We start from the raw sequence: 54,973 nt of genomic DNA, 5'->3' as shown, positions 1-54,973 counted from the left end.
TCTGCTCGAACACCAGCTCCGTGCCGATGAGGTACAGGTAGCTCTTCGGATCCACGAAGACGCGGACGCCGTCGCGCTCGAACACCTTGTCGCGCTCGCGGGACTTCTCCGACCACTCCATGGAGTACTGGAGGCCGGAGCACCCGCCGCCCTTCACGGCGATGCGCAGGCCGGCCTCCGGCGTCTGGCGTTCCGCCAGGAGCTGCTTGAGGCGCGCCACCGCGCTGTCCGCCAGGCCAATGCCCTTGGGGGCCGGCTTGGGGGGCGTCTGAGGGGCCTGGGTCGTCTGGGCCTGCTCGTTCATGGGGTCGTCCTCAATCCGTAGAAGGGAGAAGTGCCGCGCGGGGCCTTACGACTGGCGCGACGCGCGCTTCTTCTTGAAGTCCTCGATGGCCGCCTTGATGGCGTCCTCGGCCAGCACGGAGCAGTGGATCTTCACCGGGGGCAGCGCCAGCTCCCGGGCCACGTCCTTGTTGGAGATGGTCATGGCCTGGTCCACCGTCTTGCCCTTCACCCACTCGGTGACGAGCGAGCTGGACGCGATGGCGGAGCCGCAGCCGAAGGTCTTGAAGCGCGCGTCCTCAATCACGCCCGAGTCGCTGATCTTCAGCTGGAGGCGCATCACGTCGCCGCAGGCGGGGGCGCCCACGAGGCCCGTGCCGACGTTCGGGTCGTTCTTGTCGAGCGTCCCCACGTTGCGGGGGTTCTCGTAGTGCTCGATGACCTTCTCGCTGTAAGCCATGCGTCTAACGCTCCTTCATCCACCAACGCTTGAACTGATGCGCCATCCGGGCAACCGATGCGCGGCCGGGCGGGCGGGGGCTGCCATGCCCGGCGGGAAGTCTTGAGGGGAGGGGAGCGCCTAGTGGGCGGTCCACTCGATGCTCTTGAGGTCGATGCCTTCCTTGGCCATCTCGTACAGGGGGCTCATGTCTCGCAACTTGCGGACTTTGTCCACCACGAGGCGGATGACGAAGTCGACCTCCTCCTCCGTGTTGAAGCGGCCCAGGCCGAAGCGGATGGAGCTGTGCGCCATGTCCTCTTCGACGCCCAGGGCGCGCAGCACGTAGGAGGGCTCCAGCGACGCGGACGTGCACGCGGAGCCGGAGGACACCGCGACGTCCTTGATGGACATCATCAGGGCCTCGCCCTCCACGTAGGAGAAGGAGATGTTGAGGCTGCCCGGCATGCGGTGCTCCAGGCTGCCGTTCACCGTCACCATGTCCAGCTGCTCCATGATGCCGGTGCGCAGCCGCTCGCGCAGTCGGAACAGGCGCGCGGACTCCTCCGGCAGGTCCTGCTTCGCCACCTCCGCCGCCGCGCCGAAGCCGACGATGGACGCCACGTTCAGGGTGCCGCTGCGCATGCCGCGCTCGTGGCCGCCGCCATCCACCATGGGCGCGATGCGCACGCGCGGCTTGCGGCGCACGTAGAGCGCGCCCACGCCCTTGGGGCCGTACATCTTGTGCGCGCTGATGGAGGCCAGGTCGACGTTCATCTTCTCCACGTCGAAGGGCACCTTGCCCACGCCCTGCACCGCGTCGCAGTGGAACAGGACGCCGCGCTCACGGCACAGCTTGCCAATCTCCGCCACCGGCTGGACCACGCCGATTTCGTTGTTGGCGAACATGATGGAGACGAGCACCGTCTTGGGCGTCATCGCCGCGGCCAGCTTCTCCAGGCTCACGCGGCCGTCGCGCTCCACGTCCAGGTAGGTGACGCGCGCGCCACCCGTGGGCATCTCCGCCCACTTCTTGTACGTGTCGTCCGCGTCCAGGTTGAGCTTCGCCGCCAGCTCGGGGACCTCTTCCGGCGTGACGTCGCGCCCGGCCAGCTGGCCCAGGCGCAGGAGCTTGAGCTCGTCCAGGCGCTCCTGGCGCACGCGCTCCAGGCGCTTGCAGGTGTCCAGGACGGCCTTGTGCTCCGTCTTCAGGGTGATGATGTGGTCGCCCTTGGACTTGTAGAACTCGATGACGCCCTTGATGGCCAGGTTGTCGGACTCGGTGGCGCCGGAGGTGAAGACGATCTCCTTCTCCGACGCGCCAATGAGGTCCGCCACCTGCCGGCGCGCCTTCTCCACCGCGGCCTCGGCCTTCCAGCCGAATGCATGATTGCGGCTGGCCGCGTTGCCGAAGTCCTCGCGGAGGTAGGGCAACATCGCCTCCAGCACCCGCGGGTCCAGCGGGGTGGTCGCGTGGTTGTCCATGTAGATGGGCAGGCTCAGCATGAAGTCCTCAGGAAGAAGTGATGCAGGAGGGTGGAACGCCCCTCCGCTCCCCGGCGACGCGGTGGGTCCGCGCGCAGCGGCAGGGTCTACATGGGCCCACACGAATGTGGACCGGACTGGTCAATTATAAAATCGCCCCCCCTCGGGTCAAGGGAACATGGGGGACGATGCCGGTGTCTTCGACGCGCCAGGTCGTGGTGCGCCGGCCTGAATCAACGCTCCTCCAGAGTGGAGCACTCCGGCCGCGCCGGGTTGGAGCGGGGTGATCCGAAACGGTGCTTCGCGCGCCCATAAGTGCCCGTTTCGTGGCCCGCGGGGGCATGGCCGGGCGCCTGCACTGGAGCCCACGCGGAGGGTGCCAAGCATGAGCGCCAACGCGAAGTCGCAGGCCCGGAGCAACGCCCAGGACACGCAGGACGCAGCGGGACGGCCAGCGCTGATCCGCCTGGAGGGAGGGCTGGACCGCTCCCGCTACGCCGACGGCTGGCGGGCGGGCAAGCCCGCGGAGGACCCGGAGAAGGTGAAGAAGTGGGGCCTGATCACCGCGCGGCCCAGCGAGTTCCTCATCCACATGCGCCGGGGGCGCGTGCGCGAGGTGAGCGGCCAGGGGGCGAGCTGCTTCAAGCTGCCGGGAGACTCGGTGGCCATCGTGCCCACCAGCATCCAGCGGCTCCAGTTCACCGCGGATCAGGTCACCAGTGAGAAGGTGGGCGTGGCCGTGACGGGCCTGGCGGTGTACCGCATCGCGGATCCGCTGGTGGCCTTCCGGATGCTCAACTTCAGCTACCCGGAGCGCGCGCAGGAGAAGCTGGCGGAACTCTTGGGGGAGATGTTCGTGGGCGCGGCGCGCCGGCTGGTGGCGAACCTCACCGTGGAGGAGTGCCTCACCCGCCGCAAGGAGGGCATCGCGGCGGAGCTGATGCGGGAGATCGCCCCCGTCCTTTCCGGGGCGGGCCGGCTGGAGGACCGCACGGACACGGGCTGGGGCGTGCTGCTGGACACGATTGAGATTCAGGACGTGCGCGTCCTGTCCTCCACCGTGTTCGAGAACATGCAGGCCCGCTTCCGCCGCGAGCAGGAGCGTCAGGCGCGTGAGGCGGAGCTGGCCAAGGAGCGCTTCGTCCGGCGCGAGGAGACGGAGGCCGAGCGCGTGCTCAACCTCCAGAGGCTCGCCGCGCGCGAGGAGGTCCGCCAGCGCACGCAGGCCACGGAGGAGCAGGCGCAGATGGAGCAGCTCGCGCAGGAGGCGCGGCTGGCCCAGGCGAAGATGGAGCAGGCGCGTCAGCAGCAGCAGGAGCGCACCGCCGTGGAGCGCGAGGTGGCGCTCGCGAAGCTGACCGCGCAGGAGGAGGTGCGCACCCGCACGGAGTCGCTGAAGGAGCAGGCCCGCCTGGAGGCACTGGCCACGGACGCGCGCCTGGAGGAGGCGCGGCTCACGAGTGAACGTCAGCTCGCGTACAACCGCGCGCAGGGCGAGCTGGAGCAGCTGCGCTGGGAGCAGGAGGCGGAGGCCGCCAAGGCGCAGGTGGAGCTGGAGCGGCTGCGCCGCCAGCAGGAGGCGGAGGCCGCGCGCCACGACATCCAGCTCGCCGAGGCCCGGCAGGAGGCCGAGCATCTGTCCGCCCGGCTCCAGGTGCTGCTGGCGGAGCAGTCAATCGCGGAGGCGGAGGCCGGCATCGCGGAGCTGGAGCTGCGGCGCACCCGCGCGCTCCAGGGGCTGGAGATGGACCGCGCGAAGACGCTGCGCGACATCGAGAACTCGGTGAGCCCGGAGGTCATCCAGCTGACGTTGGCGAAGCAGCTGCCGCAGGTGGCCGCGGCCTTCCAGCAGCAGATGGGCGAGGTGCACGTGACGGCGGTGGATGGAGCGAACCCCTTTGGCTACATCGCCGCCGCCGTGGAGGGCGTGATGGGGCTGGCGCGCTCCGCGGGCCTGAAGGTGCCTGCCTCCCCGGCGCAGCAGTAGCCGCGTCCACTGCCTCCGCGTATAGAAGGGGCCTCGGACACGCGGAGGCGGAAGGCACGCATGGACACGAAGAAGCTGACGCTGGCGGCGGTGGTGGCGGGAGTGGCGGTGGCGGTGGTGCCGTGGCTGCTTCCCACGGGCCCGAGCGCCGGGCTGGACGCGGCCCGGTTCCTGGAGTCCGGCAACCTCGCCTGGGGCGCGCTGGTGGTGTTCGCCGGCGGCCTGCTCACCGCGATGACGCCGTGCGTGTACCCGCTCATCCCCATCACCGTGTCGGTGTTCGGCGCGCGCAAGGCGGAGGCGCGGGGCCGCTCGCTGGCGCTGACGACGTCGTACATCGTGGGCATGGGCGTGGTGTTCAGCGCGCTGGGCATCCTGGCGGCGAAGACGGGCCAGGCCTTCGGCTCCATGCTGGGCAGCCCCGTGGTGGTCATCGGCCTGGCGGTGTTCCTGCTGGCGCTGGCCTCGTCCATGTTCGGCGCGTTCGAGCTGGCGCTGCCGTCGTCCATCCAGACGAAGCTCAGCAAGGTGGGCGGCACGGGCATCGCCGGTGCGTTCGTGATGGGCAGCGTGTCCGGCTTCCTGGCGGCGCCGTGCACGGGGCCGGTGCTCACGGGCCTGCTGGCCTTCGTGGCGAAGTCCGCCAACACGACCCTGGGCGCGACGCTGCTGTTCATCTACGCGCTGGGCATCGGCGTGCCGTTCTTCCTCATCGGCGTGTTCACCGTGCGCCTGCCGCGCGGCGGCGTGTGGATGGAGTGGGTGAAGAGCGTGCTGGGCATCATGCTGGTGGCGCTCGCGTTCTCGTACCTGAAGGACGCCTTCCCCTGGGCGCGCGACACCGTGAAGGCGCTGGGCGCCCAGGTGGGCCAGGTGCCCGGCGCGGTGCTGGCCGCGGTGCTGGTGATGGTGGGCGTGCTCGTGGGAGCGGTGCACCGCTCGTTCAAGGAGGGCGCGCGCGACTTCGCGTTCAAGGCGTTCGGCGTCGCGCTGGTGGTGGGCGCGCTGGTGGTGCGCGGCGGCGCGCTGGACGCGCGGCCCGTGGGTGAGCTGTGGGTGCGCATGGGCCTCCAGGAGCACCCCGTGGCCCCGTCCTGGCAGTGGCACCACGTGATGCCGGCGAAGACGGCCACGTTCGACGCGAGCCAGTTCGAGCAGGTGCTCGCGGCGGCGAAGAAGGAGGGCCGCCCGGTGCTCATCGACTTCTTCGCGGACTGGTGCGCGGCCTGCAAGGAGCTGGACCGGCTGACGTACCCGTCCTCGGAGGTCATCTCCCAGGCGACTGACAGCCGCTTCCTCACCATCAAGATCGACGCGACCAACAGCGAGGACCGCCTGGACGCGCTGATGGAGCAGCTGGGCGTGGAGGGCCTGCCCACGGTGGCCTTCGTGAACCCGGACGGCACCGTGCTGACCAAGCCGCGCGTGACGGGCTTCCTGGAGCCCGTGCCCTTCGCGGCGGAGATGCGCAAGGCCCTCCAGTAGGGTGTGGTAGGAGGCAGGAATGCTTGAGCGGCTCTACGTCGACAACTACCGATGCTTCGTCAACTTCGAGTGGAAACCCGGCCAGCTAGCATTGCTGCTGGGCGAGAACGGCTCGGGCAAGACGTCCATCCTCGACGTGTTGTGGAGTGTGCGGACGCTGGTTGTGCGAGACCGCGAGGTCCGTAGATGCTTCCCACACGATTCCCGGACCCGGTGGGAATCCAGGCTGAACCAGCGCGTAGAACTGGATGTGCGGCTGGGCCAGGATCTCTACAAGTACCGCTTGCAGGTGGACCACGATGAGGAGGAGCCATCGAACACCCGGGTCGGGGTCGAGTCTCTTCATTGCAACGACACGCCACTTCTGGAGTTTGGCAACGGGCTCCTCACGATACGTGGAGGTAAGGGGACTAAGGACGTCACCTTCAGTGCTCGCACGAGCAGTTCGGGGCTGAGCGCGCTCGGGCCAGGTGCCAAGAAGCTCGCGGCGTTCAAGCGTTGGCTTGACGAGGACGTCTGGTACTTCCGGCCAGATCCACGCCATATGTCAGGCCGCACGGACGCGCAACGCGACATGCTTGAGGAGAGCCTTCACAATCTCGCGTCGTGGTACCCGCCGCTCATCACGCATGAATTGGATGATGCCGTGCGCATCCAAGCTGCGCTTCGTGAGGTCATCCCCGGGTTTGAAGCACTGGCGGTGGACAAGTTACGGCCTCAGCTCCAAGTCCGATTCTCCGCAGGCAAGGGGGCACCCTACTCGGTGGACTTCGTTGATCTGTCAGACGGCCAGCGCGCTCTCATCGCGCTCTACATACTGCGCCATACCGTGATCAAACCGGGGCGCCTGATCATCTTCGATGAGCCTGACAACTACGTCGCCCTTCGGGAGATTCAGCCCTGGTTGCGTGACGTGTCCGATGCGGCCTCAGAAGAAGGCGGACCCCAGGTCTTCTTCGTGAGCCATCATCCCGAGTTCCTCAATCAGCTGGCTCCCTCTGATGGGACACGGTTCTTCCGCCAGGGGGGAGGGCCTTCGCGAATCGAGCCCTTCCACGGGCTTCCTGGTCTGAATCCAGCGGAAGTTGTCGCGCGCGGTTGGGAGGACGCCACGGAGCCGATGGAGCCGCCGCATGAGTAGCCGTGGGGTCAAGTACGTCATCCTCTGCGAGGATAAACAGGCAAGAACCTTCATTGAACGAGCGCTGAAGTCTCGAGGCGTAGGGGCTCGAGATATCCGCACGGTGCCATTACCCTCCACCATAGGAGGCGGCGCAGGCGAGCACTATGTGCGCCAGCGTGCGCCTGAACAGATCAAGGTGCATCGGACTGCTCATGTGAACGCGGCGTTGATCATCCACGTCGATGCGGATCCCGCCAACTCGGTCCAATATCGCTGGCAGCAACTCGACGCGGCGCTCAAGGAGCAGCGGCAAGCGCCCGTAACGGATAACGAGCGCATCGCGCGCCTCGTCCCCAAGCGGAACATCGAGACGTGGATCCGGTTTTACCTGAACGGCCCGCCGGTGGATGAAGTTCAGGCGTACCCGAAGTACACAGGGACCGAGAGTGCCTGCTGGCCTGCCGCGGAAGCCTTCGCGCAGGATGCTGCGGGCAACGTCCAACCCCCGCAAGCACCCGGTTCCCTCCTGTTGGGGCTCGACGAGTTCCGCCGCGTGTTGTAGCAGCCGAGCCACCGCTCCCTAGAGGTAGTTCTCCCAGCCCAGCCGGCCGCGGCTCGCGAGCACGCGCTCAATCATCAGCTCGTGCAGCGTGAGCAGCGGCTTCGCGAGCGCTTCGCCCTCCAGCCGCGCGAGCGCGCCGGCCATGGCCTCCAGCGTGGACATCCCGTCCGGGTGCGGCGGCTTGCGCAGCCGTCGCGTGTCCGGCGCGGGCGGTGGCAGCCTCAACCCCGGCAGCCGGCGCAGGGCGGGGACGCGCTGCACCATGCGCCGCGCCTGCGCCCAGCTTCCGTCGATGATGACCAGCCGCTTCGGGGGAGGCCCATCGGCCTCCGGCGCGTCCGGGAACAGGAGCCACGTGTCCGGCGTGTCCAGCACCGACGCGTCGAAGGGGGCTCCGGGCGCGCCATAGGAGACGATGCTGCAGCGGGGCAGGGCCAGCGCAGCGATGCGCGCCGTGTTGGTGCTCTTCTGCGACTCCTTGTTGTGCCGGATGATCAGCAGCTCGGTGCGCGTGGGGATGACGGGCACCTCCGCGCACAGGCACAGGGCCGTGGGCAGGTAGCACCGCTCACAACGGCCCGACAGGTCCTCCGGGGTGCTGGACCTCATTTCGCCGCGGTGCGGTAGCGCTCCATCAGGGCTCGCGCTTCCCGCAGCTTCTCCTCGACGAAGCGGTCGTCCGCGTCCGGCTCGTATTCAGCGTCCGGCGGATCCAGCTGGAAGAGGGCGGACAGGCTCGCGGGGGCGACCTCCAGCCACTCGGACGTGCGGGTGAGCGCGGCCTGCCGGCGCCCAGCGAAGGTCTCCGGCCCGTCCTCCGGGCCGCACCGGCAGATGCGCGCGGAGTCCCCGGACACGTCCACGTAGAGGCCCAGGACCTCCGCGTCCACCTCCGCGGCCAGCGCGCAGGTGGCCTCGCTGACGTAGGCGGCCATGGCCTGCGCCGCGCTGCGCTCCGTCAGCGAACGCACCAGGTACACCTGCCACCCGGCCTCCGTCAGCGCCCCGGCCTCGCTCAGCGGGGCCAGCTCCGCGGGCGGTGCCTGGATGCGCGACAGGAGCCGGCGCACCGGCACCTCCAGGCGCTCGAGCCGGGCGTTCGACGCGGGGCAGAAGAAGACCACGCGGTACTCTCGGCTGTCGGCGGCGGTTTCCATGGGCATACGGCGGTGACCCAAGAGGACCAAAGGACTCCCCAGGCACGCAAGGGGGGAGTTGCACCGGAACGCGCTTCCCAGGCCCCCCGGGAGCCGTCCCCCGGCCCCGGAACGCGACCCGGAGGGGCCATGCGGCCGCGAAAAGCCTCCGGCCAGCGCCCGCCGCTGGGGCATGCTGGGCGCCCTTTTTCCCGGCCTTTTTCGGAAAGGCCGGGCGGGCCCACCCCACCCGGAGGCAGGACACACCCACGGAGAGGAATTGAATCGGGGAGTGCCTGGATGTCTGTCTATTCCATGCAAGGAATTGGCGTCGGCTTGAAGTGTTCCAGCCGCACTGGCCGCCGTGACGCGGAGTGAAGCGCGACAGGTTTTGTCGCATCCGTAAGAGAAAAAGAATCCGACCCTCTGCGTTTTCTGGAGGGAAGGGAGGCGGTCTCATGGTGCCAGGGAGGGAGGAGCCGCCAGTCCGGGAGGGCTCTGGAGGGGAGTTCGCCGCGTTCGCGATCCGCCATCAGCCGGTGCTGGTGGCCATCGCGCGCAACGTCTGTGGCAAGAGTGCCAGTGATTGCGACGACCTGGTGCAGGACGTGCTCTTGCGCGCGCTCCTGCAATGGGAGCGGCTCAAGCGTTGGCCGGAGCCCGCGCGGCGCGCGTGGCTGGTGCGCGTGCTGCACAACCGTTTCCTGGACCAGTGCCGCCGCCAGGGCGCGGAGACGGACCGCCGGGTGGACCTGCACAACGTCCACATGCTCTTCGAGGACCCGGAGGCCGCGCCGGAGCCCGAGCAGTGGGAGTACGTCACGGAGGACGAGCTGCGTCAGGCGGTGGCCCGCCTGAATGAAAAGCTGCGCCAGGCGTTCGAGCTGCACGCGCGGGGCCTGCGCCACGCGGAGATCGCCCGGCGGATGAACACCCCCAGCGCGGGAACGGTGGGCACGTGGCTCTTCCACGCCCGCCGCCGCCTCAAGGCCATGCTCCACGACACCGCGGAACGCCGCCGCCAGGAGAGGGAACGATGAGCACCGCGTGTGAGTGTGAGGACCTCCAGCCCTTCCTGGACGGAAGCCTGTCCGCCGAGGACCAGCGCCGCATCCGCGCCCACCTGGCCCACTGTGACGTCTGCGCCCGGCGCTTCCACGACCTGCTGCAGCTGGAGATGCTGGCGCGGCTGGCGCTGGAGGACGCGGCGGAGAGCGAGCGCTGGGTGTCCGCCCGCCAGGCCCGCGACACCGTGCCCGGGGCCGACTGGGACGACGTGCCGGAGCACTGGAAGGAGGACGTGCTCGAGGCCCAGGTGCCCCCACCGCCGGAGCGCGAGGGTCGCGCCTGGCACCAAGGCGCCCGCCGCTTCCGCCGCCGCTGCCCGGGGTGCGCCAACTGCTGCCCCTGGTTCGCGAAGACGGAGTCCGTGGAGGCCGTCAGCGTGCCGCGCCTCCCGTGCCCGCGCTCCAGCCGCTCCGGCGGAACGCTGCTGCGTCCGCGCACGCGCCGCTGAACCGCGTGGGTTCCGGCCGCCTGCTCCTCCCTGGGGGGCAGGCGGGGAAGCGGGTGCCGGACGCTGGGAGCGGAATCCACCAAGGATTGCCTCCGCTCGCGTTTCGCAAGGGACGGGAGGCGGCCTCGCGACTCGGGCCCTGATACTCGATGGATTCCTGGTGCAAGAAGCTCTACCGGTTCCTGGATGGGGAACTGGAGTCGGGGGACGAGGAGCACTTCCGGCTCCACCTGGCCCTCTGCCGTGCGTGCGCCAGCGGGCTGCATGATGCCATGCAGCTGGAGATGCTCAGCGTCCAGGCCCTGTGTGGCGCCGTGGCCCACAACGACGCGCCACCTCCGCCATCCTCCGTCGCCGTGCGCCGGCCGCTGTCGCGCTTGCCGCGCTTCTCCCTGCCCTCGGGCCGGTGGCGCCCTGCGCTGGGGGCGGTGCTGGCCATGGGGCTGGGGGCGCTCGCCGCGCTCACGACCGGGGACGGCTTCCGGCCGGGCAACGCGTGGCGGGCGGAGGCCTCCGCGCGCGAGCTGGAGGCGCGCATCGCGTACCCGGCCGCGGACCGCTACCTGCCCTACGTCCCCGTGCGGACGGGGCCGGGAGAGGGGACGGCGCTGACGTCCGAAGCGCCCGTGCCCCTGCGGACCCTGGCGGCGCTGGAGGAGCGCGGGGACCTGCATGGCATCGCGGCGGCGTACCTCGTGCGCGGTGAGCTGCGTCAGGCCGCGGACTTCCTGTCGCGCAGCGCCCCGTCGCTGGACCGGGACAGCGACCGGGCCGTGGTGGCCATGGCGGCGGGCGACCTCCCGAGGGCGCTGGAGCTGTGCGAAGGCGTGCTGCGTCAGGCACCGGACCATCCCCAGGCCCTGTGGAACCGGGCCCTGGTGCTCCGGGCCCTGGGGCGCTCGCTCCAGGCGGCGGAGGCCTTCGAGGCCGTGGCCCGCCGGGGGGAGCCGGGGTGGAGCGAAGAGGCCGGAATCCGGGCACTTGCGCTGAGGCAGGGGAGTCACTTCTTGAAATGATTAGCCGCGACCCAAGGATTTTATGGGTCGGCGTCTAATTATCGAGGCGCGGCGTGGCGGCGGCGTGAGGGACGGCAAAGGCACCGCACCCGGGGGGAAGCGATGTTCCGCATCGATGCGTGGAGCCAGGGGGACGGCGCGCTTTGGGCGCCCGGCTCCAACGGGGGCTCGGGCGTGCGGCCGCAGGACGAGGCCCGGGAGCCCAGGGGATACCGGGTCGACGAGGAAGAGGGGGATGGGGAAGAGGCCTCCCGGAAGGAAGGGGAGGAGTCGCTCTTCGACTTTGAGGACAGCGACCTGGATTGGGTCGCCAGCTACTGAGGTAACGGCGCGCGCGGTTGGGTGTCCGCGCTCCACGCGGCCTTCGGGGGAGGGCCGCCGCTTCCAGAGGATTCGTCAGCCGAGAGGCGGGCGGGTTCCAGGTGTCCCGGACCGGGGGGGACGAGGACCCGGAAGCGAGTAGGAGCAAGGCCACCCGAGCGGGTGAGCGGTTGGGAATGCGCCCCAGGCCCTCCGTTCCCGGACCCCATGGGTCCGGGATCGGGGGGCTTCGGTTTTTTTCGGGCGCGCTACGCTGCCGGGCCTTCTTCCCGACCTGGAGTACCCGACATGAACCGTTGGCGTGGAGTCCTTCTGCCGGCCCTGAGCCTGGGCTGCCTGGTGGCGTGTGCCACCGCGCCCGTGCGCGACACCGCTGCTCCGGTGTCCTCTCCCGTTCCGCCGCCGTCCCAGGAGCAGGCCCTGCGCGAGGGCTGGCTGAAGGAGCGGCACGGGCTGCTGCTGGACATGATGCGCCGCCACGGCGTGGGCATGTGGGTCGTGGTCAACGAGGAGTTCCACGATGATCCGCTGACGGCCTGGGTCGCGCCGCCCATGCCCTATGTGGGCAACCGGGACGTGTTCGTCTTCGTGGACGCGGGTGACGCGGGGCTCCAGAAGGTGGCGCTGACGGGCTACGCCACGGAGGCCGTGACGCGCTTCTTCACCTCGCCTCCGGTGGAGCGCAAGCAGGCGGAGGCGCTGGCGGACCTGGACGCGCGCTACCACCCGCGCACCATCGCGCTGGCCATGGACGGGCGGCGCGGCGTGACGCGCAGCCTCACGCATGACAGCTACAAGTGGCTGGTGGAGGCGCTGGGCCCGACGGCGGAGGCGCGCTTCGTGAGCGCGGCGCCGCTCATCGAGGAGTACCTGGACACGCGGCTGCCCGGCGAGTTCAACGCCTACCGCGACCTGGTGGTGCTGACGGAGTCGCTGGTGAAGCGGGCGCTCTCCAACGAGGTGGTGGTGCCCGGCAAGACGACGGTGGGCGAGGTGCGCCGCTGGCTCTACGACGCGCTGTACGAAGCGCGCGTGGGCACGTGGTTCCAGCCGGACCTGCGCGTGCAGCGGCAGGGCATGAAGGACGGCTTCTCCCGGGGCTTCCTGGCGGTGGCGGACGAGGCGGTGGTCATCCAGCGCGGAGACCTGCTGCACGTGGACTTCGGCGTCTCGGCGCTGGGCATGAGCACGGACTGGCAGAAGATGGCGTACGTGCTGAAGGACGGAGAGACGGACGCGCCGGAGGGGCTCAAGCGCGCGCTGGCGAACACGCAGACGCTGCAGGACGCGCTGATGCTGCGCGCGTCGCGGCCGGGGCGCTCGTCGGCGGACGTCTACGACGCGACCATGGCGGAGATGAAGGAGAAGGGCATCGAGGCCAAGGTCTACAGCCATCCGCTGGGCGCGCAGGGCCACGCGCTGGGCGCCTCCATCGACTTCCGCGCGGCGTCGCGCTCGGAGGCGCCGCGGCTGCTGCGCAAGGGCTCGTACCTCGCCGTCGAGCTCAGCACCACCACCCCCGTGCCAGAGTGGGGCGGGCAGCCGGTGGCGGTGATGCAGGAAGATCCGGCGTACCTGACGGACGAAGGCTGGCGGTTCTTCGTGGAGCGCCAGAGCGCCTTCTATCTCATCCACTGAAGACACGAAGGGAGCGGACGTGATGCGCGTGGGCAGGCCATGGACGACGTTCGGAAGGGAGGGGCGCGCGTGGCTCCTCCTGGGACTGGGACTCACGGGGTGCAGCGCGGCCACTGGGGACGAAGCCCCCGCGAGGCAGGAGAGCCCGCTGGCCGCGGAAGCGTCGCTCCGGCCGCCGCGCGCGGTGGACAGCCTGCTCAGCCTGTTGGATCAGACGGCCTCCGTGGTGGAGGGCGAGGTCACCGACGTGCGCAGTGAGTATTCGCCGCGCACGGGCCCGTGGACGGTGGTGACGCTGGGCAACGTGCGGGCGCACCTGGGCGCGGCGCCTCGGGAGCTGCGGCTCAAGCAGGCCGGTGGGTTGCTGCCGGATGGCCGTCAGCTGGTGGTGAGCCACGTGCCGCGCTTCGTCCGGGGCGCGCGCTACGTGGTGTTCCTGCGCAACACCGGGTGGAGCCTGTCGCCGGTGCTGGACGAGCACGCCTTCCGCGTGGAGCCGGTGGGAGGCCGCGAGGTGCTGGTGGGAGCCGAGGGCGGGCTCGTGTCCGGCGTGGGCTCGGCGGGCGTGCGTCAGACGGCGCCGGTGTTCGAGACCGTGGACCTGATGGGCGCGCGTCCGGCGCTGCGCGCGGAGGCCCAGGCTCGGAGTGCTGCTCCGGAGGGCATGGAGCGCGAGGCGTTCCTCTCCCTGCTCCAGAGCCACCTGCGCGCGCGCGGGCTCACGGTGGCGGGCGCGTTCCGTGAGGAACCCGTCACCGCCGCGTCGTCGTTGTCCGTGCCGGTGACGCCCGCGGTGGGCGCGACTCCGGTGCCGGGTGCCGTTCCCCTCCAGCCCGAGCGGGACGTCCCGCCCGGCCAGCCGTGATGAGGTCCGCCATGAAGACAACGACATTCGTGGGCGCCGTCGCTGCGCTGGTGCTGGGCGGCACGGAGGCGGGCGCCGCCGCGTGGGACACGTGCAACGGGACGCCGGTGAAGTGGTACAGCGGGCCGGCCGTGTACCGGAACCGGTGCAGCATCCCGGACTCCGGCAACGTGAACGCGGCGTACTGGAACGGCCTGAGGCAGTGGGACGACCTGTCCCACATCGTCAGTGGCTACAACGTGAACGCGGCGACGGACTGCGCGTTGGACCACAGCGACGGGCAGAACGAGATTGGCCTGTGTGACCGGGCGTCCATCGACGGGAACAACGGCGTGACCTACTCCGTCGTGGGCCTGTGCTTCATCGGGAGCAACGGCATCGACGAGGCGGACGTCTGCATCGCCAGCGACCTGGACTTCACGCCGCGCATTGGAAGCGCGTTCGGCACGTCGGGCCGCAGCACGTTCGTGCACGAGGCGGGACACTTCTTCGGCTTCAAGCACGAGGGCGGGCACAGCATCCTGCGCACCTCGCCGCCGCACCTGGTGACGGGAGGCTATGAGTCCTCCACGCTGTGGCCCACGAACGCGCAGGGCATGAACACGCTGTACGGCTATTCGGTGACGAAGCCGAACCTGCTGCCGTCCGCCATGGGCGTGGTGGGGGACGTGGCGCAGACGCTGGACCCGTCTGGCACGAAGTCGGTGTGCCGGGGCACGGCGCAGAGCGTGAAGTTCTACGTGGGCAACCTGGGCAACGCGGCGGTGTCGTCGTACTCGATGCGCGTGCGCCTGAGCCCCACGGCGCCGCCGAATGGCTACTACGAGTCCACCAACGTGGTGGGCACGTTCAACCACTCGCTGGGCGCGTTCTCGGAGGGCATCTACTCGCTGGGCTTCACGGTGCCGGCGTCGCTGCCCTTCAACACGTACTACGTCTACCTGGACATGGATCCGGCGGGCGCGGTGGACGAGTTGAAGGAGAACGACAACACCACCGTCAGCGCCATGGTCCTGCGGGTGGGGTGCTGAGCATGCGGCACGGAGCCTTGGTGGTGGCGTTGCTGCTGAGCGCCTGCGCGAAGCCGAAGGAGGAGCGGGTGACGTCGCGTCAAGCGCTCACCGCGGAGCGTCCCCAGCCACGCGGCGCGGCCACGGTGCGGGCGGACGACCGGACCTATTCCGCCCCGTCCGTGCGGTTCAGCGTCGCCTTCGTGGAGCATCCCCCCGACACGATGAGGGCCGTGATGTTGAGCGCCCAGGCGGAGGACGGGAGCACCTGGCGCTTCCGCATGTCGGTGGGGGATGCGTTCTTCACGTCGAAACGCGCCACCGCGAGGCTCACTCCGATGAACGTGCTGGGCCCCGGCCTCGCGGTGGTGGATTACCAGCGGGCCGGGGAGCCCGAGATGGCGATGGACGAGGGCACCCTGGAGCTGACCGTCACCGGGAATCAGGCGAAGGGCGAGGTGCGCGAGAAGGACGGTCGCGTGCGCGCGACGTTCGAGGGACCGCTCACCTTCGAATGCATGGTGCCGCCCGCGTGGCTGAGCCACGCGAACGCACCCGTCCCGGCTTCTCCCGAAGCGGGGGAGGTCCGGGTGCTCGACGAGGCCCTGGCCACGCCGCGATGCCGTTCCATCGCGGACGCCTTCCGCTGAAGCCAGACCTCCCCGTGGGCCTGGCCGGGCCCACGGGGGCGTCACTCCGCGTCGCGGCCGCTCACGTCGGACCAGGCCAGCCCGAAGCGCGCCAGGTACTTCCGGAGCCGGTCCGCGTCGTTGACGCTCTTCTTCTGCGCACGCGACCGGGCGAACAGCGTCCGGCCCGCGTCCGACAACGAGCGCGCGGCGCGGCACACCGTCACCACGTCCGCCAGCTGCACCCGGTCGAACCGGTCCAGCTCCGCCGCACGCGTGGCTCCCATCACCTCCACCAGGACCGCTTCGTTCCCGGACGCCGCCGCCGCGCCCGCGGGCCGCCACTGCGACCGCAGCCGCTCCAGCTCTTCGTCCACCACGTCGCGCGTCATCCGCCCACCGGCCGCCAGCGTGGACATGCGCAGCACCGCCGCGTTGAGGTCCCGGAAGTTGCCGCTCCACCGGGCCTCCGGGGACGTGGCGAAGCGCAGGAAGTGCTCCTGCGCCTCCTTGCTCATCGTCACCCGTGTCCCCAGCGCCTGGGAGGCTTGATCCAGCTCGTATTGCAGGTTCGGCGCGATGTCCTCCGGACGCTCGCGCAGCGCGGGCAGCCGGAAGGTCCACAGGTTGATGCGCGCGAGCAGGTCCTCCCGGAACCGACCCTGCTCCACGTCCAGCTGCAGGTCCCGGTTCGTCCCCGCGATGAGCTGGAAGTCGCTCTCCGCCTCCTTGTCCGCGCCCACCGGCAGGAACCGCTTGTCCTCCAGCGCGCGCAGCAACATGGCCTGCTCGTCCGCGCCCAGCTCGCCAATCTCGTCCAGGAACAGCACGCCGCCGTTCGCCTGCCGCATCAACCCGGGCCTGTCTCCCACCGCGCCCGTGAACGCGCCCTTCACGTGGCCGAAGAGCGTGGACATCGCGCCGTCACCTCTCAGCGTGGCGCAGTTCAGGTCCACGAACGGCCCCGTCACCTGGTTGCGCGCCTTCTTCAACGCGTAGATGCGCTTCGCGAGCTGTGACTTGCCCGCGCCCGTGGGGCCCGTCAGCAGCAGCGGCGCTCGGGACTGCACCGCCACCTGTTCAATCCGCTCGATGATCCGATTGAACGCCGCGTTGCGCGTGTCGATGCCGGACTTGAGGAACGACAGGCCCTCGCGCTGCTGCTGCCGGAAGCGCGCCGCCAGCGTGTCGTAGTTGGACAGGTCCAGGTCGATGATGGCGTGCGTCCCCACCGCCCCGTGTTCCTTCCCCTTGCCCGGAGACGTCTGCACCAGCCGGCCCGGAATCAGCCGGCTCTCCACCAGGAGGAACATGCAGATCTGCGCGATGTGCGTGCCCGTGGTGATGTGCACCAGGTAGTCCTCTTCCTCCGGATGGAAGGACTGCGCGCGCACGTGGTCCAGGAGCGCGCCGTACGTCTCCTCCAGGTTCCACGGGTCCCGGATGGGCAGTGACGTGAGGCGCACCTCCGTCTCCGGGGACACCCGCGCGATGTCCTCCTGGATGACCGCCGCCAGCGACGTCGCGGTGGGCGGATGCAGCAGCTCCAGCCGGTGCACCAGCAGGTCCTCCTGCTGACACAGCGACACCGTGGGCCGCCACCGCGTCCAGCGCTGGGCGCCCACCCCCGTGTCCAGCGTCGTCCCGAGCATCCCGATGACGACCGTCCGCCGTGTCTTCGCCTTTTGAGCCATCAGGATAGGATTTTATCCCATGGGATAGGGAATGCCAGCCTGCCTGGGGGGCTCCCCTCGGGGACGGCGTTGGCACGCGGGCTGCTCTAGCTCCCCCACGTGACCGGGACACAGCGCCCGGGTCGAACGACCGAAAGGTGCAGAGCCATGGACCGCATGAACGCGAACTACGAGGTGCTGTCGGACGAAGCGGGCCGCCCCATCAAGGCGTGGACGGTGGGGGTGCCCTTCGAGGACGAGGCGAAGAAGCAGCTTCGCAACCTCCGGGGCCTGCCCTTCATCCACAAGTGGGTCGCCGTGATGCCGGACGTGCACCGCGGTTACGGCGCGACGGTCGGGAGCGTGGTGCCCACGGTGGGCGCGGTGGTGCCGGCGGCGGTGGGCGTGGACATCGGTTGCGGGATGATCGCCGTGCGCACGACGCTGCGCGCGGATCAGCTGCCGGACTCGCTGCGCGGGGTGCGCTCGGCCATCGAGGCGGCGGTGCCGCACGGCCGGACGGACAACGGCGGTCGTAACGACCGTGGGGCCTGGAAGGACTCGCCCGCGACGCATACCGCTGCCTGGGCCCGCCTGGCGGAGGGGTACCAGCAGATTGTCGCGAAGCACCCGCGCATCGGCCGTGGCCCGGAGCTGGCGCACCTGGGAACGCTGGGAACCGGGAACCACTTCATCGAGCTGTGCGTCGATGAGTCGGATGGCGTGTGGCTGATGCTGCACTCGGGGTCGCGCGGCGTGGGGAACCGCATCGGAAGCCACTTCATTGAACTGGCGAAGCAGGACATGGAGCGCTTCTTCATCCACCTGCCGGACGCGGACCTGGCGTACCTGCCGGAGGGAACGGAGCACTTCCACGACTACGTCTTCGCGGTGAGCTGGGCGCAGGACTTCGCGGCGATGAACCGCGAGCTCATGCTGCACTCGGCGGTGCAGGCCCTGAAGGCGAGCGGTGAGCTGCCTCCGTTCGAGCTGTCCGAGTCCGCGGTGAACTGCCACCACAACTACATCTCGCGCGAGCACCACTTCGGAAAGAACTGCTTCGTGACCCGCAAGGGCGCGGTGCGGGCGCGTGAAGGCGACATGGGAATCATCCCCGGCAGCATGGGGGCCCGTTCCTACATCGTCCGCGGGAAGGGAAACGCGGATGCCTTCCATTCGTGCAGCCACGGCGCGGGCCGGGTGATGTCGCGCGAAGCGGCGAAGAAGCGCTTCACGCTGGAGGACCACGCGAAGGCGACCGCGGGCGTCGAGTGCCGCAAGGACGTGGACGTGATTGACGAGACGCCGGCCGCGTACAAGCCCATCGACGCAGTGATGGCCGCGCAGGCGGACCTGGTGGAGGTCGTCCACACGCTCAAGCAGGTGGTGTGCGTGAAGGGATAGCCGAAGCGAAGCCCCACCCGCCGTCCATCGAGGTGCCCATGCCGGGATGAAGCCACCGAGGCGCCCGTTCCCCCGAAGAGGTCCGCGCGAGCGGCCGTTAAGGTGGGGGAGCGGGCGCCGCTATTTTTTGTAATCAGGGATGGGATGCTGCACACGTCCGCGAGCGCGCAAAGGAGCACCACGCACATGGTTCGCATCGATGGTTCACAGGGGGAGGGGGGCGGCCAGGTGCTGCGCACCGCGCTGGCGCTGTCGCTGGTGACGGGCACGCCTTTCGAGATGGTCAACGTGCGCGCCGGCCGCGCCAAGCCGGGCCTGCTGCGCCAGCACCTCACCGCGCTCAAGGCCGCGGAGGCCGTGGGCGCCGCGGAGGTGACGGGCGCGGAGCTGGGCTCCAAGCAGCTGTCCTTCCACCCGCGCGCGCTGACGGCGGGCAACTACCACTTCGCGGTGGGCACGGCGGGCAGCGCGACGCTGGTGTTCCAGACGGTGCTGCCCGCGCTGCTGCACGCGGAAGGGGCCTCCACGCTGATGCTGGAGGGCGGGACGCACAACCCGGCGGCGCCGCCGTTCGACTTCCTGGAGAAGGCGTACCTGCCGCTCTTGCGCCGCATGGGTCCGCGCGTGGACGTGACGCTGGAGCGCCCGGGCTTCTATCCGGCCGGAGGAGGCCGCTTCCGCGTGGACATCCACCCCGCGAAGCTCCAGCCGCTCCAGCTGCTGGAGCGCGGCCGGGTGCTGCGCACGGAGGCCGTGGCCCTGGTGGCGTCCATCCCCTTCGACGTGGCGAAGCGCGAGCTGGACACCGTGGCCGCCGTGCTGAAGCTGCGGCCGGATCAGCAGCGGCCCGAAGAGCTCAAGCGCGCCTTCGGCCCGGGCAACGTGCTGCGCGTCGAAGTGGAGAGCGAACACGTCACGGAGGTCTTCACCGGCTTCGGCGAGCGCGGCAAGCGCGCGGAGGTCGTGGGCGAGGAGGTCGCCGCGAAGACGAAGCGCTACCTGGACGCGGGCGTGCCCGTGGGCGAGCACCTGTGTGATCAGCTCCTGCTGCTCTGTGCCCTGGCGAAGGGGGGCCAGTTCCGCACGCTGGCGCTGGACAGCCACGCGCTCACGCAGCGGGAGACGATGGCGCACTTCCTCGACGTGAAGGTGGACGTGCGGGAGCTGGAGCGCGACGTGCACGAGGTGACGGTGCGCGCTTGACGTAAGGGGGGCCCTTGTCCGGCCGGACGCCTGGCGGTCGGACGAGGCACCCGTTCAGCGGAACTCAACCCATGGCGTTACCTCGCAGCCTTCCTACGTTGTGACCTGTAGGGGAGGCTGCCCGTGGCGGAAGTCCCTGAAGTCGAAATCATCGTGCGCGACTTGAAGCAGGCCGTCGTGGGCCGGCGCTTCGTGGGCGCCGAAGTGCTGGTGCCCGCGGCGGTGCGCTTCACCTCGCCGCCGGACTTCATCCAGAGCCTCACGGGCCGCAAGGTGCTCGCGGCCGAGCGGCGCGCGAAGTTCATGCTGCTCACGCTCGATGACGGGCAGACGCTCGCGCTGCACTTCATGCTCTGGGGCGAGCTGCAGCTCAAGCCCGTGGGCAGCGAACGGCCTCCCGAGACGCTCGTCGTCCTCACGCTGGAGGGCAACGAGGAGCTCCAGCTCACCGACACGCTGGGCTACGCGCGCGTGGCGCTGGGGCCCACTGCGCTGTTGGCCTCGCAGCTCAAGCTGGAGGAACTGGGGCCGGAGGCGCTGGATGCGGCCTTCACGCCGGAGGTGCTGGCGAAGCTGCTTCGCCGCCGGCGCAGCGCGCTCAAGACGGTGCTCCTCAACCAGCGCGTGCTCGCGGGGCTGGGCAACCGCGACGCGGACGAGAGCATGTGGGTCGCGGGCATCGACCCCCGGCGCCTGGCGTCCTCCCTGTCCCCCTCCGAAATCATCCGGCTGCATCAGGGCATCCGCGACGTGCTGGAAGAGGGCCTGCGCTTACGCGGCACGCAGCGCGACCTGTTCGGCGTGCAGGGGCAGGCGAAGCACCGGCGCAACGTCTTCGGCAAGACGGGCGCGCCCTGTCCCCGCTGCGCCACGCCCGTGTCGCATCTGCGCATCGTCGGCCGCAACACGCACTGGTGTGCGCACTGCCAGCCCGCGGACGGCGCCGCGATAGAGGCTCCAGCGCAGACGTCCCTGCTCTGAGCTGTTATGAACGGGAGCGTGTCCGACGTTCCCGCCCCCTCGCCCCTGTCCCTCGATGACGCGCTCGCGCGCGCGAGCGAGGAGCTCCAGTTCCCCAGCTACTACCAGTCCAGCGTGCGCCCGCTCCTGCGTGACCCGGAAGGGCGCTGGCCCCACTGCTGCGGCGGAGGCTGCGAGCCCTGCGCCCAGACGCTCATCCGCGTCGCGATGCGCGCGCTGGAGTTGATGGGCACGCCGCGCCAGAGCCCGCCGCCGGATTTCTAGGGTGACTTCTAGAACAGCCGCGTCCCCAGGCCCACGCGCCCGGTGAGCCCCAGCCGCGTGTGGCCCGCGCCCGCGCGCTCCTGGAACGTCTCCACGCCCACCTGTCCCGCCGCGAGCAGCGACACGTTGCCGCCCAGGTAGACCTCCACGCCCAGGCCTCCCAACGCCTGGAAGCGGCGCTGCTTGTCGCCCGTGAGCCCCAGGTCGATGGGCACGTCCACCAGGCCCAGCAAGGCCACGGTGTCCGCCACGCGGAAGCCCGCCACCATCCCCGGCAGGATGCGCACCAGCACGCCGGAGAAGTTGTCGTCGTCCATGTACGTGGAGCCGGAGTTGAGCACGAGGCCCAGGCCCAGCGTCGGCGCCAGGCTGAACGCCCCGCGCCGCACCACCTCCTTGCGGCCCACCAGCTCCAGCGACGCGCCCAGCTTGAACCAGTCGAAGCGCGCCCGCGCCTCCACCTCCAGCGCGCCCAGGCCCTGCCGGAACCCCAGCCCCACCTCCGGCGCGCCCGTATAGCCATAGAGCGCCGTCGCCCCCGCGGGCAGCATCACCGGCGCCACCACGGAGCCCAGCGGGTCCTCCTGGGAAAAGGACACTTCGGCTTCCTGGGCAGAGGCCCACGCGGGCACGACGAGAAGGGCGAGCAGCAATCCAAGGCGCGTCATGGGCGCGCACCCTAGCTTGGGATGCAGCCTGGCCAAAACCCAACGAATCCAGGGACTTGGGGGCAGGTTGTACATTTGTTTGGGATCCCTGGAAGAATGGGGAATCCATGGTTGCCTACCTGCACGCCGCACCACCCCCTGAAGCCTCCACGCCCGTCGGTGGTCGTGACGCACTCGACCTGCCGGGTGGGGACGTGGGCTGGGTGCTGCTCGTGGGGGAGACGGCGCGGCCCTCGGTGGCGGAGGCGCTGGCCCGCGAAGGCTTCGAGCCCGTGCTCGTGGACGGGGCCCGCGCGGCGCTGGCGCGGCTGGGCGTGGAGCCAGGGGGGACGCTGCCGGACGTGGCGCCCACAATTTCGAAGGACGCGCTGCCCCGGCTGGTCATCATCGACGCGGACCTGCCGGACGGCGACGGCTTCAGCCTCTGCGGCGTGCTGCGCGCGGACCCGAGGTCCGCGCACCTGCCGGTGCTGCTGGTGGCGAAGCACGCGGAGGAGTTCCACCGCGACCTCGCCGCGGGCGTGGGCGCGGACGAGTACCTGGTGGAGCCGGTGGATGCGCACGACGTCGCGGTGCTCGCGCGCCTCAAGGCCGGCCGGCGCGGCGAGGAGGACGTCTACGACGCGCACACCACGACGCTGCCCCTCGTCTCCCTGATGCGCGCGCTGTTGTCCGGCGTGCGCTCCGGGCGGGTGGTGCTGTCGGAGGAGGAGGGCGTCCTCGTCTTCCGCCACGGCCTGGTGGTGGACGCGACCTTCCACGGCGAGCGCGGCACCCTCGCGTTCCGGCGCCTCGTGTGCTTCGGCTCGGGCGCGTACACGGTGACGTTCGGCCCGGAGCTGCACCGGGGCACCTTCTCCATGGACCGCGCGTTCCTGTGCGACCAGGTGGTGCCCGGCCTGGAGCGCTTCGAACAGCTGCGCGTCAAGGGCCTGCCCCTGGCGGCGCGGCTCACGGTGGACTTCACCCGGCTGTCGCAGGAGCTGCCCTCACTGCCGGAGGACGTGGAGCAGGTGGTGCGCCTCTTCGACGGGCGGCGCACCGTGCGCGCGATGCTCCTGGAGTGCCGCTTCCCGGAGGCCCTGTCCTACGAGGCGGCCACCCGGCTGTTCATGCTGGGCGTGCTGGTGCCCGCCATCCTGGTGGAGGAGCGTGAGCGCGCCCGGGAGTCCGCGGGGCCGCCCCGCCTCTTCGAGCCCGTCCTGGCGCCAGAGCCGGAGCCGGACGCGTCGTAGGGGTTTGACTCGGGCGGCCTGCTCGGGGCACAAGGCCGGGAGCGCCACGGGCTGAACGCCCGTCCACCCCTCGCCGAAGCCGCCGCCATGTCCGGTCACAACCGATGGTCGAAACTCAAGCGCCGCAACGCCGTCCTGGGCGTGGCCAAGGGCAAGCTCTACTCCAAGGCCATCAAGGAGATGACCGTCGCCGCGCGGCTGGGCGGCGGTGACCCGGCCAGCAACGCCCGCCTGCGCGTGGCCGTGGCCCAGGCGCGCGAGTCCAACATCCCGCGCGACACCATCGAGCGGGCCATCAAGAAGGGCACGGGCGAGCTGGCCGGCGAGTCCTACGAAGAGGTGACGTACGAGGGCTACGGCCCCGGCGGCGTCGCGCTCATCATCGAGTGCCTCACCGACAACCGGAACCGCTCCGCCAGCGACGTGCGCAACCTCCTGAGCAACTACGGCGGGAACATGGGCTCGGAGGGCGCCGTGGGCTGGATGTTCCACAAGAAGGGCGTCATCACCGTGAAGCCCGGCCCCACCGAGGACCAGGTGATGGAGCAGGCCCTGGAGGCGGGCGCGGAGGACGTCGTGGACCAGGGGCCAGACGGCTTCGAGGTGCGCACCGCCCCGGCGGACCTGCACGCGGTGGGCTCCAAGCTGGAGGCCGTGGGCCTGCCGCTGGGCGAACAGAAGTGGACCTTCGTGCCGCAGAACACCGTGAAGGTGGAAGGCGACAACGCGAAGCGCCTGTTGAAGCTGATGGACGCGCTCGACGACAACGATGACGTGCAGCACGTGCACGCCAACTTCGAAATCGACGAGTCCCTGATGGAGTCGCTGTCCACGTGAGCCCCTGAAGGGGCGCGTGGGAAAGGAACGGGCCGGTGCGGGTACTCGGCGTGGACCCTGGCAGCCGCTTCATGGGCTTCGGGGTGGTGGAGGAGAAGAAGAGCAAGCTCGTGCACCTGGGCCATGGCGTCATCAAGGTGGTGGAGTCCGCGCCCCTCGCTGAACGCCTGAAGGACCTGCACGCCGCCTTGAGCGCCGCGCTCCAGCGCTACCAGCCGGAGGCCGTGGCCGTGGAAGGCCTGTTCACCTTCCGCAACGCCCGGAGCGCCCTGGTGCTGGGCCATGCGCGCGGCGTGGCGCTGCTCGCCGCGGCGCAGGCCGGCCTGCCCGTGCACGAGTACGCCCCCGCGAGCGTGAAGAAGTCCGTGGGCGCCAGCGGCGCGGGCGGCAAGGACGCCGTGGCGCGCATGGTGCGCACGCTCTTGGGCGTGGATGAAGCGACGCTGGAGCGCGCGGATGCCAGCGACGCGCTCGCCGTCGCGCTGTGCCATCTCAACCATTTCCGCGTGGGCATGCCCCGCGCCGTCTCGCCTGGGAACGGCAAGCGCAAGGGGGCCGCGTCGGTGCTCGCGGACCGCCTGTCGTCCGCCTACCAGCGCCCGGAGGCCCGCCGATGATCGCCCGGCTGCGTGGCAACGTGTTGGAGAAGGGTCCTGAAGACGCCGTCGTCGACGTGAACGGCGTGGGCTACCGCGTGAACCTGTCCACCGTGTCGCTGGGCAAGCTGCCCGCGGATGGCCAGCCGGTGGACCTGCGCATCCGCACCGTGGTGCGCGAGGACGCCTTCGAGCTCTTCGGCTTCCTCTCCCCCGCGGAGGAGGAACTCTTCCAGCTGCTCAACACCGTGTCCCGCGTCGGCCCGCGCATGGCCCTGGGCGTGATGTCCGGCATGGAGGTGGGCGAGCTCATCGCGGCGCTGTCGCGCGGTGAGACGAGCCGGCTCGCGAAGATCCACGGCGTGGGCAAGAAGACCGCGGAGCGGCTCGTCCTGGAGCTCAAGGAGAAGGTGCGCAACCTCCACTCCGAAGGCATCGCGAAGGGCACCACGCCCAAGGCGCCCGTCACCTCCAGCAACAAGGCGGACCTCGTCTCCGCGCTGCTCAACCTGGGCTACAAGCAGCCCCAGGCGGAGAAGGCCGCGGACGTCGTCATCGAGCGGCTGGGCCCGGACACCAACTTCCAGGCGCTCTTCCGCGAAGCCCTCAAGTCCCTGCGCTCCACGCCGTGACCTCCGGACACCGCGCGGCCCCCCAGGGCAAGACGCGGTGTTTCACAGGGCGTGAAATCCCGGAAAGATACGCGCAACACTCTTTTCAGTAGGAAGCCGCCGACGTCGCACGGCGGACGCCCGCGCCGTTCCTCAGGCATCAAAGGGCGCTCCGCGCCGCTCACGGGCTGACACCCCCGAGCCATCCTGGCCGGCCATGAGCTGGCCCATTCCGCTGAAGACACCAATTTCCAGCACCGGTGGGGCGGTCCGGAAGGACCTGGCTCGCTCCCAGGAGGCGTGCGTCATGGCGGCGTGGCGTGGTGTTCCGGTCGTCGTGCTGCTGCTCACCGGCGTCATCGGGTGCGGCACCGCGGACGGAGAGGACGTGTCTGTGGTGGGTGAGGCGTCGGCGGCGCTGGAGGCGGAGCCGACGGTGTCTGGGACGTCGCAGCCCTGTGGCCCTTCGGCGCGGCCCGTGGGCGACGTGCGGCGCGGCGCGGAGGGCTCGACCCCGGAGGGGCTGGTGGAGGCGGGCGGGCGCGTCTTCTTCTCCGCGGACGACGGCGTGTCCGGCCGCGAGCTGTGGGTGACGGACGGGAGCGCCCCGGAGGCGCGCCGGGTGGCGGACCTCCGGCCGGGCGCGTACGGCAGCACGCCGCGCTTCCTCACGCGGATGGGCGGCCGGCTGTTCTTCGTCGCGGACGACGGGGCGCATGGACCGGAGCTGTGGCTGTCGGACGGCACCGCGCGGGGCACGGTGCTGGTGGCGGACCTCCGGCGCGGGGCACAGGGCAGCGCGCCCGAGGCGCTGACGGTGGTGGGCGCGCGGCTGTACTTCACCGCGGATGACGGCGTGCACGGCCGCGAGCTGTGGAGCACGGACGGCACGGCGCGGGGCACGCAGCTCACGCAGGAGTTTTCGCCCGGCCCGGGCTCGCTGTACCTGGACGACCTGACGGAGTGGAACGGCAAGCTGGCGCTGGTGTCGTACGGCGACGCGGTGACGCTGTGGCTGTTGGACGGCCGCACCGGCACCTCGCGGGTGCTCTTCCGGGCGCCGGAGCAGTCCATCCTCTTCTCGCTGACGCCCGCGGGGAGGGACCGCCTCTTCTTCCTCGTGGACACGGGCTTTGGCGAGGCGGACCTCTGGGTGACGTGGGGCCAGCCCCTGCTCACCTTCCCGCTCCTGCACTTCCCGGGGGACTACCCGGCGCAGCTCACGCCGCTGGGCAGCGCCGTGTACTTCATGGCCGGCGCGGAGGGCTTCTTCGGCGAGCCCGGGGACAGGCTCCACGGCGGCGAGCTGTGGAAGAGCGACGGCACGTTCCTGGGCACCCGCATGGTGAAGGACCTGTGGCCGGGGCCCCGGGGTTCGCTGCCTGGCGGGATGACGGTGATGGACGGCCGGCTGTACTTCGCGGCGGAGGACGGCGCGCACGGCCGCGAGCTGTGGCGAAGCGACGGCACGGCGCAGGGCACGGTGCTGGTGCAGGACCTGGAGCCGGGCACCGGAAGCAGCAACCCCATGGCCTTCGCGGCGGCGGACGGGTGGCTCTTCTTCTCCGCGACCACGGCCGGGCGGGGCCGCGAGGGCTGGTTCTCCAACGGAGACCCGGGCCACGCGGACCCGATGCGCGACATCGCCCCCGCGGGGCTGAGCGCGAACCCCCGGGGGTTCGTGCGCGCGGGAGGCTCCATCTTCTTCATCGCCACGGACATGGACCAGGGCGAGGAGCCCTGGGCGCTGCCCTTCCTCCCCGCGGCCCGCTGCGCCTGGCTGGAGCGCTAGGCGCTACGCCGCGCGCCGCACCGCGGGCGTGGGGTGCAGCCCGCCCGTGTTCGGCGCGGGCAGCACCACGGTGGGCCCCAGGCCCGGGGCCAACAGGTGCGCGGTGAGCAGCGACGACGGGTGGAAGTTCACGAACGACGCGTCGTGCGCGGACGGGCCCGCGAAGAGCTTCTCCACCACCATGGACGCGTACTGCTCCAGCGAGTCCTCGCGCGTGTTGCCGTTGAGCACCACCTCCCAGCCCATCTGCTCCGCGAAGCGGCGCACGCCGGGGATGCGCGACAACAGCGGCGTGTAGCTCTCCGTGCTCACGCCGTTCTCGCTGACGACGAAGACTTCATTCGCGGTGGCCACCGCCAGGGACATGTTCCCCTGCGTGTGGCCGGGCGTGCTGAGCAGCGCCGCGCCCTGGCCCAGCCACGTGTCCCCGTCCAGCAGCACCACGCGCTCCTCGGGGATGTCCGCGCCCCCGGGCACGAACCACACGTGCTGCATGGGGTGCAGGTGCTTCACCATGGTCCACTCCGCGCGCTGCACCAGCAGCTTCGCCCGGGGGAAGACGGGCGGGGTGCCGTCGCCGCCCAGCCAGCCGCGCAGGTCCTGGATGTGCAGGTGGTCGAAGGCCAGGTAGTCCACGTCCGACGGCGTCAGCCCCAGCTGCTCCAGGTGGGTCTGCACCGTGCCGTGGCGGGTGGACATCACCTTGTCGGACAGGAACGCGCCGTAGCGCTCGCGCAGCGCGCGGTAGAAGGGCGCCGCGTGGCCCCGCTCGTAGTCGGTGGGGTTGAAGAGCAGCGTGCGCCGCTGGCCGGTGCCGGCCTCCGCGAACTGCACCACCTGCATGCGGTTGGTCATCATCACGTACGGTGCGGGTGACAGCGCCGCGCCGCTGAACGCGAACAGGGTGGGGTAGGGGAACGTGATGAGGTCGCACGTGGCCACCGCCGCCACCGGGCCCTCCCGGACGAAGGCCTCGCGGGCCTCCAGCGTGGCGCGGCGCAGCTTCTGCAGCCGGGCGCCGGGCGAACGCTCGGCGCGGGCCTCGGGCAGGAGGGGCAGGGGACGGAACGGGGCGGAAGCGGAAATCATGACGCGACTCCCTTCGGGCAGGGGAGCAGCCCCCCTGGCTGGCCGGTCGGCGTGCCACTCGGACTCTAGCGCCGCCAGAAGGGCAGCGACATGTGGCCCCTTCGCTGTATAGGGTCGCAATGGCGATGGCGAGGAAGTCCGACGACACCCTCTCGGGAGATGTTCAGCCGGAAGACATCCGGCTGGAGGCCTCCCTGCGCCCGCGCACCTTCGACGAGTACGTGGGGCAGGGGACGGTCGTCGAAAAGCTCAAGGTGTACGTGGCCGCGGCCAGGAGCCGGGGTGACGCGCTGGACCACTGTCTGTTCTCCGGCCCCCCGGGCCTGGGCAAGACGTCGCTCGCGCACATCATCGCGAACGAGCTGGGCGTGGGCATCCACGTCACCAGCGGCCCCGCGCTGGAGAAGAAGGGCGACCTGGCGGGCCTGCTCACCAACCTGAACGAGCGGGACATCCTCTTCATCGACGAGATCCACCGCCTCAACGCCGCCGTGGAGGAATACCTCTACCCGGCCATGGAGGACTTCCGGCTGGACATCACCATCGACACCGGGCCCGCCGCCCGCGCGATGAAGATCGATTTGCCGCCCTTCACGCTGGTGGGCGCCACCACGCGCACGGGCCTGCTCACGTCCCCCTTGCGCGACCGCTTCCAGATTCAGGATCGCCTGGAGTACTACGAGCCGAAGTTCCTGGAGCAGATCCTGGACCGCTCCGCGCGCATCCTCGGCGTGCCCATGGACCGCGCCGCCAGCCGCGAGGTCTCCACCCGCTCGCGCGGCACGCCCCGCATCGCCAACCGGCTCTTGCGCCGCCTGCGCGACTTCGCCCAGGTGGAGGGCAACGGCCGCATCACCTACGACCTGGCGCATGATTCGCTCAGCCGCCTGGGCGTGGACGCCAGCGGCCTGGACGCGATGGACCGCAAGATTCTGCTGACCATCCTGGAGAAGTTCGGCGGCGGCCCGGTGGGCGTGGAGACCATCGCCGCGAGCGTGGGCGAACAGCGCGACACCATCGAGGACGTCTACGAGCCCTTCCTCATGCAGGAGGGCTTCCTCATGCGCACGCCCCGCGGCCGCACCGCCACGCTGCGCACCTACCAGTACTTCAAGAAGACGCCGCCCCCCAGCTCCCCACAAGGGGCGCTCTTCTAACCCGCACCTCTTCTCCGCCATGAGCCAAGCCTCCGCGCCCGCCGTGCCCACGGTCCTCCCCAGTCCCCGCGACTACTACGGCGACCTGATGCGCGCCTCGCAGGCCACGCGCGCGGGCTTCCTCGCGGAGCGCGAGCGCTGGCTGCGCGGCGTCCCGGTGGAGGGCCGCGAGGAGCTGCTCTTCGAGTTCGAGATGTGGCTGCGCGCCGTGGAGCGCTACCTGAACCTCCACAACTCCGTGGTGGACGCCCGCGCCCGGCCGCTCGTCACGCGCGACTTCCACGAGGAGCTGGTGGACGTGCGCGACGCCATGGAGCGCGCGGTGCGCGTCGCCCGGCACCTGCAGGACCCGGACAGCGACCCGAAGATGGTCTTCCGCAAGTACGTGGAGACCCAGCTCGCGGACGACCGCGTGCGCCGGCTGCTGATTGAAGAAGAGTTGGATCAGGAGACCCCGCCGGAGAGCCTCTTCGTCGTGCGCGAGGCCTTCGACGCGCTGAAGAACCTGCTCGACAACCTGCTCCAGCTGCCGCTCATCGGCCTGTCGCTGTTCCAGGACGTGGGCAAGCTGACGCTGCGGGAGATCGTCCTCAACCGCTACTTCCGCCCCTTCCGCCCGCTGGAGTTCCGCGTCGAGTACGACCGGCTTCGCTCCGTGCGCCTGCTGGACGTGCTGGGCACGCTGCCTTCGGACACGCGGCCCCTCTTCACCACCGCGTTCCTGGGCCTCTTCCGCGTGCTGCACTACCTGACGCACGTGGATCCGGAGTCACAGCCGCCCGTGCCGCGCCGCGTGCGCGTGCTGCTGTCCCTGGTGCGCGGAGAGGTCTCCGCCGTCGCCAGCTACCTGCACACGGAGCTGTCCCCCAAGGCCGGCACGAAGCCCCTGCAGGCCGCCACGCTGCGCGCCGCGCGCGACCTGGCCCGGGAGACGGACCGCATCTCCCGCGAGGTGCTGGTGGACCTGGACCGCGACCCGGCCGCCCCCCTGCGCGCCGCGGAGGCCTTCACCACGCTCCTGCGCCAGCAGATCGTCGCGCTGGTGGACGCGCTGGCCCCCAACGGCTCGCTGGGGGACGAGGCCTTCGCCCACCTCACCAGCCCCCAGGACGCCGCGCTGCGCCTGCGCAAGGACCTGTGGGTCTACGCCCAGCTGTGCCGCGCCGCTGAAAGCCACCTGCGCTCGGAGGACGTCGTCGCCGCCGAGCGCGTGCTGGAGGCCCTCAGGTCGTTCCTCGACTACTTCCACGACGGCGGCTACCAGCTCTTGCGCTACGCGGACTACGACGCCTTCGACCGCTTCACCTCGCTCCTGGTGGAGCTGCCCTGGCCCCCGGAAGGCCCGGGCATCCGCAGCCGCCTGGCGGAGGACCTCCGGCGGTTTTCACAGACGCTGGAGACCACCTTCCACGCCGTCAGCCGCCGCTCGCTGCTCCAGGGCCGCGGCTTCGATCGGCCGGACGCGGAAGCCCTGCGCGACCGCTTCCTGCCGCCTGCTCGCTGACCCGGCCTCCCGGTCATGATTTCCGTCAAGCCCCGGACTCCCGGTGAGTCCCGGATGCGCGTTTGCTTCCGGGCACTCGCCTGGGATAGAGACGCGCCTCTGTTGCGTGGGTGACACGCACTCCCGGTTGGCGCGAAAACACCCGGGGGCGCCGGCATTCGAAGGATGAATTCCGGACATCGCTGTCACGGTGGGAGGAGCAGTGGTGGGTTTCCCAAGAGGGGTGTCCGTGCCCCGGTCCAGTCCGTACCCCGTCCCGGTGCCCGGCGCGCCAGCAGTTCCAGGGGGTTGGGAAGGGCAGGGCCACCCCCTCACGCAGTCCTTGTGTCACGGCCGCGTGGCATGTTGATTGCTCCTATGTGCAGCGCGTCAGACCGCCGTGGAACGGCCTGACGGGGCCGTACACCGCGTATGTCAGTACGAAGCAGTTCTTAGAGGCGACACCGACATGCTCCAGTTCACCGACTTCCAGCGCACCCTCTCCCAGCCGGCCGTCTGCCGCGGCGTGGGGCTCCACTCCGGGTTGCCCGTGACGCTGACCCTGAAGCCCGCGCCCGCGGGGCATGGCATCGTCTTCGTCCGCACGGACCTGGCGCGCCCGGCGAGCATCCCCGCGCTGGCGGAGTACGTGGTGGACACGTCGCTGGCCACCACCCTGGGCCGCGACGGCGTGAAGGTGGGCACGGTGGAGCACCTGATGTCCGCGCTGGCGGCGCTGGGCATCGACAACGTGCGCGCGGAGCTGGACGGGCCGGAAGTGCCCATCATGGACGGCAGCGCGGCGCCCTTCACGCACGCCATCATGGAAGCCGGCTCGCATGAGCTGGACGCGCCGCGCGAGTACCTGGTCATCAAGAAGAGCGTGGTGGTGCAGGACGGCGACAAGCAGGCGTCGCTCACCCCCGCCCGGCGCTTCCGCATCAGCTGCACCATCGACTTCGAGCACCCCGTCATCCAGGGCCAGTCCTTCGACGTGGACGTGAACGACCGGGGCTTCTCGCGTGAAATCTCCCGCGCCCGCACCTTCGGCTTCCTGCGCGACGTGGAGAAGCTCAAGACGCTGGGCCTGGCGCGCGGCGGCTCGCTGGAGAACGCCGTCGTCGTGGACGAGGCCGCCATCCTCAACCCGGACGGCCTGCGCTTCCCGGACGAGTTCGTGCGCCACAAGATTCTGGACGCCATTGGCGACGTGTCGCTCTTTGGCCGGCCTGTCATTGGCCACATGACGGCTTTCAAGACGGGCCACGCGCTCAATCACAAACTGGTGCGCAAGGTGCTGGCGGACCCCTCCAGCTTCGACATCGTCACGGCGCGCCGCCGGGACGTGGAGGGGCGTGAGCCGGGCCGTGCAAGCCTTACGGGCGCGTTGGAGCTGGAGCCCCTGGTCGCCTGAACGCGGGACTGGCAATTCCTTGCCAGTCCCGGGGACCTCTATTAAGTCGGCTGGCTATGTCCATGCGCTCTACTCGCATCGCCCTGGCCGCCCTCCTCGCGGCATCCCTCACCGCCGGCTGCAACAAGGAGAAGGCGCCGGCCAATGCCCAGGCGCCCGCCGCGCAGGCCCAGGCAGCCAATGCCGCCGAGCCTTCGCCGGACACCGTGGTGGCCACCTTCGGCAACAACGAGAAGGTCACCTTCGGTGAGCTCAACGAGCGCATCAAGGAGCCGCTGGCCAACCTGGACAAGCAGAAGTTCCAGCTGCGCAAGCGCGGCCTGGAAGGCCTGGTGACGGAGCGCCTGGTGAAGGCCGAGGCCACCAAGCGCGGCATCACCGAGGACCAGCTGCTCAAGGCGGAGATCGACGACAAGATCCCCGCGCCTCCGGAAGAGAAGATCAAGGAGGTCTTCGAGGGCGCCAAGGGCCAGCTGCCCCCGGGCGCGACCTACGAGCAGATGAAGCCGCAGATCGTGGACTTCCTCTCCGGCCAGCAGAAGCAGGAAGTGGCCCAGAAGTTCTTCGACTCCCTCCGCCAGGGCGCCAACGTGAAGTACGAGCTGCCCGAGCCCCCGCGCCCGCCCGCGGAGCGCAAGCAGGTGGCCGCCACCGGCCCGGCGAAGGGCCCGGAGAACGCGCCGGTCACCATCGTGGAGTTCAGCGACTTCCAGTGCCCGTTCTGCAGCCGCGCCATCGCCACGGTGGACCAGGTGACGAAGACCTACGGCGACAAGGTGCGCCTGGTGTTCCGCCAGTTCCCGCTGGACTTCCACAAGCAGGCGCAGAAGGCCGCCGAGGCCTCGCTGTGCGCGAACGACCAGGGCAAGTTCTGGGAGATGCACGACAAGCTCTTCGCCAGCCAGCAGGCGCTGGGCGTGGATGACCTGAAGAAGTACGCGGGCGAGCTGAAGCTGGACACCGCCAAGTTCAACGCCTGTCTCGACTCCGGTGAGAAGGCCGCCACGGTGAAGACGGACATGGCGGACGGCTCCAAGGTGGGCGTCAGCGGCACGCCGGCGTTCTTCATCAACGGCATCATGCTGTCCGGCGCGCAGCCCTTCGACGAGTTCAAGTCCATCATCGACGCGGAGCTGAAGGGCGCGAAGTAGTCCCGCGTCGCCTGCAGGGAGGGATGCGGTGGCGTCCAAACCCAGGGCCACGCCTCGCGTGAGCGGTGAGGCGGCTTCGCTCGAACTGGAGCGGCCGCTCGCCGCTGTCGTCTCTCCCACCCGGCCCCTTTCGGCGCACTTCCTGGCGCCGGAGGGGCTGGTGCTCCTCCCGGAATCCCACGGCGCGGCCGGCTTCTTCGCCGGCAGCCTGGGGACGCTCTCGGTCGAGGAGGTCTTCGCCCAGATTCTCTCGGGCATCCGCACCGGCCAGCTCGTCGTGCAGCACGGCGGCGTGCGCCGCACGGTGGCCTTCCGCGACGGGCAGGTGGTGTTCGCCACCTCCAGCGAGCGCTGGGAGCGCCTGGGCGCGGTGATGGTGCGCCTGGGGCTGCTCACCGAAACGAAGCTCACCCAGGCCCTGGCGCAGGTGACGCCCGCGCGCCGCATCGGCCAGGTGCTCACGTCGCAGGGCCTGGTGTCGGAGGCCAGCCTCTACAGCGCCATGACGTTCGTGGTGCGCGAGGTGGTGCTCAACCTCTTCGAGATGGTGGAGGGCAGCTTCCTCTTCCTGGAGGCGAAGGCGCCGGCCGTGGACGCGGTGAAGCTGCCGGAGCGCACGCGCGACCTGGTGCTCACCGGCATCAAGCGCGCGGAGGAGACGGGCCGCCTGAGCCGCCGCTTCCCGGACGACATGCGCGTGACGCCCGGCCCCCAGGGCGCGCTGCCCGGCGAGGAGGCCCTGTTCGCCAGGCTGGGCGAGGGCACCACGCTGGGCGCGCTCAGGGCCGCGTACGCGGGCAGCCAGTACGCCTTCTACAGCGGCGTGGAGGAGGCGGTGCGCGGCGGCCACCTGGCCGTGCGGGCCGCGGAGCCAGCGCCAACCCCGGGCCCCGCGGTGGAGGGCATGGCCTGGGAGCTGTTGTCCGCGGAGGAGCGCTACAACCTCCTCCTGTCGCTGGTGCACCGCGCGCTGCGCGAGGCGGGCCGCGACGTGGACCTGTTGCGCGGCTTCGTGGAGTCGCCGCCGCCGGGGCTGGAGGAGGCCTACCACGGCGTCACGCTGGGGCCGGACGGGCGCGTGGACGTGGCCCGGCTGCGCGCCAACGTGTCCACCAGCGGCGGCGAGGCGGTGGGCCGGGCCATGGCGCTGGAGGCGCTGGACGCCTTCGTGTCCTACGCGCTGTTCTCCGCGCGCAACGTGCTGCCGGCGGACGTGGCCGAGCGGCTGGCCAACACCTACCGCACCCTCCAGGGCGGCCTGTCGTAGGCGCGCCCCCGAGGGAAGTTTCCACCGTCTGACAGCGTACACGGCCCCCGTGTGCCCCTGGCGGGCCTGGAGGGGGGTGTCCACGTTCCTCCCCACGGCTGGTGGCTGGCGGGGGACGAGCGACATGGGCGCGATGCGGATGTTGGGTTGGGGAGTGCTGCTGCTGAGCACGGCGTGTGGCGCGTCCCGGCCGGCGGTGACGCGGTCGGAGCCCGGCACGGGCGGCTCCGGAATGGACTCGGACTCTTCCGCCGTCGCGTCCACCACGCGGCGCTACGTGGACGAGGACCTGGGCTTCGAAATCGTCCGGCCCACCGCGGAGTGGCAGCTGGACGAGACGAACGAGCGCACCCCGGAGGGGCTGGCGATCCCCGTCATCCTGCGCCACCGCGTGACGGGCGCGCAGGTGGTGCTGCAGGTGGCGCCCGGCGTCGCCACGCCGGTGCAATTCGCGGAGCGGCTGACGCAGGGGCTGCGCCAGCAGCCGGGCTTCACCACCACGGATCCGCAGCCCATCGCGCTGTCGGACAACGCCGTGGGGTTCGACTTCCAGGTGGGGGAGGGCGTGCGCGGCAAGGTGGCCGTGCGCGAGGGCAACTCCGGCCGCGTGCTGATGATGCTGGCCACCTGGCCCACGGAGGCCACCGCCGGCATCACGGAGAGCGTGGACGCCCTGATGGCGGGCGTCCGTCCGCTGCCGGAGCCGAGCGTGGCCGTGCGGTCCACGCCCCGGACTCCGTGATTCAAACCCGCTGCCCCACGCGGTCCTGAGCGTGGGGCCCGCGGGGGACTCAAGCGCGGGCCGGCTTGCCCTTGGCGGCCTTCGGGGCCTTGGACGCCTTGGCGGCCTTCGCGGGGGCCTGGGCCTTCACGGGCTCCGGCTGCGAGGCGACCTCCGTGGCCCTGCGGCGCACCAGCTCCACCAGCGTGCGCGCGCCGACGCCGGTGGCGCCCTTGTTGAGGTAGCCGCGCTCCTTGGGGCTGTTGGACGGGCCGGCGATATCCAGGTGCACCCAGGGCGTGTCGCCCACGAACTCCTTGAGGAAGAGGGCCGCGTTGATGGCGCCGCCCCAGCGCTCGCCGGAGTTCTTCATGTCCGCCACTTCGGACCGCAGCGCGTCCTTCTGCAGGTCGGTGACGGGCAGGCGCCACATCTCCTCGCCCGCGGCGCGCGCGGCGGTGAGCACGCTGTTCACCGTGTCGTCGTCGTCGCCGAACGCGCCCACGATGTAGTTGCCCAGCGCCACCATGCACGCGCCCGTGAGCGTCGCCAGGTCGATGATGGCGGACGGCTCGTGCTCGCCGGCCCAGGTGATCATGTCGCCCAGCACGAGGCGGCCTTCCGCGTCCGTGTTGGTGATCTCCACCGTCTTGCCGTTGCGCGCCGTGAGGATGTCACCGGGCTTGTACGCCGTGCCGGACGGCATGTTCTCGCACGCGCCAATGAAGGCGTGCACGGGGAAGGGCGGCTTCACCACGGAGCCAATGACCTTCATCGCCGCCAGCACCGCGGCGGAGCCGGCCATGTCCGTCTTCATGTCCACCATGCCCTCGGTGGGCTTGAGCGACAGGCCGCCCGAGTCGAACGTGATGGCCTTGCCCACCAGCGCCAGCGGGGCGCGCCTGGCGTCCTTCGCGTTCTTCGGCGTGTAGATGAGGTGGATGAGCCGGGGCTCCTGCACGCTGCCGGCGGTGACGCCCAGGAACATGCCCATGTTCAGGCGCTCAATCTCCTTGCGCCCGCCAATCTCCGCCGTGAGCCCGCCCTCCTTGGCGGCCTGCTGCGCGGCCTGCGCCAGCTTCGTGGGCGTGACGACGTTGGGGGGCTCGTTGACCAGGTCGCGCGCCCAGTTGACGGCCTCCGCCAGCTTCAGGCCCAGCGTCAGCGCGTCGTCCAGCGCGCGCGACTTCTCCGTGCCCTCCGGCAGCGACAGCGTGGCGCTCTTCAGCTTGGGGGCGCCCTTGTCCTCGCGCGCGGAGGACTTGTACTTGTCGAAGCGGTAGACGCCCAGCTCCAGGCCCTCCACCACCGCGCGCACGGCCAGCGCCGCGTCGTCCGTGGCGGGCAGGCGGAAGCCGATGGCGGTCGCCTTCAGCCGCTGCGCCGTCTTCGCCGCGCGGCCCGCGGCCAGCCGCAGCACCTCCGGCTGGAAGCGCGCGCGGTTGCCCAGGCCCAGCAGGAGGACGCGGTCCGCGCCCAGCTTGCCCAGCGTGTGCAGGAGGAAGGACTGGTCCACCTTGGCCTTGAAGCCCTCCTGGGTGGCGGCGGCGCGCAGCTTGCCGTCCAGCGCGGAGTCCGCGGCCGCAAGCGGCGCGGGCGCGGAATCCCCCAGCTCGCCCTCGAAGAGGGGGATGACGAGCAGCTCACCGCTCACCGGCGCGGCTTCACCGGAGACGAGACTGAATTGCATGGCGACGTGGACTCCTGTGCTGAGGGAGGGGGTGATCCGAGGGGCGCGACTGTAGACGCGCCGCGTGTTGCTCGCAAAGCGCTGGTTGCCACTCGGCCATTGCAATGCCCCGGCGCGCTGGATAGCTGTGCACTCCCAATGCCCACCCTGCTGCTCCATCTGACGGCCATCGAACGGTTGGCGGCCCACCCGGACGGGCTCCCCGCCGACTGGGTGCGCGCGTTGTCCGAGGACCTGCCCTACGCGCGCTTCGGCGCGGCGCTGCCGGACCTGCCGCTGTGCGCCGGCGTGCGCGGGGGGCTGGGGGTGATGATGCAGCCGGACACGGGCTGGCCCCTCTTCGCGCGGCTGTACCACGAGCGCGCCCCGGTGGGCCTGGGCCTGAAGATGGCGGAGCTGGTCGCCTCCGGGGCCCTGGTGGGCACGGAGGCCGGCATGGCCATCCTCGCGGGGTACTTCACGCACCTGAGCCTGGACCGGCGCCTCCACCCGCTGGTGGACCAGATGGTGCTGCGCCACCGCCGCAAGGGCGAGCGGGCCTGGGACGCGCGGCGCCAGGTGGAGTGGGCCCAGACGCTCTTCTTCCTGCGCGAACAGGACGGCACGGACGGCGTGGGCACCGCCCGCATCCGCGAGAAGTTCCAGGTCGTGAAGAGCCCCGGCATCCCGCTGCGAGGCATTGGCCGGGGCATCTATGAGCTGGTGCGCCTGGCGTCCCAGGACCGCGTGGGGCAGGCCCCCACCAAGGCGGAGCTGGACGGGTGGGTGCGCGGCCTCTACGTGTCCGGGCTCTTCCTCTCCAGCCCGCTGGGGCGCGTGCGCGCGCTGCCGGCGTTCTCGCAGCTCTCCTTCCAGGAGCTGTACCGCAATGATCACTTCGACTTCGCGGCGGAGCTGGACGCCGCGCTGGAGGTGACGCGCGGGCTCATCCGGAAACTGAACGGATACATGGCGCGCGGCACCTACACGCCGCGCACGCGCGCGCGGTTCCTGGAGGAGTTTCCAGAGGGAACGCTGGGCGCCACCGCCGCGTAGTGAACGGATCCACACGGCCCGCGTCCAAGGGCCTTTGTCCGCGTGCAGGGCATCCAACCGATCGAGCAGGTTGCCCTCGTGGACGAGCCGCTATCCGAAGCGGGGACTGCCTCCTATCCTCGATAGGGAATGACGGTCTTGCTCCTCATGGCGGCGGGTGTGTTGGCGGGTGGGTTGGGGGCGCTCCTGGGCATCGGGGGCGGCATCGTCCTGGTGCCTGTCCTGGTGTTGGGATTCGGAATCCCGCTGGAGCAGGCCGTCCCCGCGAGCCTGATGTGCGTGGTGGCCAACTCCTGCGCCGCCGCCGCCAGCTACGTGGAGAACAAGCTGAGTGATTTGCGGCTGGGGCTCACGCTGGAGCTGGCCACGGTGATGGGGGCCATCTTCGGCGGGCTCGTCGCGGCCTTCGTCGCGGAGGCGATGGTGGCCGTGGTGTTCGGCCTCTTCACGCTCTTCGTCTCACTGCAGATGCTGCTGATGCGCCGCCCCGTCCAGGAGCCGGCGACGGCGGCCAACTACGTCCCCGGCAACTACCCGCTGGGCATCTCCGGCTCCTTCGTGGCGGGCGGGCTGTCCGCGCTGCTGGGCGTGGGCGGTGGCCCGCTGAAGGTGCCGCTGATGACGTACGGCATGCGCGTGCCCTTCAAGGTCGCCAGCGCCACCAGCAACCTGATGGTGGGGGTGACCGGGGCGGCGAGCGTCGCCGCGTACGCGTGGCGCGGCCAATTGAATCTGGGACTCGTCGCGCCGTTGGTCGTAGGGGTGCTGGCCGGAGCATCCGTGGGCAGCAAGCTGATGCTGAAGACGCCGACCGCCGTGCTCAAGAAGCTCTTCGCGGCGGTCCTGCTCATCGTGGCCGGACAGATGTTGTGGAAGGGAGGGGAGGGGTTGTGGCCGAGCGTATGGAAATGAGTGAAGCGGAGCCTGAAATACCCGGTGTCCACCCGTCGATGAGGGTGCCGGAGGCAGGACCACCCCGTCGCAACGCGCAGGCGACGACGGTGGCGCTGGACGCGGAGTTCCCACAAGAGCTTCCGCGGGAACCCATCACCCAGCCGGAGGCGCTCCCACGTGAGCGCCGGGGGGCCCGAAGGCTCGCCGCCGGAGAGCGATGGATTGCCCGCGTGCTGCGCACCGGGGCCATCACCAGCGGGTGCATGTTCGTCACGTCGCTCGCGCTGGAAGCGCTGCCGCGCGACGAGTCCGTGCACGTGGCCATCGACCTGCTGCGCAAGGGCGCGGCGTCCATGCTGCTGGTGACGCCGGTGGCGCGGCTGGCGATGGCGGGAACCCTGCTGGGCCTGCGCGGCGAGTGGCGTTACGCCGCCATCGCCGCGGGCGTCATCGGGTTGCTCGCGCTGGCGGTGGGCGCGGGCTTCCAGGCCTGACGCGAAGCCGGACGCAATGAAGACCGCGCGCGGGGCTACACGCCGCGCGCGGCGAAGTGCGCGAGGACGTTCTTCACCTTCGCGACCTCGTCGTGCTGCTTCAGGTCCTCGTACATGGGCAGCACGGCCTCGAACTGCTCGCGGGCCGCGGCGTAGTCCTGGAGGTAGTAGCAGGACAGCCCCAGGTCCCAGCGCGCGCGGGCCTCGTAGACGTGGTCGTGCAGCTCCCCGTACACGTCCACCGCGCGCAACAGGTGCGGCCGCGCGTTGTCGTGGTGGCCCAGCAGGCCCTCGGATTCACCCAGCAGCAGGTGCCCCAGCGCGAGCGCGTCCGGATCCTCGCCCTGCTCCAGCAGCGGCACGGCCTCCAGGAAGCGCTTGCGGGCGGGCTCGTACTCGCCCTTGGCCATGCGCAGGTCGCCAATGTCCAGGAGCAGCCGCGCGATGCGCTCGTTGTTGCGCGTCTGGCGGTAGAGGATGAGCGCCTCCTGGTACTTCTCCTCGGCGCCGTCCACCTCGCCCATGGCGCGCAGGGACTCGCCGATGCAGGCGCGGGTGAGCGCCTCGCCCTCGCGGTCGCGCGACTCGTTGAAGAGCAGGGCGGCGGTGGCCATGTGCTCGATGGCGCCCTTGTGATCCTCGAAGTAGGCCTTCACCACGCCCAGGCCGAAGAGGGCCTGCGCCTGGCCGGCCTTGTTCCCCGCGGTCTTGAAGAAGCCATAGGCCTCCTCGTAGTGCTCGCGGCTCGCGGCGTGGTCCTCCAGCATCCCGTACAGCTCCGCCAGCGCCACCAGCCCCTGGCCTACCTCGGAGGGCGAGCCGGTGATGCGCAGCGGGGCGAGCGCGTTCTTCTGCTTCTGGATGGCGTCGGTGATGTGGGCGCGTTCGTTGTCGGACGGGTGCATGTCAGTTCTCGTGAACCTTGCGGCGGCGGGCGGCCCTGTCCAGCGAATCGTGCTTCTCGCCCCCTTCAGCGCCGTTGCCATCGGCTTCCGCGTTTCCGTTGCGCTCGGCCTTCTCCTTCTCGTGGACCAGCAGCGGGGAGAAGAAGCAGTCCTTCTTCGTGTACTCGTCGAAGGCGAACGCGAAGCGGTAGCTGGCCGCCGCGCGCTGGTTGCAGTCCGTGCGCTCGCAGAAGCGGCAGGAGATGCCGCTGGGGATGGCGTCCTTGCGCAGGTCGTTGGTGGGCAGGCCGTACGCCAGGTACTTCGCGTTCTCCGCGTGCGTGCCCAGGCCGATGGAGTACGCCGTGCCCTTCACGATGGAGCCTTCAATGGGCTGCAGCTGCACCTTCGCGAAGCAGAAGTACGTCGTGCCGTCCGGCATGATGGAGTACTGGCGCGTGATCTGGGACGGGTTCAGGAACGCCAGGTGCACCGCCCACTTCGCGCAGGAACCGCCGCCGGAAGCGAAGCGGATGCCGGTGCCGCTGTAGCGCTTGGAGATGTTCCCCGCGATGTCCGCGCGCAGGAAGTGGAAGGGCAGGCCCTGGCGCTTGGGGTCGGACAGGTTGCAGATGCGGTGGGCCACCGTCTCGTAGGTGGTGCCGAAGATGTTGGAGAGCAGCTCCACGTCGTAGCGCGTGCGCTGCACCTCCTTGAAGAACTCGCCGTAGGGCAGCATCAGCGCGCCGGCGAAGTAGTTCGCCAGGTTTACCTTGATGAGGCGCTCGGTTTCGCCGTGCCGCATGCGGCCCGCGCCCAGGATGCGCTCCACCAGCTTCTCGCGGTCCATCACCATCAGGCCCATGGACGCGGCCACCTGGAACTTCAGCGGCTGCTCCGTGAGGTCCGGGGACAGCGTGAGCGTGCGCGCGTCCAGGTCCAACCGGCGCACCACGGACGAACCGCTGGCCGCGCGCTCAATCTGGACCTTGAAGTCGAACCGCTCCTCCAGCATGCGGATGAGCTGGCTGCTGGTGAGCTGCTGCTCCAGGCGGAAGTCCCGGCGCAGGCCTTCCGCCTGCTCCTCCAGCTCCGGGAAGTAGTTGCGGTGCTTCTCCAGGAAGTCGCTGACCTCGTCGAAGGGCGAGTAGTCGAAGCGGACGCCCGGCGTCGTGCCGCCCAGCCCGGAGGTGGAGCCCTGCGTGCGCGTGCGCTCCTCCACGTTGAGCTGCGCGAGCACGTTCTCCAGCTGCGTGCGCGTGTTCTTGTAGAGGTTGAACAGCGCGGCGACGGTGCCGGCCAGCTTCGGCTCCGCGGACAGCGACTGGAGCGACTCCGAGTCGATGTCCAGGCTCTTGAGCAGCGGTTCATCCAGCAGCTTCGCCAGGGCCTCGTCCACGCGGCCCTCGCCCAGCGTGGACATGAACTGCTCGGGGTCCTGCTCGAAGTAGCGCAGCGCCTTCCACAGGAGCGGGAAGGGCATCACGCGCTTGCCCTTTTCAATGAGGTTCAGATACGCGGGCGAGACACCCAGGTCCTTCGCGGCGTCCGCCTGCTTGATGTTGCGTTGCAAGCGCAGGCCTCGAAGCTTCAGCCCCACGTTCGCGTTCAGAGCGTTGTCGTTGTTCATGGCTCCAACCCCCGGCGGGCCGCGTTAGAAGGCGCGCTCCAAACGCCGGGTCTCTGGATCCACTCTGCAAACCGATTTACCGATTTGCAATCAACGTTTTCGGATCGCCGCAGCGCTGTCCCGCAGGCGACGCGCGAAGGGTTGACTGCCTCCACCCTGGCCTTACAGGGACGTAATCCCATGTAATCACGGTGCTTTCAGGCGGTCCCGGTGTGCGGCGGTGGCGCCCGGGACCCGCGCTGTCAACCCTTGACTGACGCGCCGCGACAGGCACTGGGGAAAAGTCAGTAAAAAGCGCCAGAATTTTTACAGAGGATTAACGGGACTCAGGGAGCCGCTGGAACACGAGCGCGACGTTGGTGCCGCCGAAGCCGAACGAGTTGCTCATCACGGCGTCCACGCGTGTTTCACGGGCGGTGTTGGGCACGCAGTCCAGGAGGATGCGCGGGTCCTGGTTCTCCAGGTTGATGGTGGGGGGCAGCACGCCTCGGGTGAGGGCGAGGATGCTGATGACCGCCTCCGCCGCGCCGGCCGCGCCGTTCATGTGGCCCGTCATGGACTTGGTGGAGGAGATGGCCAGCTGGTTCGCCGCGTCGCCGAACACCCTGGCGATGCCCTCCATCTCCAGCACGTCGCCGATGTCCGTGGAGGTGCCGTGGGCGTTGAGGTAGCCGATGTCCGCGGGGTTGAGGCGCGCGTCCTTCAGCGCGGCCTTCATCGCGCGCTGGGCGCCCGCGTGGCCGGGCGCGGGCGAGGTGACGTGGTACGCGTCGGAGCTGGCGCCATAGCCGGTGAGCTCCGCGAGGATGCGGGCGCCCCGGGCGCGGGCGTGCTCGTACTCCTCCAGGATGAGGAGGCCCGCGCCCTCGGCGAGCACGAAGCCGTCCCGGTCCTTGTCGAACGGGCGGCTGGCCGCCTGGGGCGCGTCGTTGCGGTTGGACAGGGCCTTCATCGCGGCGAAGCCGCCCACGCCCAGCATGGAGATGGGGGCCTCCGCGCCGCCGGCCAGCGCCACGTCGAACTCGCCGCGCTGGATGCCGCGCATCGCTTCACCGATGGCGTGCGCGCTGGTGGAGCACGCGGAGTTGGTGGACCAGGACGGGCCCTTGATGCCGTGGCGCATGGAGATGTAGCCGGGCGCCATGTTGATGATCATCTGGAGGATGAAGAAGGAGCTGATCCGGTCCGGCCCCTTCTCCAGCGCCTTCTTGTGCGTCTCCTCCAGGCTGCTGATGCCGCCAATGCCGGAGCCCACGACGACCGCCACGCGCTCCGCGTTCTCCTCCGTGATGACCAGCCCGGAGTCCTGGAGGGCCATGTCCGACGCGGCCACCGCGAACTGCGCGAAGCGGTCCATGCGGCGCACCTCGCGCCGCTCGATGTAGTCCTCCGGGTTGAAGCCCTTCACCTCGCCGGCGAAGCGGCAGTCGAGCGCGCTCGCGTCGAAGAGGGTGATGGGGCCCACGCCGCTCCGGCCGTTGACCAGCGCGTCCCAGCTCTTCTCCACGCCAATGCCACACGGGCTGATGAGCCCCATTCCCGTCACGACGACGCGCCGCTGTCCCATCACGAGCTCCTTGACCCCAAGCATTGAACGGGATGGTATTATGACCATCCTTCCATCAGTTCAAGTCCAAGGGAGCCCCGATGAGCGAGCAGGCTGAGAATCCGCGCACGCGGACGGTGACGTGGAGGGACCCCCGGGAGGGCGCCTCCGCGGCGAAGCGGCTGTCGGGGCTGGAGTACCTGCGCGCCATCCAGCGCGGGGAATTGCCGGCGCCGCCCATCGCGGAGCTGATGGGCTTCTCTCCGGTGGAGGTGGAGGAGGGGCGGGTGGTGTTCGCGGTGAAGCCTGGGGAGCACCACTACAACCCCATTGGCATGGTGCACGGCGGGCTGGCCGCGACGCTGATGGACTCCGCCATGGGGTGCGCCATCCACACGATGCTGCCGGTGGGCGCGGGCTACACGACGCTGGAGCTTCACGTGAACTACGTGAAGGGCATCGCGCACGACACGGGACAGCTGCTGTGCAGGGGAGAGGTCATCCACCTGGGCGGCCGCGTGGCGACGGCGCAGGGGCGGCTGGTGGACGACAAGGGCACGCTCTACGCGCACGGCACCACGACGTGCATGGTGTTCCGGCCGCCGGGCGCGGGCGGCAAGGAGTAGGGGCGATGCGCTACACCGCTGAACACAAGCAGGCCACGCACGCGCGCATCCTCGCGGCGGCGGAGAAGCTGTTCCGCGCGGAGGGCTTCAGCGGTGCGAGCGTGGAGCGGGTGATGCGCGCCGCGGGCCTGACGGTGGGCGGCTTCTACGCGCACTTCGCCTCCAAGGAGTCGCTGCTCGCGGAGTCCCTGCGCGCCTTCATGAACGCGAACCGGACGCGCTGGCTCGCGGGCCTGGGAGACGTGCGGGGGACGGAGTTCCTGGAGCGCTTCGCGCGGCGCTACCTGAACCAGTACGACCGGGACACGGGGGAGACCGCGTGCATGATGCCGTCGCTCCTGTCGGACCTGACGCGCGCGACGCCGGAGGTGCAGGCCGCGTTCGGGCGGGGGCTGGAAGAGCTGGTGGGCCAGGCCCAGGTGCAGCTGCCCGCGCGCGAGGGCGCCACACCCCGGCAACAGATGCTGGCCACGGTGGCGCTGTGCTTCGGCGCGATGACGCTCGCCCGGGCCACCGCCACGCAGCCGCTGGCGGGAGAGATTCTGGACGCGGCGCGCGCGCTGCTCGCCGCGGGGGAGGTGAAGAAGGAATCGCCCCGGAAGCGCCAGGCTGGCGCCGCGCCAAAGAAGCCCCACTGAGACAGACCGAGGGGACGCAATGAAGACGTGGATGACTCGCGCGGGGCTGCTCTGCCTCGCGTTCATGCTGGGGGCCTGTGCCTCCTCGCCCCTCGCGGCTCCGTGGGACGAAGCGGAACCCCTCCGCTACAACATCCTCTACACGAACGACCCCACGCCGCGCCTGAACGTGGAGGTCTTCCTCCCACGGTCGTTCCAGGGGTCGGTTCCGCGGGCGTATCCGCTCAACTTCCTCTTCCGGCAGCCGGGGCGGGTGGAGTCCCTGGTGGCCACGGCCGAGGATGGCACCCGGTTCGAGTTCTTCCCCCAGACGGGCGGCGCGGTGCAGGTCCCCAGGGGGACGCGCGTCATCCGCTATCACTACCCGTTGGCATTCTCCCGTGGGGGCGGCGGCCGGCACCTGTTCGGAGGCATGGGGGAGGGGGACGCGTGGCACGTGGCCGGCAAGGCCTACCTGCTGACCCCTCGCGAGGTGACTCCCGACATGCGGGCGGACCTCACCGTGTCCGGCACGGACGCGCTCCTGCCCTGGCAGCCCGATGACAAGGGCGTCTACCATCTGCGCGGCGAGGACCTCATCGACGCGGGCTTCCACGCCTTCGGCGGCAGGCGGTGCCAGGCGCACGTCGGCGAGTCCGTGCTGGAGGTCGCGCTGCTGGGCCGCTTCACGCACCTGAAGGACGCGGAGGTCTGCGCGTGGCTCGAACAGGCCGGGCGTGAAGTACTCACCGTGCGCAAGGCGTTCCCGTACCCGCGCATCACCGTGCGCGTCGTGCCCATCCCCGGCAAGTCCACGCCCGGCGACTTCGGCATGACCCAGTGGAGCTCACCGCCCAGCATCTCCATCCTCGTGGGCCAGGACGCCACCGCCGCGTCCTTCTCCCGCGACTGGGTGGCCATCCACGAGCTGCTGCACCTGACGCATCCCCCGTTGGTGCCGCGGGAGGCCTGGCTCACCGAGGGGCTGGCCACCTACTACACGGAGCTCGCGCGCGTGCGCTCCGGACGCCAGACGTCCCAGCAGGCCTGGCAGGAGCTGGCGAACGGCTTCGCGCGAGGCCAGGCCGCCGCGCGCTCACGCCCCATGAAGGAGGTCGTCGCCGAGGAGGGGAACTACATGGGCATCTACTGGACCGGCGCGCTCTTCGCGCTCCATCTGGACGTGGAGCTGAGGCGCGTGACGAACGGCCGCGCGCGTCTGGATGACGTGCTCGAACTGCTCGCCACGCGGGGCCCCACCGCGACGCTCAAGAGCTTCGGTGAAGCCGTGGACACGGTCGCGGGCCAGCCGCTGTTCGACGCGCTGCTCGCCCGCCACCTGCCGAAGCCTGCCTTCGCGGAGCTGAAGCCTTTGCTGGAAGACCTCGGCGTCAAGATTGACCCAGGTGGCGTCCAGCTCCATGCTGCGCCGGGCAGTGCGTTGCGTGAAGCACTGGACGTCGCGCCGTAACCGATTCCTGGATGTCGCGTATCGCATGCATCCGCGAGGTTCGCGGCATTCGTAGATGAGGTCCGTTGTCCCCCCGTAGTCACACCCCCACGCGGTACGAAAGGAAGCACCCCATGAACGTGAAGGCTCTTGCGGCGGTTGTCGGCACCCTGTCCCTCGGCGCGCTGGCCACCGGCTGTGCGTCCAACAAGGCGGCCGAGGGCAGCAAGGTGCACGCCGCGACGCCGGGCGCCCCCGAGGCCTCCGAGTCCAGCGCGGCCCCGGCCGACGGTGCTGCTCCCGCCGCCGCCCCCGCCGCGACCCCGGAGAAGGGCGCCGAGGGCAGCTGCGGCGCCGGCTCCTGCGGCGCCGGTTCCTGCAGCGGCAAGAAGTAGTCATCCCCTCGGGAGGGCCTGCGCGTCAGGTCTCCTCCCAGGCTCGCGGGCGGCGGGAAGCGTTCTTCCTGCCGCCCGTGTTGTATCCACCCGTCTCACAGGAGAAGCGCCGCATGCCGTCCCCCCGCTACGCAGAGCGCCATGGGTTGAAGCCACTGGGGGTGGGCATCGGGCTGCGACGCGACTTCTACGAAGCGCTGCCGCGCACGGCGCGCGCGCTGGACTGGGTGGAGATCATCCCGGAGAACTTCCTCACGCTGGGCGGCCGCTCCCAGCGCGCCCTGGACGCGTGCCGCGAGCGCTGGACGCTGCTGCCGCACGGCGTGGGCCTCAACATCGGCGGGCCGGACGCGCTGGATGACGACTACGTCACCCGCCTGGCCGCGCTGGTGAAGCGCCTGGACGCGCCGTTCTTCTCGGACCACCTGTGCTACTCGCGCCTGGGCGGCGTGCACCTGCATGACCTGTTGCCGCTGCCCTTCACGGAGGCCGCGGTGGAGCACGTGGTGCCGCGCGTGCGCGAAGTCATGGCGCGAGTGGAGCGCCCCTTCCTCCTGGAGAACCCCAGCTACTACGCGGCCATGCCGGGCGGCACGCTGAAGGAGGCGGACTTCCTGCGCCAGGTGGTGGAGGCCGCGGACTGCGGCCTGCTGCTGGACGTGAACAACGTCTGGGTCAACGCGAAGAACCACGGCTACGACCCGCGCGCCTTCGTGGACGCGCTGCCCCTGGAGCGCGTGGTGCAGATCCACCTGGCCGGCCACGACGTGCGCGAGACGGTCCTCGTCGACACGCACGGCGACCGCGTCTGCGACGACGTATGGGCGCTGTACCGCTACACGCTGGAGCGCACCGGCCCGGTGTCCACGCTGATGGAGTGGGACCAGGGCATCCCGTCCCTGGACGCCGTGCTGGACGAGGCCGACCTGGCGCGCGCCGTGCTCGCGGAGGGTGCGCGATGAAGCCGTCGCTGAAGCACTTCTTCGACAGCATGGACGCGTACCTCGCCGGGCCGCCGGGAGCGGAGGGCCTGTTGAAGCTGTCCGCGTCGCACCCGGGCTGGAACGTGGATCCGGAGCGCATGGCGCTCTACGGCCAGTTCGTGCGCGGCCACGTGCGCTCCACGCTGGAGAAGCTCTTCCCGCTGACGCGCAAGGCGCTGACGCCGGAGGCGTGGGACACGCTGGTGGATGGCTACACCCGCACGCGTCCCGCGCGGCACTACGAGCTCAACCGCCTGGGCGAGGGCTTCGCGCCCTTCGTCGCGGACGCCGCCACCCCAACGGGACTGCCGCCGTTCCTGCCCGCGCTCGCGCGCTTCGAATGGACGGACTTCGCGGTGTTCGCCTCCGAGGAGGACCTCCCGGACGCGGTGGACCGCCTGACGCCCAACCCCACGCTCATGGTGCTGGAGCAGCCCTACCGGCTCTGCGCGTTCGTGCGGTCCCGGGGCGCGGAAGCAGCGCCCGTGGAGGGCGAGGAACTGGCGCTGCTCTGGCGCCACCCGGAGCGGCTGGTGACCTTCTACATGGAGGCCACTCCGCCCGCGCTGCTGGTGCTGAAGATGGCCGTGGAGGGCCTGTCCGAGGAGGCCGTCGTCCAGGCCACGGGCATGTCCGCGCAGGACGTCCACGCGGAGGTGGTGCGCTTCGCGAAGGACGGCCTGGTGCTGCTTCCCGCGCGTCAGGTGTAGGGATTCGGGGGAGGCGTCCCCGGGGGCCCGATGGGGATGCCGGCCCGCCGGAGCATCCGCAGGAACTCGAGCATCGTCCCGACGACGACGCCGCGGCCTCCAGTCGTCCCGCTCGGGTCTCCCTTCGCCGTGTGCGGATTGCCCACCAGGCTCTGGGTGGGCTGCGGGGCGGAGAACATCGCCACCCGGTTCGGATCAAAGACATCCACGACGACGCCCTGGCCGCCCGGCCCGGAGGGATCCTGGCGCACGTGTCCGCTCTTGGGCGGCTGGAGGCCGCCGTGTCCCGGACGCACGCGGTTCGGCGTGACGGGCGGGCAAGGGGGGAAGGGCTTGAGGCGGGAGAGGAAGCTCATGGCCACTCCAGGAGGGGAGAGTCTTCTCATTATCCAAGGGAGCGATCAGCGAGTTGCGGCAGCAGGGGAGGGCCGCCGGGTCTGCTGCCAGCGCTGGACGTTTTCAGCCTGCGTGCGCCACGTCGGGCCGCCCTGTTGGAAGGTGAGCAGTGCCTGGGCCGCGAGCGTGAGGGCCTGGGGGCGATCCTCGCTTGCGTCCCACCGTGCGCGCGCGAGCTCGAACTGGAGCTCCGCGGTGCGCACCGCGCTCCAGCCCAGCGGTCGAATGATGTCCAGTGCGCGCTCGGCCGCGGCGCGAGCCTTCTTCGGCTCCTTCAGGTCCAGCCAGGTCCGGGCCTGCTCCGTCAGGGCCGAGACGAGCAGCGCGTGGCGGGGGCCATCGGTGGCCTCGCGCGCGGCGAGCACCTGCTCCAGCTCCGCCGCGGCCTCGCGTGCATGTCCGCTCCTGCGCATCACCCGCGCCTGCTCTTCGCGCACGCGCAGCACGGCACCGCTCCTGGGGCCGGACAGACGCTCCTGGAGGGCCAGGACCTTCGCGTAGCGCGCCAGGGCTTCTGGCAGCGCGCCCTGCCGCTCCTCCATCTGGGCCAGGGACTCGAGCGACAGTGCGTACTCGACATGGTCCTCGCCGAACGCCTGGACGGTCAGCGCGAGCGCGCGCTCATGTTCCTGACGGGCGAGCGCGAAGGTGCCCATCGCTTCGTGGACGCGGCCCAGCTGGTTGTGCAGCCGCACCGTGTCCAGGTGCGTCTCCCCGAGCATGGCGGTGCGGATCTCCAGGGCCTGGCTGTAGAGCGGCACGACGGCGGCGGGACCGTCCAGGCGCTGGCGGACCTCGCCCAGCAGGACCAGCGTGTCCGCGACGGCGGGATGTCGCGCGCCCAGCCGCTTGCGCTGGATGTCGAGCACCCGCTGGTACAGCGCCAGGGCCTCGACGGGCGCGTCCTGCCGCAGCCTCAGCCGGGCGACATTGCTGAGGCTCTTCGCGGTGTCCGGATGATCCGCGCCCAGGACGCGCTCGCGGATCGCGGCCGCGCGCTGGAAGTGGTCGCGCGCCTGGGGCAGCTGTCCTTCACCGAAGGCGACCGCGCCCAGGTTGTGTTCAATCTGGGCCTCCACCTCCTCCGCGGGGCCGGTGCGCTCCAGCAGCGCGCGCGCCTGGGCCGCGTGCTCCAGGCCCCGGTCCGCGTGCTCCAGTTCGTAGCCCGTCACGAAGACGAGGTCCGTCTCCGAGCGCGCCGCGAGCAGGTCGTTCCTGCCCGCGAGCGCCGCGCGCATGCTCTCGGTCCAGCGCTGCTCGGCCTCCGCGTAGCGCGCCAACCGCAGCTCGAACCAGCCCATGGCGTGGAGCGCTTCTGCTTCCAGCGGCCGGTACGCCAGCTCGCGCGCCACCGCGAGCGCGGCCTGCGCGTCTCCCAGCCCTTGCGCGTAACGCCCCGTCTCCAGCAGCACCTGCGCGCGGGACAGCTTCGTGCGCGCGTCCGCCAGCTTCGCCGCCACGCCGGGGCCTTCCGGAGGAGGCACGACGGAGAGCAGTGACTCCACGCGCGAGCAGTCCGACACGCGCGGAAGCTTCTGCGACGCCTCGGCCGCTCTCACCACGAGCGCCGCGTCCGCGTGCTCCAGCACGTCCGCGAACACACCCAGCGATTGCAGCCGAGAATCCAGGCACGCCATGCGCAGCGCGAGGACGGACTCCGGCTGCTCCTGACGCACGCGCGTGGCCTGGCACGTCTGGGTGTAGCCCGCCTCCCAGTCGTGGGCGTAGTCCGCCAGGTTGCGCGCCACGGCCTCGGCGGCCTCCGAGGCCAGCGGGCTTCCGGTGGCGGCCAGGGCCTGCGTCACCTTCGTGGCCCGGGCCGGGTTCCACACGGACGCCAGGCGCGCGGGAGCGCCGTCGCAGGGAGAGGGCGCGCCCTTCGACACGAGCATGAGCGCTCCCGCCAGCGCGAATGCACCGGAGCCCAGCGCCCACCACGTGCGCCTGTGGGGCGGGGTCCTCGACAGGTTCTCCAGCAGCGCGTCCATGGACGGATGGCGGTCCGCCGGGGACACGCTCAGCCCGCGCACCACCGCGCGGCGCACCCACGCGGGCACGCGGGTCTCCTTCGGTGGGGCCTGGATGCGGCTGAAGTCCGGTGGCTGTCCGCGCGCGAAGGGGCGCACGCCGAAGAGGGCTTCATACAGCGCGACGCAGAAGCTGAACTGGTCGCCGCGCGCGTCGCCGGGCTCGCCCTTCCACTGCTCGGGCGGCATGTACGCGGGCGTGCCCATGAGAGAGCCCGTGCGGGTGAGGTCCACCAGTCCGGGCGTGGGCGTGATGCCCTCCGGAAGCGCATGCGGCGGCAAGGCCATGGTGCCTTCCGGCAGCCGCGCGAGGCCGAAGTCCGTCACCCGCACGCGGCCCTGACCGTCCACCAGCACGTTGTCCGGTTTGAAGTCGCGGTGGATGAGGTGCGCCGCGTGCGCCGCCGCCAGCCCCTGCCCCGCCTGCCGGAACGCCGCGAGCACCTCGCGCCATGTGCGCGGCTGCTCCTTCCGCCACTGGCGCAGCGTGCGGCCCTCGACGAACTCCATGGCCATGAAGAGCCGGCCGTCCACGGTGCCCACGTCGAAGACGGTGATGACGTGCGGATGGGACAGCCGCGCCACCGCCTGGGCCTCACGCAAAAGCCGCTGCTCCAGCTCCCGAGCGCCCTCGCCCTGGAGCGAGCGCACCAGCTTGAGCGCCACCTTGCGGTCGAGCTGCGGATCGTACGCGCTCAGCACCACCCCCATGCCGCCGGAGCCCACCCGGTCGATGACGACGTAGCGGCCCAGCACGGTGCCCCGCTGGAGCTCCGCGTCCGCGACGCGAAGACGGCCCGTGTCGGGCACCGCCTTCACGTCCGGGAGGGTGGAGGGCTCACTGCCCCGAGCCGCCTCCGCCACCAGCGCGAGGCACGTGGAGCAAGCATCCAGGTGCGCCTCCACCACGCGCGCCTCCTCCGCGCCGAGCGAGTGCGCGCAATACGCCAGCAGGGTGTTCTCGTCCGGGCAGGTCATGGCGGGCTCAGCGCAGCAGGTGGCGCACGCTCAGGTCCAGGCCGCTCAGGAGCGACCGGGCCAGGCTGTGCAGTTCCGGGTCTTCGACGTTCAATCGCCGGCGCAGCTCGGCGTGGGTCCGTTCCGCGAGCGTGTCGCGTGCGTCCTTCAGCCAGCGCGTCATGGTGGCGCGGCTCACCCCGTGCACCCGCCCGATGTCCTCCACGCCCACGTTCTCCACCAGGTGCAGCCGCAGGATGGTGCGCTGGCGCGGCTCCAGCGACGCGAGCGCCGCGGCGATGGACGCCTCGATGTCCGCGTGGTGCCGATGCTTGAGCGCCGCGAAGGACGGGTCCTCCGCGGGCAGCAGCGTGGGCAGCAGCGCCTCCACGGGACGCGCCGCACGCTCGCGCAGCTCGGTCATGGCCAGGCGCAGGGCGACGGTGCGCACCCACGCCTCCAGCGGTCCCCGGCCGTCGTACTCCGCCAGCCGCGGCGGCCCGTCCGGCCGGCGCAGGAAGAGCCGCTCCCGCAGCCGTTGCAGCGCTTCGTCCACCACGTCCCGCGCGATGCCCCGGCGGACCAGGGCCTGACGCGCGGCGGGCAGGTACACGCGCTCGAAGTGGGCGAGCGCCGCGGTCACCCCCCGCGCGCAGGCGCACGCCAGGAACAGGTCCTCCGCGTGGGGCACCGGCGCGCCTCCGGAGGCCGCCGTCCGCGCGGCGAGGTGGGCGAGGAAGTCCTCGCGCGGAAGCTCCACTCCGGGCCACGCGGCGCGGGCCTGGAGGTAGATGGCGTCTGCGGGGGCGGACGGCTCCATGGGGCAGGGAAGTCTAGCCGGGGCCTACCCGATTCCGAGCCGACGGCGGACCTCGGCCGCGTAGTCGTTCACCTGCTGGACGTACAGGCTGGAGTCGTTCTCCACCGGCGGCGCGTAGCGGTTGATCAGCGCCGTCCAGTTCCCGCTGTCCAGCTCGGCTCGATAGTGCGTCCCCAGCAGCTTGAAGTACGCCTCGATGCCCTGCTCCAGCGTGGGCCAGCCCGCGAAGCTGCCGGAGGCGTCCGGTGAGGTGAAGGCCTCGTAGGCGCCCTCCTGGCCCACGAACTTGAGGTTGCCCGGGTTGTTGGCCCCGACGGACGCACCCGCGGTGCCCCACTGGGACTCCTTCCACAGCATCGCCAGCGCCAGGTCGATGGGCACGTCGTACTTCTGGGCCATGCGCATCAGGAACTCGCCCTGACCCGCGAAGCCGGACTCCGCGAGCGACATGGCCCCCGGCGCCAGCCGCACGGACTCCAGCGCCTGTCCCTGCCCATCGGTGGGAGCCACGCCCGGGGGCGGATGGATGGAGACGGAGTAGCCGCCGTACTGGTGCTCCCCGAGGAAGCGCTGCAGCTCCGCGGGCGTCAGCTCCGTCACGGTGCTGGACGGATCATGCACGATGAAGTTGCCCTCGGGCGTCATGCCCGTGACGGCGATCCAGTGCCCGCCGCTGAAGCTGCCGGAGGTGAACGGCGGCGATTCGTTCTGCAGCATGACGTGGCTCTCGCCGTTGACGGCCACCATGTTCCCGGACGCGAGCTGCTGTTCAATCCAGCCCACGTCCGTCCCCGGGTTGACCTCCGAGGAGAGGCCATTGTTCGAGGCCATCCGCTGGATGTCCGCGTAGCCCACGCCCGCCGAAGTGATGCCCACGCCCTGGCCCAGCTGGTTGATGAACGCCCCGTCGGACTGGTCCGTGCCGATGCCGTAGCCCTTGAGGATCATCGCCATCGTGGTGGGGCCGCAGTTGGACTGCTGGTTCCAGTCGTCCTCGGTGCCTTCCGACGACATCTGCTTGATGGACGGCACCGGGTAGCGCTCGCCGGGACGCGCCGTCCCGCCGGGGCTGCCCGGAGCGACGGGACCGCCAGCCTGCGGAGTGCCCGGAGCGGTGGGCAGCTGGAGCGATTCACCCGCGATGATCAGGTCCGGGTTGGCCAGGCCGTTGAGCTGGACGATCTGGTTCGCGATGGCCTCCACTGGCCCTGGCACGCCCTGCTGCATCAGGTTCCAGGCGATGTCGCCCACGGTGTCGCCCGGCTGGATGGTGTACGTCGTCGTCGCCGGAGCCGGCGGAGCCGCGGCCTTACGAAGCGCCTCCGCCGCGTCCTTGAGCTTGGAGCGCCGCACGGCCTCGCGCAGGTCCTCCACGGAAGGAAGCGGCGCCCGCGGAAGGGCGGGCCCACGAGGCTCGAAGCTGTCCGGCCCGCGATGGGCGACAGGAGCGCGGGCAGCCAGGCCCGGCGCGGGGTTCGACACGGGAATGGGACGGGGGGAACGGGAAGCGAGGAGAGGGCGGATGGTCATTTCAAACTCCGAAGCCAGTGTTTGAAATGTTTGTCGATAAAATGCGAATTATTGTTTCGTGCCTCCGGGACGATCTGGTCGGAAGAAAAAGCAAAGTGATTTCAGGTGGTTGCTGGAGAGTTCAGGCGAAATGAGCCACTAATCCAGCCCGTCGCGTCTACCTCCAGGGCAGGCTGAGACAATGTCTCGATTTGCGTCTGCCTTTGCGCCGGGACCCTGGAGCTGCCACGCGGGGAAACGTCGTCTTCCGGGCGCTTCGCCGCGGTACGTCAAGACGCGGCCGCCCTTCGTGGATCCTTTGGTGAAGACGCGTGGGTAGGTTTGCGTCCAACATCGCGCAGGAAACCCACCCGGAGGTTTTTCCATGAAGAAGACGCTGACCGCCGTGCTGCTGTCGCTGACCCTCGCCGCGCCCGTCATGGCCAAGGACATCGCGGGTGTGAAGTACCCGGACACCGCCACCGTGGCCGGCAAGGAGCTGAAGCTCAACGGCGTGGGCCTGCGCAAGAAGGCCATCTTCAAGGTCTACACGCTGGGCCTGTACGTGGAGAACCCCACCCAGGACGCCACCGCGCTGCTCAACGCGGATGAAGTGAAGCGCGTGCGCATGTTCATGAAGCGCGACCTGAAGAAGGAGCAGATCACCGAGGCCATCGAGAACGGCTTCAAGAAGAGCGCGGGCGCGAACATGCCCAAGCTCCAGGCGCGCCTGGACACCTTCAAGAACGCCATCCCCGCGGAGGTGAAGGAGGGCCAGGAGCTCAACCTCACCTACGTGCCGGGCAAGGGCACCACCGTGCAGGTGACGGGCGGGCAGTCCATCGACGTGGAGGGCAAGGACTTCGCGGACGCGCTCTTCTCCGTGTGGCTGGGCAAGGACCCCGTGGACAGCGGCCTCAAGGACGGCATCCTCGGCAAGGACGACTGACGCGCCCACCGCTTCACCGGCAGTCCCGCGCGCCCCGGGAGCGTCCCTTCTTCACGCAAGGGACGTTTCGCGGGGCGCCGCCGTTCGCTGGGGGGCAATGCCATTGCTTCAATGGTGGACAGCGAGGGGCGGCCCTGTCACACGCGGAGGCGTTGCCACTGGAATGCCCCCGCGCATCAGGGGTTGATGCGCGCCGGATTCCCACCCCTTGTCCAAGCTGGAGAACGCTTTGAAGCGACTGGCCCTGTTCGCCGCCTCCTGTGTCCTTGGCGCCGCCTGCAAGACGGCGGAGCCCACCCCCGAGCCGCCCCAGGCCTCCGC

General features: G+C 70.5%; 53 protein-coding genes (1 of these 53 cut by a window edge). 37 read left to right on the top strand and 16 right to left on the bottom strand.

Features of this window, described 5'->3' with window-relative positions; translation table 11 throughout:
• The 3 genes from D7X96_RS15690 to D7X96_RS15680 form a co-directional block, all read right to left on the bottom strand.
• Positions 1-304, bottom strand: partial view of a HesB/IscA family protein gene (locus D7X96_RS15690; RefSeq protein WP_120548004.1) — the 5' portion only. 80 nt of this gene lie to the left of the window's left edge; 304 of the gene's 384 nt are visible here — the first part of the coding sequence; its start codon is at positions 302-304; the stop codon falls past the left edge of the window.
• 45 nt (positions 305-349) lie between these two features.
• Positions 350-742, bottom strand: a complete 393-nt coding sequence (gene iscU / locus D7X96_RS15685; RefSeq protein WP_120548003.1) for a Fe-S cluster assembly scaffold IscU — start codon at positions 740-742, stop codon at positions 350-352.
• Between the two features lie 120 nt (positions 743-862).
• Positions 863-2,224, bottom strand: coding sequence for an IscS subfamily cysteine desulfurase (locus tag D7X96_RS15680; RefSeq protein WP_244219594.1), 1,362 nt, complete (start codon positions 2,222-2,224; stop codon positions 863-865).
• A gap of 367 nt (positions 2,225-2,591) precedes the next feature.
• Between D7X96_RS15680 and D7X96_RS15675 the strand changes: the two genes are divergently transcribed.
• The 4 genes from D7X96_RS15675 to D7X96_RS39555 are packed head-to-tail and all read left to right on the top strand — an operon-like array spanning position 2,592 to position 7,363.
• Complete coding sequence (locus D7X96_RS15675; protein ID WP_121770084.1) at positions 2,592-4,193, top strand: SPFH domain-containing protein; 1,602 nt, start codon at positions 2,592-2,594, stop codon at positions 4,191-4,193.
• Between the two features lie 60 nt (positions 4,194-4,253).
• Entirely contained in the window at positions 4,254-5,678 is a 1,425-nt protein-coding gene (locus D7X96_RS15670; protein WP_121770083.1) for a protein-disulfide reductase DsbD family protein, read from the top strand.
• Positions 5,679-5,697: 19 nt separating this feature from the next.
• Positions 5,698-6,819, top strand: a complete 1,122-nt coding sequence (locus tag D7X96_RS15665) for an AAA family ATPase (RefSeq protein ID WP_121722694.1) — start codon at positions 5,698-5,700, stop codon at positions 6,817-6,819.
• Positions 6,812-7,363: a hypothetical protein gene (locus D7X96_RS39555; protein ID WP_147468313.1), complete on the top strand. Its 552-nt coding sequence runs from the start codon at positions 6,812-6,814 to the stop codon at positions 7,361-7,363. Before D7X96_RS15665 ends, D7X96_RS39555 begins: the two co-directional genes overlap by 8 nt.
• An 18-nt stretch (positions 7,364-7,381) precedes the next feature.
• On the opposite strand, the gene D7X96_RS15655 is transcribed toward D7X96_RS39555, so the two are convergent.
• Entirely contained in the window at positions 7,382-7,972 is a 591-nt protein-coding gene (locus D7X96_RS15655) for a tRNA-uridine aminocarboxypropyltransferase (RefSeq protein ID WP_121770082.1), read from the bottom strand.
• Positions 7,969-8,520 carry a hypothetical protein gene (locus D7X96_RS15650; RefSeq protein WP_014395291.1) on the bottom strand — a complete coding sequence of 184 codons (552 nt, stop codon included), beginning with the start codon at positions 8,518-8,520 and terminating at the stop codon, positions 7,969-7,971. The genes D7X96_RS15655 and D7X96_RS15650 overlap by 4 nt, the downstream gene beginning before the upstream one ends.
• Before the next feature lie 437 nt (positions 8,521-8,957).
• Here D7X96_RS15650 and D7X96_RS15645 point away from each other — a divergent pair, with 437 nt between their 5' ends.
• From D7X96_RS15645 to D7X96_RS15610, 8 genes are all read left to right on the top strand, one after another.
• Positions 8,958-9,539 (top strand): RNA polymerase sigma factor, encoded by a 582-nt coding sequence (locus D7X96_RS15645; protein WP_120547998.1) that lies wholly within the window; start codon positions 8,958-8,960, stop codon positions 9,537-9,539.
• Entirely contained in the window at positions 9,536-10,015 is a 480-nt protein-coding gene (locus tag D7X96_RS15640; protein WP_120547997.1) for an anti-sigma factor family protein, read from the top strand. The genes D7X96_RS15645 and D7X96_RS15640 overlap by 4 nt, the downstream gene beginning before the upstream one ends.
• A gap of 149 nt (positions 10,016-10,164) precedes the next feature.
• Positions 10,165-11,031 carry a tetratricopeptide repeat protein gene (locus D7X96_RS15635; RefSeq protein ID WP_120547996.1) on the top strand — a complete coding sequence of 289 codons (867 nt, stop codon included), beginning with the start codon at positions 10,165-10,167 and terminating at the stop codon, positions 11,029-11,031.
• A 102-nt stretch (positions 11,032-11,133) separates the two neighbouring features.
• Positions 11,134-11,352: a hypothetical protein gene (locus tag D7X96_RS15630; RefSeq protein WP_120547995.1), complete on the top strand. Its 219-nt coding sequence runs from the start codon at positions 11,134-11,136 to the stop codon at positions 11,350-11,352.
• A 288-nt stretch (positions 11,353-11,640) separates the two neighbouring features.
• Complete coding sequence (locus tag D7X96_RS15625; RefSeq protein ID WP_120547994.1) at positions 11,641-12,990, top strand: M24 family metallopeptidase; 1,350 nt, start codon at positions 11,641-11,643, stop codon at positions 12,988-12,990.
• Between the two features lie 22 nt (positions 12,991-13,012).
• Complete coding sequence (locus tag D7X96_RS15620) at positions 13,013-13,855, top strand: hypothetical protein (RefSeq protein WP_121770081.1); 843 nt, start codon at positions 13,013-13,015, stop codon at positions 13,853-13,855.
• Positions 13,856-13,866: 11 nt separating this feature from the next.
• A complete protein-coding gene (locus D7X96_RS15615; protein ID WP_147468312.1) occupies positions 13,867-14,886 on the top strand; it encodes a hypothetical protein in 1,020 nt (339 codons plus the stop codon).
• A 2-nt stretch (positions 14,887-14,888) separates the two neighbouring features.
• Positions 14,889-15,515: a hypothetical protein gene (locus tag D7X96_RS15610; protein WP_121770079.1), complete on the top strand. Its 627-nt coding sequence runs from the start codon at positions 14,889-14,891 to the stop codon at positions 15,513-15,515.
• Between the two features lie 41 nt (positions 15,516-15,556).
• Here the strand turns inward: D7X96_RS15610 and rtcR are convergent, their stop codons facing one another.
• Positions 15,557-17,188 carry an RNA repair transcriptional activator RtcR gene (gene rtcR / locus D7X96_RS15605; protein ID WP_120547990.1) on the bottom strand — a complete coding sequence of 544 codons (1,632 nt, stop codon included), beginning with the start codon at positions 17,186-17,188 and terminating at the stop codon, positions 15,557-15,559.
• A 147-nt stretch (positions 17,189-17,335) separates the two neighbouring features.
• On the opposite strand from rtcR, the gene D7X96_RS15600 reads away from it, so the two are divergent.
• From D7X96_RS15600 to D7X96_RS15585, 4 genes are all read left to right on the top strand, one after another.
• Positions 17,336-18,571: an RtcB family protein gene (locus D7X96_RS15600; protein ID WP_120547989.1), complete on the top strand. Its 1,236-nt coding sequence runs from the start codon at positions 17,336-17,338 to the stop codon at positions 18,569-18,571.
• A gap of 186 nt (positions 18,572-18,757) precedes the next feature.
• Positions 18,758-19,774: an RNA 3'-terminal phosphate cyclase gene (gene rtcA / locus D7X96_RS15595; RefSeq protein ID WP_120548031.1), complete on the top strand. Its 1,017-nt coding sequence runs from the start codon at positions 18,758-18,760 to the stop codon at positions 19,772-19,774.
• A 123-nt stretch (positions 19,775-19,897) separates the two neighbouring features.
• Complete coding sequence (locus D7X96_RS15590) at positions 19,898-20,755, top strand: Fpg/Nei family DNA glycosylase (protein WP_120547988.1); 858 nt, start codon at positions 19,898-19,900, stop codon at positions 20,753-20,755.
• 6 nt (positions 20,756-20,761) lie between these two features.
• The gene (locus D7X96_RS15585; protein ID WP_199746896.1) at positions 20,762-21,019 is read left to right on the top strand and encodes a hypothetical protein; all 258 of its coding nucleotides are present in this window, start codon (positions 20,762-20,764) and stop codon (positions 21,017-21,019) included.
• Positions 21,020-21,027: 8 nt separating this feature from the next.
• Here the strand turns inward: D7X96_RS15585 and D7X96_RS15580 are convergent, their stop codons facing one another.
• Positions 21,028-21,687, bottom strand: coding sequence for a hypothetical protein (locus tag D7X96_RS15580; RefSeq protein ID WP_121770078.1), 660 nt, complete (start codon positions 21,685-21,687; stop codon positions 21,028-21,030).
• Between the two features lie 107 nt (positions 21,688-21,794).
• Between D7X96_RS15580 and D7X96_RS15575 the strand changes: the two genes are divergently transcribed.
• The 5 genes from D7X96_RS15575 to D7X96_RS15555 all read left to right on the top strand — a co-directional run bounded on the left by D7X96_RS15575 (position 21,795) and on the right by D7X96_RS15555 (position 26,758).
• A complete protein-coding gene (locus tag D7X96_RS15575; RefSeq protein WP_121770077.1) occupies positions 21,795-22,922 on the top strand; it encodes a response regulator in 1,128 nt (375 codons plus the stop codon).
• Positions 22,923-23,009: 87 nt separating this feature from the next.
• Positions 23,010-23,759, top strand: a complete 750-nt coding sequence (locus D7X96_RS15570) for a YebC/PmpR family DNA-binding transcriptional regulator (RefSeq protein ID WP_121770076.1) — start codon at positions 23,010-23,012, stop codon at positions 23,757-23,759.
• A 35-nt stretch (positions 23,760-23,794) separates the two neighbouring features.
• Positions 23,795-24,376, top strand: coding sequence for a crossover junction endodeoxyribonuclease RuvC (ruvC, locus tag D7X96_RS15565; RefSeq protein ID WP_120547984.1), 582 nt, complete (start codon positions 23,795-23,797; stop codon positions 24,374-24,376).
• Positions 24,373-24,987: a Holliday junction branch migration protein RuvA gene (ruvA, locus tag D7X96_RS15560; protein ID WP_121770075.1), complete on the top strand. Its 615-nt coding sequence runs from the start codon at positions 24,373-24,375 to the stop codon at positions 24,985-24,987. Before ruvC ends, ruvA begins: the two co-directional genes overlap by 4 nt.
• A 286-nt stretch (positions 24,988-25,273) precedes the next feature.
• Positions 25,274-26,758, top strand: a complete 1,485-nt coding sequence (locus tag D7X96_RS15555; RefSeq protein WP_121770091.1) for an ELWxxDGT repeat protein — start codon at positions 25,274-25,276, stop codon at positions 26,756-26,758.
• A 3-nt stretch (positions 26,759-26,761) separates the two neighbouring features.
• Here the strand turns inward: D7X96_RS15555 and D7X96_RS15550 are convergent, their stop codons facing one another.
• Positions 26,762-27,847: an MBL fold metallo-hydrolase gene (locus D7X96_RS15550; RefSeq protein ID WP_121770074.1), complete on the bottom strand. Its 1,086-nt coding sequence runs from the start codon at positions 27,845-27,847 to the stop codon at positions 26,762-26,764.
• Positions 27,848-27,966: 119 nt separating this feature from the next.
• Here D7X96_RS15550 and ruvB point away from each other — a divergent pair, with 119 nt between their 5' ends.
• From ruvB to D7X96_RS15520, 6 genes are all read left to right on the top strand, one after another.
• The gene (ruvB, locus tag D7X96_RS15545; RefSeq protein ID WP_014395312.1) at positions 27,967-29,004 is read left to right on the top strand and encodes a Holliday junction branch migration DNA helicase RuvB; all 1,038 of its coding nucleotides are present in this window, start codon (positions 27,967-27,969) and stop codon (positions 29,002-29,004) included.
• A 19-nt stretch (positions 29,005-29,023) separates the two neighbouring features.
• Positions 29,024-30,508 (top strand): hypothetical protein, encoded by a 1,485-nt coding sequence (locus D7X96_RS15540; RefSeq protein ID WP_121723920.1) that lies wholly within the window; start codon positions 29,024-29,026, stop codon positions 30,506-30,508.
• A gap of 448 nt (positions 30,509-30,956) precedes the next feature.
• On the top strand, positions 30,957-31,901 hold the full coding sequence (gene lpxC, locus D7X96_RS15535; RefSeq protein ID WP_120547979.1) for a UDP-3-O-acyl-N-acetylglucosamine deacetylase: 945 nt from the start codon (positions 30,957-30,959) through the stop codon (positions 31,899-31,901).
• 56 nt (positions 31,902-31,957) lie between these two features.
• Complete coding sequence (locus D7X96_RS15530) at positions 31,958-33,052, top strand: thioredoxin domain-containing protein (protein WP_120547978.1); 1,095 nt, start codon at positions 31,958-31,960, stop codon at positions 33,050-33,052.
• A 28-nt stretch (positions 33,053-33,080) separates the two neighbouring features.
• The gene (locus D7X96_RS15525; protein ID WP_120547977.1) at positions 33,081-34,319 is read left to right on the top strand and encodes a DUF4388 domain-containing protein; all 1,239 of its coding nucleotides are present in this window, start codon (positions 33,081-33,083) and stop codon (positions 34,317-34,319) included.
• A gap of 124 nt (positions 34,320-34,443) precedes the next feature.
• The gene (locus tag D7X96_RS15520) at positions 34,444-35,061 is read left to right on the top strand and encodes a hypothetical protein (protein ID WP_121770090.1); all 618 of its coding nucleotides are present in this window, start codon (positions 34,444-34,446) and stop codon (positions 35,059-35,061) included.
• A 49-nt stretch (positions 35,062-35,110) separates the two neighbouring features.
• Here the strand turns inward: D7X96_RS15520 and D7X96_RS15515 are convergent, their stop codons facing one another.
• Entirely contained in the window at positions 35,111-36,730 is a 1,620-nt protein-coding gene (locus tag D7X96_RS15515) for a leucyl aminopeptidase (RefSeq protein ID WP_121770073.1), read from the bottom strand.
• Positions 36,731-36,868: 138 nt separating this feature from the next.
• Here D7X96_RS15515 and D7X96_RS15510 point away from each other — a divergent pair, with 138 nt between their 5' ends.
• The 3 genes from D7X96_RS15510 to D7X96_RS15500 all read left to right on the top strand — a co-directional run bounded on the left by D7X96_RS15510 (position 36,869) and on the right by D7X96_RS15500 (position 39,153).
• Positions 36,869-37,765: a hypothetical protein gene (locus D7X96_RS15510; RefSeq protein ID WP_120547975.1), complete on the top strand. Its 897-nt coding sequence runs from the start codon at positions 36,869-36,871 to the stop codon at positions 37,763-37,765.
• A gap of 129 nt (positions 37,766-37,894) precedes the next feature.
• Positions 37,895-38,677, top strand: a complete 783-nt coding sequence (locus tag D7X96_RS15505; RefSeq protein ID WP_121770072.1) for a sulfite exporter TauE/SafE family protein — start codon at positions 37,895-37,897, stop codon at positions 38,675-38,677.
• Positions 38,674-39,153: a hypothetical protein gene (locus D7X96_RS15500; protein ID WP_370450125.1), complete on the top strand. Its 480-nt coding sequence runs from the start codon at positions 38,674-38,676 to the stop codon at positions 39,151-39,153. The genes D7X96_RS15505 and D7X96_RS15500 overlap by 4 nt, the downstream gene beginning before the upstream one ends.
• A gap of 35 nt (positions 39,154-39,188) precedes the next feature.
• Here D7X96_RS15500 and D7X96_RS15495 read toward each other — a convergent pair whose 3' ends face one another.
• From D7X96_RS15495 to fabF, 3 genes are all read right to left on the bottom strand, one after another.
• Positions 39,189-40,058, bottom strand: a complete 870-nt coding sequence (locus tag D7X96_RS15495; protein ID WP_121770071.1) for a tetratricopeptide repeat protein — start codon at positions 40,056-40,058, stop codon at positions 39,189-39,191.
• A gap of 1 nt (position 40,059) precedes the next feature.
• Entirely contained in the window at positions 40,060-41,667 is a 1,608-nt protein-coding gene (locus D7X96_RS15490; protein WP_120552138.1) for a helix-turn-helix domain-containing protein, read from the bottom strand.
• Positions 41,668-41,983: 316 nt separating this feature from the next.
• A complete protein-coding gene (gene fabF / locus D7X96_RS15485) occupies positions 41,984-43,234 on the bottom strand; it encodes a beta-ketoacyl-ACP synthase II (protein ID WP_121724650.1) in 1,251 nt (416 codons plus the stop codon).
• 80 nt (positions 43,235-43,314) lie between these two features.
• Between fabF and D7X96_RS15480 the strand changes: the two genes are divergently transcribed.
• From D7X96_RS15480 to D7X96_RS15455, 6 genes are all read left to right on the top strand, one after another.
• Positions 43,315-43,839, top strand: coding sequence for a PaaI family thioesterase (locus D7X96_RS15480; protein WP_121770070.1), 525 nt, complete (start codon positions 43,315-43,317; stop codon positions 43,837-43,839).
• 5 nt (positions 43,840-43,844) lie between these two features.
• Entirely contained in the window at positions 43,845-44,477 is a 633-nt protein-coding gene (locus D7X96_RS15475; RefSeq protein ID WP_121770069.1) for a TetR/AcrR family transcriptional regulator, read from the top strand.
• Positions 44,478-44,496: 19 nt separating this feature from the next.
• A complete protein-coding gene (locus D7X96_RS15470) occupies positions 44,497-45,927 on the top strand; it encodes a M61 metallopeptidase family protein (RefSeq protein ID WP_121724648.1) in 1,431 nt (476 codons plus the stop codon).
• A 113-nt stretch (positions 45,928-46,040) separates the two neighbouring features.
• On the top strand, positions 46,041-46,301 hold the full coding sequence (locus tag D7X96_RS15465; RefSeq protein WP_120552142.1) for a hypothetical protein: 261 nt from the start codon (positions 46,041-46,043) through the stop codon (positions 46,299-46,301).
• Positions 46,302-46,414: 113 nt separating this feature from the next.
• Complete coding sequence (gene bufB / locus D7X96_RS15460) at positions 46,415-47,263, top strand: MNIO family bufferin maturase (protein WP_121770068.1); 849 nt, start codon at positions 46,415-46,417, stop codon at positions 47,261-47,263.
• Positions 47,260-47,994, top strand: a complete 735-nt coding sequence (locus D7X96_RS15455; protein ID WP_121770067.1) for an HvfC/BufC N-terminal domain-containing protein — start codon at positions 47,260-47,262, stop codon at positions 47,992-47,994. Before bufB ends, D7X96_RS15455 begins: the two co-directional genes overlap by 4 nt.
• Here the strand turns inward: D7X96_RS15455 and D7X96_RS15450 are convergent.
• The 4 genes from D7X96_RS15450 to D7X96_RS15435 are packed head-to-tail and all read right to left on the bottom strand — an operon-like array spanning position 47,985 to position 53,568.
• On the bottom strand, positions 47,985-48,350 hold the full coding sequence (locus D7X96_RS15450) for a hypothetical protein (RefSeq protein ID WP_120552145.1): 366 nt from the start codon (positions 48,348-48,350) through the stop codon (positions 47,985-47,987). The two genes, D7X96_RS15455 and D7X96_RS15450, sit on opposite strands and share 10 nt — an antisense overlap.
• A gap of 45 nt (positions 48,351-48,395) precedes the next feature.
• Positions 48,396-51,395 carry a serine/threonine-protein kinase gene (locus tag D7X96_RS15445; protein ID WP_121770066.1) on the bottom strand — a complete coding sequence of 1,000 codons (3,000 nt, stop codon included), beginning with the start codon at positions 51,393-51,395 and terminating at the stop codon, positions 48,396-48,398.
• Positions 51,396-51,402: 7 nt separating this feature from the next.
• The gene (locus tag D7X96_RS15440) at positions 51,403-52,194 is read right to left on the bottom strand and encodes a sigma-70 family RNA polymerase sigma factor (RefSeq protein WP_120552147.1); all 792 of its coding nucleotides are present in this window, start codon (positions 52,192-52,194) and stop codon (positions 51,403-51,405) included.
• A gap of 24 nt (positions 52,195-52,218) precedes the next feature.
• Positions 52,219-53,568 carry a glucosaminidase domain-containing protein gene (locus D7X96_RS15435; protein WP_158626463.1) on the bottom strand — a complete coding sequence of 450 codons (1,350 nt, stop codon included), beginning with the start codon at positions 53,566-53,568 and terminating at the stop codon, positions 52,219-52,221.
• Positions 53,569-54,088: 520 nt separating this feature from the next.
• Between D7X96_RS15435 and D7X96_RS15430 the strand changes: the two genes are divergently transcribed.
• A complete protein-coding gene (locus D7X96_RS15430; RefSeq protein WP_120552149.1) occupies positions 54,089-54,652 on the top strand; it encodes a chalcone isomerase family protein in 564 nt (187 codons plus the stop codon).
• The last annotated feature ends 321 nt before the right edge of the window (positions 54,653-54,973 follow it).

This window comes from Corallococcus interemptor (assembly GCF_003668875.1).
Classification (GTDB): Bacteria; Myxococcota; Myxococcia; order Myxococcales; family Myxococcaceae; genus Corallococcus; species Corallococcus interemptor.
Note: the sequence above shows the minus strand (reverse complement) of the source record. Positions and strands in the feature narration are given on the sequence as shown.

Bases quoted from the DNA above. Each gene is read 5' to 3' on its own strand.
- iscU (WP_120548003.1), bottom strand. From the start codon at position 742: ATGGCTTACAGCGAGAAGGTCATCGAGCACTACGAGAACCCCCGCAAC.
- D7X96_RS15675 (WP_121770084.1), top strand. From the start codon at position 2,592: ATGAGCGCCAACGCGAAGTCGCAGGCCCGGAGCAACGCCCAGGACACG.
- D7X96_RS15670 (WP_121770083.1), top strand. From the start codon at position 4,254: ATGGACACGAAGAAGCTGACGCTGGCGGCGGTGGTGGCGGGAGTGGCG.
- D7X96_RS15665 (WP_121722694.1), top strand. From the start codon at position 5,698: ATGCTTGAGCGGCTCTACGTCGACAACTACCGATGCTTCGTCAACTTC.
- D7X96_RS39555 (WP_147468313.1), top strand. From the start codon at position 6,812: ATGAGTAGCCGTGGGGTCAAGTACGTCATCCTCTGCGAGGATAAACAG.
- D7X96_RS15655 (WP_121770082.1), bottom strand. From the start codon at position 7,972: ATGAGGTCCAGCACCCCGGAGGACCTGTCGGGCCGTTGTGAGCGGTGC.
- D7X96_RS15650 (WP_014395291.1), bottom strand. From the start codon at position 8,520: ATGGAAACCGCCGCCGACAGCCGAGAGTACCGCGTGGTCTTCTTCTGC.
- D7X96_RS15645 (WP_120547998.1), top strand. From the start codon at position 8,958: ATGGTGCCAGGGAGGGAGGAGCCGCCAGTCCGGGAGGGCTCTGGAGGG.
- D7X96_RS15640 (WP_120547997.1), top strand. From the start codon at position 9,536: ATGAGCACCGCGTGTGAGTGTGAGGACCTCCAGCCCTTCCTGGACGGA.
- D7X96_RS15635 (WP_120547996.1), top strand. From the start codon at position 10,165: ATGGATTCCTGGTGCAAGAAGCTCTACCGGTTCCTGGATGGGGAACTG.
- D7X96_RS15630 (WP_120547995.1), top strand. From the start codon at position 11,134: ATGTTCCGCATCGATGCGTGGAGCCAGGGGGACGGCGCGCTTTGGGCG.
- D7X96_RS15625 (WP_120547994.1), top strand. From the start codon at position 11,641: ATGAACCGTTGGCGTGGAGTCCTTCTGCCGGCCCTGAGCCTGGGCTGC.
- D7X96_RS15620 (WP_121770081.1), top strand. From the start codon at position 13,013: ATGCGCGTGGGCAGGCCATGGACGACGTTCGGAAGGGAGGGGCGCGCG.
- D7X96_RS15615 (WP_147468312.1), top strand. From the start codon at position 13,867: ATGAAGACAACGACATTCGTGGGCGCCGTCGCTGCGCTGGTGCTGGGC.
- D7X96_RS15610 (WP_121770079.1), top strand. From the start codon at position 14,889: ATGCGGCACGGAGCCTTGGTGGTGGCGTTGCTGCTGAGCGCCTGCGCG.
- rtcR (WP_120547990.1), bottom strand. From the start codon at position 17,188: ATGGCTCAAAAGGCGAAGACACGGCGGACGGTCGTCATCGGGATGCTC.
- D7X96_RS15600 (WP_120547989.1), top strand. From the start codon at position 17,336: ATGGACCGCATGAACGCGAACTACGAGGTGCTGTCGGACGAAGCGGGC.
- rtcA (WP_120548031.1), top strand. From the start codon at position 18,758: ATGGTTCGCATCGATGGTTCACAGGGGGAGGGGGGCGGCCAGGTGCTG.
- D7X96_RS15585 (WP_199746896.1), top strand. From the start codon at position 20,762: ATGAACGGGAGCGTGTCCGACGTTCCCGCCCCCTCGCCCCTGTCCCTC.
- D7X96_RS15580 (WP_121770078.1), bottom strand. From the start codon at position 21,687: ATGACGCGCCTTGGATTGCTGCTCGCCCTTCTCGTCGTGCCCGCGTGG.
- D7X96_RS15575 (WP_121770077.1), top strand. From the start codon at position 21,795: ATGGTTGCCTACCTGCACGCCGCACCACCCCCTGAAGCCTCCACGCCC.
- D7X96_RS15570 (WP_121770076.1), top strand. From the start codon at position 23,010: ATGTCCGGTCACAACCGATGGTCGAAACTCAAGCGCCGCAACGCCGTC.
- ruvA (WP_121770075.1), top strand. From the start codon at position 24,373: ATGATCGCCCGGCTGCGTGGCAACGTGTTGGAGAAGGGTCCTGAAGAC.
- D7X96_RS15555 (WP_121770091.1), top strand. From the start codon at position 25,274: ATGGCGGCGTGGCGTGGTGTTCCGGTCGTCGTGCTGCTGCTCACCGGC.
- D7X96_RS15550 (WP_121770074.1), bottom strand. From the start codon at position 27,847: ATGATTTCCGCTTCCGCCCCGTTCCGTCCCCTGCCCCTCCTGCCCGAG.
- ruvB (WP_014395312.1), top strand. From the start codon at position 27,967: ATGGCGATGGCGAGGAAGTCCGACGACACCCTCTCGGGAGATGTTCAG.
- D7X96_RS15540 (WP_121723920.1), top strand. From the start codon at position 29,024: ATGAGCCAAGCCTCCGCGCCCGCCGTGCCCACGGTCCTCCCCAGTCCC.
- lpxC (WP_120547979.1), top strand. From the start codon at position 30,957: ATGCTCCAGTTCACCGACTTCCAGCGCACCCTCTCCCAGCCGGCCGTC.
- D7X96_RS15530 (WP_120547978.1), top strand. From the start codon at position 31,958: ATGTCCATGCGCTCTACTCGCATCGCCCTGGCCGCCCTCCTCGCGGCA.
- D7X96_RS15520 (WP_121770090.1), top strand. From the start codon at position 34,444: ATGGGCGCGATGCGGATGTTGGGTTGGGGAGTGCTGCTGCTGAGCACG.
- D7X96_RS15515 (WP_121770073.1), bottom strand. From the start codon at position 36,730: ATGCAATTCAGTCTCGTCTCCGGTGAAGCCGCGCCGGTGAGCGGTGAG.
- D7X96_RS15510 (WP_120547975.1), top strand. From the start codon at position 36,869: ATGCCCACCCTGCTGCTCCATCTGACGGCCATCGAACGGTTGGCGGCC.
- D7X96_RS15505 (WP_121770072.1), top strand. From the start codon at position 37,895: ATGACGGTCTTGCTCCTCATGGCGGCGGGTGTGTTGGCGGGTGGGTTG.
- D7X96_RS15500 (WP_370450125.1), top strand. From the start codon at position 38,674: ATGAGTGAAGCGGAGCCTGAAATACCCGGTGTCCACCCGTCGATGAGG.
- D7X96_RS15495 (WP_121770071.1), bottom strand. From the start codon at position 40,058: ATGCACCCGTCCGACAACGAACGCGCCCACATCACCGACGCCATCCAG.
- D7X96_RS15490 (WP_120552138.1), bottom strand. From the start codon at position 41,667: ATGAACAACGACAACGCTCTGAACGCGAACGTGGGGCTGAAGCTTCGA.
- fabF (WP_121724650.1), bottom strand. From the start codon at position 43,234: ATGGGACAGCGGCGCGTCGTCGTGACGGGAATGGGGCTCATCAGCCCG.
- D7X96_RS15480 (WP_121770070.1), top strand. From the start codon at position 43,315: ATGAGCGAGCAGGCTGAGAATCCGCGCACGCGGACGGTGACGTGGAGG.
- D7X96_RS15475 (WP_121770069.1), top strand. From the start codon at position 43,845: ATGCGCTACACCGCTGAACACAAGCAGGCCACGCACGCGCGCATCCTC.
- D7X96_RS15470 (WP_121724648.1), top strand. From the start codon at position 44,497: ATGAAGACGTGGATGACTCGCGCGGGGCTGCTCTGCCTCGCGTTCATG.
- D7X96_RS15465 (WP_120552142.1), top strand. From the start codon at position 46,041: ATGAACGTGAAGGCTCTTGCGGCGGTTGTCGGCACCCTGTCCCTCGGC.
- bufB (WP_121770068.1), top strand. From the start codon at position 46,415: ATGCCGTCCCCCCGCTACGCAGAGCGCCATGGGTTGAAGCCACTGGGG.
- D7X96_RS15455 (WP_121770067.1), top strand. From the start codon at position 47,260: ATGAAGCCGTCGCTGAAGCACTTCTTCGACAGCATGGACGCGTACCTC.
- D7X96_RS15450 (WP_120552145.1), bottom strand. From the start codon at position 48,350: ATGAGCTTCCTCTCCCGCCTCAAGCCCTTCCCCCCTTGCCCGCCCGTC.
- D7X96_RS15445 (WP_121770066.1), bottom strand. From the start codon at position 51,395: ATGACCTGCCCGGACGAGAACACCCTGCTGGCGTATTGCGCGCACTCG.
- D7X96_RS15440 (WP_120552147.1), bottom strand. From the start codon at position 52,194: ATGGAGCCGTCCGCCCCCGCAGACGCCATCTACCTCCAGGCCCGCGCC.
- D7X96_RS15430 (WP_120552149.1), top strand. From the start codon at position 54,089: ATGAAGAAGACGCTGACCGCCGTGCTGCTGTCGCTGACCCTCGCCGCG.